This window comes from Antarctobacter jejuensis (assembly GCF_052266595.1).
Classification (GTDB): Bacteria; Pseudomonadota; Alphaproteobacteria; order Rhodobacterales; family Rhodobacteraceae; genus Antarctobacter; species Antarctobacter jejuensis.
In genome coordinates this window covers 114,049-171,719 of the sequence record NZ_JBQQXJ010000004.1, presented here as the reverse complement: position 1 = coordinate 171,719, position 57,671 = coordinate 114,049, and the positions used below count along the sequence as shown (strand labels likewise).

The following is a 57,671-nucleotide window of genomic DNA, read 5'->3' as shown; positions in this document are numbered from 1 at the left end:
CTGGAAGGCAAAGAGACCGGCGACTGGGTGCTGATCGATGCGGGCGACATTGTCGTTCACGTCTTCCGCCCCGAAGTGCGCGAATTCTACCAGCTTGAAAAGATGTGGGCTCCGGTCGCGGCCGCACAGGCCTGATCCGTGCGCGTACATCTCTGCGTTGTTGGCCGGCTCCGCAAGGGGCCGGAAAAGACGCTGATTGACGATTATCTCACACGTTTCGACCGGACGGGCCGGGCGCACGGCCTTGGCCCGGCGCAGGTGATCGAGGTCGAAGACCGCAAGGGCGGCGGCATGCCCGCCGAGGCCGCTCTGCTGCGGCGCGCCCTGCCCTCTGGCGCGCGGCTGTGCACGCTGGATGAACGCGGCCAGATGTGGAGCTCACCCGAATTCGCCGACAAGCTGGCGAACTGGCGTGATACTGGTACGCAGGATCTGGCCTTTGTGATCGGCGGGGCGGACGGCATCAACCCCACGTTGCGCGCCGAAGCGCAGGCCAGCCTGTCCTTCGGGCCAATGGTCTGGCCGCATATGATGGTCCGGGTGATGCTGTCCGAACAACTGTACCGCGCCGCCTCTATCCTTGCGGGCGCGCCCTACCACAGGGTGTAAGCGCACCGCGCAAAGGTCAGCTATAGGCGATCCAGAGCAGGACAACGCCAAGGACGACGCGGTAGATCACATAAGGCGTAAAGCTGACAGAGCGCAGCAGCCGCATCATCAACCACAGCGCCCCCAAGGCCGAGATAAAGGCAAAACCGGCAGCGATGGCCCCGTCACGGGCGGCAGCGGCATCGGCGGTGGTGGCAACCTCCAACCCCAACAGCGTCCCCGAGGCAAGGATCGTCGGGATCGACATCAGCATCGCCAGCTTGGCCCCGTCGTGCCGGTTGTACCCCAGATGCCGCGCCGCCGTGATGGTGATGCCTGACCGCGAGGTGCCGGGAATCAGCGCAATCGCCTGCCACAGCCCCATGATCATCGCGTCCTGCAGGGACCAGTCGCCTTCATCCTTGGTCTGCGCGCCCTTCATGTCCGCCCAGTACAGGACAAGACCGAAGATCAGCATGGTCCAGCCGATCACCGCAATCGACCGCATGGCATCGTCCAGACCGGTGACTTTCAGCAGCAGCCCGAAGACAATCACCGGGATCGTGGCCATCAGCAGCAGAAAGGCAAGCTTGGCGCCCGGGGTGTCCATGCGCCCGGTGGCAAGCCGCATGGTGCCGATGGCAGCCCCCCGCACGTCCGACCAGAAGTAGAGCACGACGGCCAAGAGCGTGCCCACATGCACGGCCACGTCGATCACCTGTCCCTGGTCTTCCATCCCGGTCAGATTCGGCAGGAGAATCAGGTGCCCCGAGGAGGAAATCGGAAGAAACTCGGTAACGCCTTGGATTAAGGCCAGAATCAGAAGCTGGGTCAGGGGCATGTCGTGGCACCGTTTGGGAACTCGTCCCCCGGTATAACCCCTTGTTTCTCCGACGAAAGCGGCAATTTAGGCCCATATCGGACCTTGTTTTCAGATTTTTGTGCTCAATCAGCAGCTTTCGCAGCGGAAAATCGAAAAGTAGGTCAGTGTTTCTGACTTTTAATCCCCCCAGCACTTCTGTAATGAAGCGTCGAGCTGAGATTTACCCGCGAAAGGTTGTGGAATGGCCAAACAGCCGATGCTGAAGTTTGTCACCGTGGAACGCGAAATGCCACAGAAACGTGGTGCGGAGCAGCGTAAGACGGACTTCGACGAAATTTATGCTGAATATGCAGACGCGAAGGCCAAGGAGCAGTCAGCGCGCTGCAGCCAATGTGGCGTTCCCTACTGCCAATCGCATTGCCCGCTGCACAACAATATCCCCGACTGGCTGCGCCTGACGGCGACGGGCCGGCTGCAGGAGGCCTATGAGATCAGCCAGGCCACCAATACCTTCCCCGAGATCTGCGGCCGCATCTGCCCGCAGGACCGGCTGTGCGAAGGCAACTGCGTAATCGAACAGTCGGGCCACGGCACCGTGACCATCGGATCGGTGGAGAAATACATCACCGATACCGCGTGGGAAAAGGGCTGGGTGCAGCCGATCAAACCGGTGCAAGAGCGCAAGGAAAGCGTCGGCATCATCGGTGCGGGCCCCGGCGGACTGGCGGCGGCAGACATGCTGCGCCGCGCCGGTGTGCAGGTCACGGTCTATGACCGCCATGACCGCTCCGGCGGGCTGCTGACCTACGGCATCCCCGGCTTCAAGCTGGAAAAAGACATCGTCATGCGGCGCAACGAGCAGCTTGAACAGGGCGGCGTGCGCTTTGTCATGAATTGCAACGTGGGCGGCGACATTTCTTTCGAAGAGATCCGCGCCCAGCATGACGCGGTGATCATCGCAACCGGCGTCTACAAGTCGCGTGATCTGGGCGGCGCCGGGTCGGGCGCCACGGGCATCGTCAAGGCCATCGACTATCTGACCGCCTCCAACCGCGTGTCCAACTTTGGCGACACCGTCGCCGAGTTTGAAAGCGGCGAGTTGAATGCCAAGGACAAGAAGGTTGTCGTGATCGGCGGTGGCGATACCGCAATGGACTGCGTGCGCACCGCCGTTCGGCAGGGGGCCACCAGCGTCAAATGCCTCTATCGCCGCGACCGCGCCAACATGCCGGGATCCCAGCGGGAAACCCAGAACGCCGAGGAAGAAGGCGTGATCTTCGAATGGCTGACCGCGCCCAAAGGCTTCAAGGGCGAACCGGTCAACGCAGTGATCGTCGAAAAGATGCGTCTTGGCGCACCGGACGCATCCGGCCGCCAGAGCCCCGAAGTCATCGAAGGGTCGGACTACGACGAACCCGCCGATCTTGTGATCAAGGCGCTGGGATTCGAGCCCGAAGCCCTGCCGACGCTCTGGGGCTGCCCGGAACTGGAAGTCACCCGCTGGGGCACCATCAAGGCGGAATTCACCTCCGGCCGCACCAACCTGCCGGGCGTCTATGCCATCGGCGACATCGTGCGCGGCGCAAGCCTTGTGGTCTGGGCGATCCGCGACGGGCGCGATTGCGTCGAGGCGCTGATGGCGGACCTTAATGGCAAGGCGGCCGTCGCAGCAGAGTAATGCGGTCTTGTTCAAATCGTGCGCCTGCCGGCCCAAATCCGGCCAGTCGCACAAGGTGACACCCTCTTGTTGACCATTCGCGGCGCGCAGCGTGGCAAGGTTGGCATGGGGGACTCAGGGGAATGAAGGGTTGATGGAAGGAAAAGCTGTCATGCCGATGCGCGCCGGGCTGTTTGCCCTGACGTCGCTGATCTGTGCCGCGCCCGTCGCGGCGCAGTCCCCCGGCCTGTTCACCCCGCCCGAGGGATGCCAGATCTATCTGACGGTGCAGTCGCAGGCCTGCTCTGTGACCAACCATTTCGTCTGCCCGCAGATCGACCCGGATCACAAGTTCCGCACCGATTTCGGTGAGGCAGGCCCCTATTTCACCAGCCACATCGACGCCGACGCGCAATGGGTGACAAGCGGTCCGCCCGAAGACCCGCAGGAAACCCGCACCGTGGACCCGATCCCGGACCCCGGCAGCGTGGACGAGTTGATCGCCAACGGCGTCGACACCTTCGATTTCTACCAGTTCTCGGAATCCGAGGGACGCACCCGCGTCACCGGCTTTGACAAGATCCTGGGCGAAGTGGTCATCGACGGCGAACCGCTCTACCGGACGGAGTTCGAAATGACCCGCCGGGATGCAAACGGGCGCGTGTTCGAACATGTGACCGGGCAGGAATATGTCTCGGGCGTGCACAAACGCTTTTTCGCCGGATACGCGGCGGATGTGGTGGACGGCAAAGAGGTCAACGGCCGCGACCGCAGCCCGGTGGACTTCATCTACCCCGGTGAGCCGGGTTTTGGCGCGACCTATCCGCGCTATGGCTGCGAGCTGATAAGCGCCCTGCCCCATGCGGAGGACAAGGCATGAGCGTGACACCGCCCGAAGGCGCATAAGCGCCGCAACGAACACCGAGAGGGAGGGGCCAGCCCCTCGCGCTCCCCGAGGTATTTTCGGCCCAAAGAAACCAAGGCGTTTCGCGGGCCATGACGGAACAAGCCGGACCGCGACAGGCGGTCCATGACACGGAGGGCAAATGCCATGACCAAATTTGACGCAGACTGGGTCACCCGCGAGGAAGCCAAGCGTAAGTGGATGTCCGAAAACGGCATGTACCACGAAAGCGAAGAGCACGCGTCTTGCGGCGTCGGCCTCGTGGTCAACCTCGACGGCAAGCCCACGCGCAAGGTGGTCGAGGCGGGCATCACCGCGCTGAAGGCGGTCTGGCACCGAGGCGCCGTGGATGCGGACGGCAAGACCGGCGATGGCGCGGGCATCCATGTGCAGATCCCTGCCCCCTTCTTCTACGATCAGGTCGAACGCACCGGCCACACGCCGCGCCGTGACGAATTGATGGCCGTCGGTCAGGTCTTCCTGCCGCGCACAAATTTTGGCGCACAAGAGGCCTGCCGGACCATCGTCGAAACCGAAGTGCTGCGCATGGGCCATTACATTTACGGCTGGCGCCACGTCCCGGTGAAGGTCGAATGCCTCGGCGAAAAGGCCAACGCAACCCGCCCGGAGATCGAACAGATCCTGATTTCCAACGCCAAGGGTGTGGATGAGGAAACCTTTGAGCGTGAGCTTTACGTGATCCGCCGCCGTATCGAAAAGGCCGCCGCCGCAGCGGGCATCACGCAGCTGTACCTGGCCTCGCTGTCCTGCCGGTCGATCATCTACAAGGGCATGATGCTGGCCGAACAGGTCGCAGAGTTCTACCCCGACCTGCAGGATGAGCGGTTCGAAAGCGCATTCGCGATCTACCACCAGCGCTATTCGACCAACACTTTTCCGCAGTGGTGGCTGGCGCAGCCCTTCCGCATGTTGGCCCACAACGGTGAGATCAACACCCTCAAGGGCAACGTCAACTGGATGAAAAGCCATGAAATCCGGATGGCGCACGGTGCCTTCGGCGACATGGCCGATGACATCAAGCCGATCGTGCCCAACGGGTCGTCGGATTCGGCGGCGCTCGATTCCGTGTTCGAGGTGCTGGTCCGCGCCGGGCGCAACGCGCCGATGGCCAAGACGATGCTGGTGCCGGAATCCTGGTCCAAGCAGGCGGTGGAACTGCCGCAGTCTTGGCGCGACATGTATTCCTACTGCAACTCCGTGATGGAACCCTGGGACGGCCCCGCAGCGCTGGCCATGACCGATGGCCGCTGGGTTTGTGGCGGGCTGGACCGCAACGGCCTGCGCCCGATGCGCTATGTGGTGACCGGCGACGGCCTGCTGATCGCGGGCTCGGAAATCGGCATGGTGCCGACCGATGAGGCGACGGCACGCGAAAAGGGCGCGCTGGGCCCGGGCCAGATGATCGCCGTCGATATGAAAGAGGGCAAACTCTACAACGACACCCAGATCAAGAACCGTCTGGCGGCGGCGCAGCCCTTTGGCGACTGGGTCGGCAAGATCACAGAACTGGACGAACCGCTGGCCTCCGTGACAGAAAAGGCCCTGTTCGAAGGCGCGGAACTGCGCCAGCGCCAGATCGCGGCCGGGTTCACCATCGAGGAACTGGAACAGGTGCTGGCCCCGATGGCGGAGGACGGCAAGGAAATGATCGCCTCCATGGGCGACGATACGCCCTCTGCCGTTCTGTCCAAGAAGTACCGGCCGCTGAGCCACTACTTCCGCCAGAACTTCAGCCAGGTGACCAACCCGCCGATCGACAGCCTGCGTGAATTCCGGGTGATGAGCCTGAAGACGCGCTTCGGAAACCTTAAGAACGTGCTGGACGAGGACAGCAGCCAGACAGAGATCCTTGTTCTGGACACGCCCTTTGTCGGCAACGCACAGTTCGAAGAGCTGAAAACTCACTTCAACGCCCCCTGCACAGAGATCGACTGTACCTTTGCCAGCGGTCCAAACGCGCTGCGCGAGGGTCTCGCCCGTATCCGGGCCGAGGCTGAGGATGCCGTGCGCTCGGGCGCCGGGCACCTGATCCTGACCGATGAAAACTGCGGTCCGGACCGGGTGGCGATGCCGATGATCCTTGCCACCAGCGCGGTGCACAGCCACCTGACGCGGCAGGGTCTGCGGACCTTCTGCTCGCTCAGCGTGCGGTCGGCGGAATGCATCGACCCGCATTACTTTGCGGTTCTGATCAGCGCGGGCGCAACCGTGGTGAACGCCTATCTGGCAGAGGACAGCCTTGCCGACCGTATCAAGCGCGGCCTGCTGGACATGACCCTGACAGAGGCCACCGCGAAATACCGCGAAGCCATCGATCAGGGCCTGCTCAAGATCATGTCCAAGATGGGCATCTCGGTCATCTCCTCCTATCGCGGCGGTCTCAACTTCGAGGCCGTGGGCCTGAGCCGTGCGATGTGCGCCGAATACTTCCCCGGCATGATTTCCCGGATCTCGGGCATCGGGGTCAGCGGCATCCAGAAAAAGGCCGAAGAGGTCCATGCGCTGGGCTTCAAGTCGGGCCGCGACGTGCTGCCCATCGGCGGTTTCTACAAGGCGCGCAAATCCGGTGAGACGCACGCATGGGGCGCACAGAACATGCACCTCTTGCAGGCCGCCTGTGACCGCGCCTCTTACGAGATGTGGAAGCAGTATTCCAAGGCGATGCAGTCCAACCCGCCGATCCACCTGCGCGACCTGCTGGCGATCAAGCCGCTGGGCGGACCGATTGCGATCGAAGAGGTGGAAAGCATCACCTCGATCCGCAAGCGCTTCGTGACCCCGGGCATGTCGTTGGGCGCGCTCAGCCCTGAGGCGCACAAGACGCTGAACGTCGCCATGAACCGCATCGGTGCGAAATCCGACAGCGGTGAGGGCGGTGAGGATCCGGCGCATTTCGTGCCCGAACCCAATGGCGACAACCCCTCGGCCAAGATCAAGCAGGTGGCCTCAGGCCGTTTCGGCGTCACCGCCGAATACCTGAACCATTGCGAAGAGCTTGAGATCAAGGTCGCGCAGGGCGCCAAGCCCGGCGAAGGTGGTCAGTTGCCCGGCATGAAGGTCACCGACCTGATTGCCCGCCTGCGGCACTCGACCAAGGGCGTGACGCTGATCTCTCCCCCGCCGCACCACGACATCTACTCGATCGAGGACCTGGCGCAGCTGATCTACGACCTCAAGCAGATCAACCCGCGCTGCAAGGTGACGGTCAAGCTGGTGGCCTCCTCCGGCGTCGGCACTATCGCGGCCGGTGTGGCCAAGGCCGAGGCCGACGTGATCCTGATCTCGGGCCACAACGGCGGCACCGGCGCCTCTCCCGCGACCTCGATCAAATACGCGGGTCTGCCGTGGGAAATGGGCCTGACCGAGGCGCATCAGGTGCTGGCGATGAACAACCTGCGCGACCGGATCACGCTGCGCACGGACGGCGGTCTGCGCACCGGACGCGATATCGTCATGGCCGCGATGCTGGGGGCCGAGGAATACGGCATCGGCACCGCAGCACTGATCGCCATGGGCTGCATCATGGTCCGCCAGTGCCAGTCGAACACCTGCCCGGTGGGCGTCTGCACGCAGGACGAATCCCTGCGCGCCAAGTTCACGGGCAATGCCGACAAGGTGGTGAACCTGATCACCTTCTACGCACAGGAAGTGCGCGAGATCCTCGCATCCATCGGGGCGCGCAGCCTTGACGATGTGATCGGTCGCGCGGACCTCTTGCATCAGGTCAGCCGCGGGGCAGAGCATCTGGACGATCTGGACCTCAACCCGCTGCTGATCCGCGTCGATGGCTCTGACGATATCGTCTATAACCGCGACAAGCCGCGGAACCCGGTGCGCGACACGCTGGATGCAGAAATCGTCCGCGATGCGGCGCGCTTCCTGCAGGATGGCGAAAAGATGCAGCTGTCCTATGCCGTGATGAACACGCACCGCACCGTGGGCACTCGCGTCAGCAGCCATATCGTCAGCAAGTTCGGCATGCGCAACGCGCTGCAGCACAACCACCTCCACGTCAAGCTGACCGGCTCTGCCGGGCAGTCGCTGGGGGCCTTCGCGGCGCCGGGGCTGAAACTGGAGGTGTCCGGCGATGCCAACGACTATGTCGGCAAGGGCCTGTCGGGCGGGCTGATCGTCGTGCGTCCGCCGCTGGTCTCGCCGCTGATCGCGGCCGAGAACACCATCATCGGCAACACGGTGCTGTACGGGGCCACGGACGGCTACCTGTTCGCCGCCGGCCGCGCCGGTGAACGGTTCGCGGTGCGCAACTCCGGCGCATCCGTGGTGGTCGAGGGCTGCGGCTCCAACGGGTGTGAATACATGACCGGCGGCATCGCGGTGATCCTTGGCAGCATCGGCGCGAACTTTGGTGCCGGGATGACCGGCGGCATGGCCTACATCTATGATCCCGAAGGCGCCGCCCCGGACATGATGAACATGGAAAGCCTCGTGATCTGCCCGGTGACGGTGACTGCCTGGGAAGACCAACTGAAAGGCCTGATCGAACGCCACGCCGAGGAAACCGGCAGCCGCAAGGCACTGGATATCCTGCAGAACTGGGATCTGGAGAGGGGCAACTTCCTGCAGGTCTGCCCGATCGAGATGCTGGACAAGATCCCGCATCCGCTGGGCATCGAGGGCGATCTGGCCGTTCCGGCAGAGTAGACCTCGCGCGACAGACCAAGGAAAGGCCCGGTTTCACGACCGGGCCTTTTGCGTTATTGCGGGCCGCCCCGCGCGTCAGGTCATCTCGGCGACGCCAACGACGTAGTTCTTACCGTAGGCTTTCGCGCATTTCGGACAGGTCGTGTAAAAGAACCAGATCTCGCCCGGCTCCCGTCCCTTCTCGCGCACCAGTTCCTGCATCCGGCTGTACCAGTTGCGCGCCTTCCGGTAGGGGCCTTCGAACACCTTGGTGATGAAATCGCCGGACAGCGTGGTCATCGCCTCGTTTTCGACGGGTTTGCTGGCCGAGAACAGGTGCTGGCCGTGCCATGGAGAGGTATCGCGGCTCAGCACGATGAGGTCATCAGGGTCTTGCGCGCCCGCCTCTTCCATGTGGGTCTGAACGCGGGTGAATACCCGGCCCATATTTAGCGGAACATGCATGACCGACATGGTATCGGCCCGCAGGAACAGCTTGTCGCGAAAGTGCAATTCCTGCGCGTCCCATCCTTCGGGGTTGAACTTTGGGCAGCATCCGGTGGTATTCACGCTCATGTCATAGTGCGGAACGGTATTGGTCTCCATCGTCGCCCTCCTTCCCATGATACGGGGCAACTGTGGCATCGACGTCTGCGCGGTGACATGATTTGGGTCAATGCCGGTCCGGACCGCCCGTTTTCGCGTGGGTTTCCGGTCAGAGGCGGTGTAGAAAAACGGCCATGGCGAAACAGGCAAAACCCCGAAAGAAGAAGACCCGGCAAAAGCGGCAGTTCCGCCCGCTGGCCTTTCTGCGCCGGTGGGTGCTGCGATTTGCATTGGGGGCGGTCATGCTGGTTCTCTTCGCGGTGGTGCTGTTCCGGGTGGTGGACCCGCCCACGACCCACACCATCTGGACCGAGGCGCGGCGGCTGGGACAGGTCGAACGCCAATGGGTGGATGCCGATCGCATCGCGCCGGTGATGCTGCGCTCCGTCGTTGCGGCGGAGGATGCCAATTTCTGCACCCACTGGGGCTTTGACATGGACGCGATCCGCGCCGCCATCGAACAAGGCGCCCGGCGCGGCGGCAGCACCATCAGCCAGCAGGTGGTCAAGAACGTCTACCTCTGGCAGGCGCGCAGCTATACCCGCAAGGCGCTGGAGGCACTGATGACGCCGCTGGTCGAGGCGATCTGGCCCAAGCGGCGCATCCTTGAGGTCTACCTTAACGTCGCCGAATTCGACGAGGGCGTCTTTGGCGTCCATGCCGCCGCCCGCCACTATTTCGGCGTGGCCCCGGACCGGTTGAGCGCGCGGCAGGCGGCGCTGCTGGCCTCTGTCCTGCCCAACCCGAAGGTCCGCGAGGCGAACAAGCCCAGCGCCACCCTGAACCGTCGGGCGGCCTCGATCATGGACGGGGCGGCGCTGATCGACACCGACGGGCGCGCAGCCTGTTTCCAGTAGGACTTTCGGATCAGGAAAAAGCCGGGGAGGTGGCCCCGGCTTTTCCGTGTTGCGCGGATCGCGGGATCACCAGTCGATCTTGATCCCGTGCTCCAGCTTGACCTCCTGCATGACGGGCATCGACAGGCGGCTGACCACCGAACCCATCCCGTTCAGGATCATCTGTTCCCGCGACAGGTTGAAGGTCAGGCTCTGCGTGTCGTCCGTCGCCTCGACGTCCACCTCGAAGCCAAAGGTCAGCCCGCTGGCGGCATTGGTCCGCTCCCAGGCAAAGCCAAGGCCCACGCCGCATTCCGCATCGCTGTCATACGACGAAAACTCGCAGAGGAAGCGGGGCGTAACAGAGGTGCGCATCATCGCGGCCAGTGCCTCGGACCCGCCCGGTGCGGCAAGGCTTTCAAAGGTGACCTCCGCCGTGACCCGCGCCCCGCTGAAATCATCAAGGTCGATCACGCCGGTATGGGTCAGGCCCAACTGCCGGGCGGTCACATCCGCATCCCCGGCCTTGGCATAGGCCAGATCAACGGCAACGCGCGGTTTCATCACGAAATTCTCGTAGGCGCGTTGGCCAGAGATCCCCAGCCCGCCGAAGCCCGCCAGATAGGTGTAATCGCCGCGCGCGTTGATCGGCGCGCGGGCCGCGTCAAAGTCGATGTCAAAGGCATGACGCCCCGCCGCCGCCGCAAGATAGTAGTCGAGGAACAGCCCGCCGCTGAAGGCGCGCGCGCCATAAAGACCGCCGTTCATACCAAAGCCGTCGATGGTGCCATCACCCAGCCCGCTGACATCCGTGCGGCTGAAATAGGCGCCAAGGAAATAACCAGCCAGTGCGTCGTCCGACAGGAATTTCTCCCGTTGAAAGGCCATCTGGATCAGCGCCTGCAGGCCCGTGTCCTCGGTCTTGTTGAGGGTAAAGCTGCCGTCGATGATCTCACGCGTGTCTGTGGCGCAGTTGTAGACATCGCGACCAAAGGTGCCGTTGGCCGCTCCGGTGGCGTCCTGAATTTCAACGCTGCCGTCGACGTCAAACCCCTGCAGCACGCCGCAGGGCAGATCCCGACCGGCCTGCAGACGCTGCAAGGCGCCCTTGGCCATGCGGTTGAAGTTCTTCTGCTGGGTCTCGATGGTCTTTTCCAGATCCTCTTCGAGGATGGTGGTCAGCGGTTCGCGGATCTGGTCGACAAGGTCGTCCGTCACCGTCACCGTGGCCAGCGCCAGCGGCGCACCGTTGAACCCGGGATCGGCAGAGGCCACCGTTGCCGTCGGCTGACAGCTGTGGGTGCCTTCGACCTTGTCATCGTCGATGGCCCGGATCGTCAGCGCCTGCGGGACGGTGTAATCCGCCCCGGTAAAGGTCATCGTCGCCGGTGAGACGGTACATTGGCTGTCCCCGGCAAAGCTGAGCGTGACCGGCGCAGACGGCACCCCAAGCAGGGCAAAGGTCATCGTCGCGTCGTCATTGCCGCCTTCGCTGGTGACAAGGTCCACATTGGTCACCGCGATGCCCGCGAAATCGTCATCGGCGATGGTGGCCGTGCCGGTCAGCGTGCCGCCCAGAACGGTGGTCAGGTCGCCCGTCACCCCGGTCAGGGTGATCTCGACCGTTTCCGGCCCTTCGATGTCGCCATCCTCCAGCACCGGCACCGTGATCGTTACAGAGGTGCTGCCCGCCGGGATCGTCGCCGTGCCGGAAAGCGCGGTGAAATCGGTGCCCGCAGTGGCGCTGCCGCCGACGCTGTAGGTGATCACCGTATCCACCGTGGACACCCGCGCCTGGCTGATGGTCAGGGTGGCATCGGTGGGGGCGCCGCCATTTGCCTCTGCTCCCCCGGTGCTTGCCGACACGGTCACCGCGTTCTCGGCGCATTGCTCCATGGGAAAGTTGTTGGCCATGACAAAGGGATCACCCGGCTCGATGGCAAAGCTGGTATGGAACACCGGGTTCGCCGCCAGAGAGGGATCGGCCAAAAAGCCGGTCGCCCCCACCTCGGACGAGCCGAGGAAGGCCGGGTTCGCGGGCAAGAGCGACGTCATGTCCAGCGTGCCTGCGGGCAGGCGCGTCGTGCTGGGGATACCCACGGCGGTCGGATAGGTGACCGACATGGTAAAGGTGCCGGGCACCAGCGCGAACCACTGCATTTCCCCGGTCGATCCGTCACGCGTGATATTGATCCCGTTCGAGATGCCCAATGCCGCATTGCTGCCCAAGGGGCCGGAGACGCTGAACGATCCGCCGGGAATGATGCGGCCGTCGGCCTCGCAGTAGAAATAGCCCTGCGGGTCGAAATCTTCATCGTCGGGGATGCCGTCGCCGTCCCGGTCGCCGCTGCCTTCCAGCAGGTCGGCAATCCCGTCGCCATCCGCATCGGGCAGCGGGCTTGGGTTCGGAACGCCGGTCAGGTCGGCGGTGACCTCGATCGGCCCCTCGCCCGCTGCCGGGTTGCCCGAGGCATCGACGGCAGAGGCGGCCAGCAGCTCGATGCTCACCGGACCGTCATGATCCGGCGTCACGGTAAAGCTGTAGGTCGTGCCGCTGCCCGTCAGCGCAGAGGCGGTGCCGTTGTCGATATCCAGCGCGGTCAGCGCAAGGCCGGTGACGGCTTCGGAATAGACCAGATCGACGGTAAAAGCGCCGGATTGCGCGGCGCTTGGGCCGGTCAGCGTGGCCGTGGGCGCATCCGCGTCCTTGGTCGCCGTATCCGTCGCATCCACACCGGTGTTGCCCGCCGCATCCGTCAGCGCCACGGTCAGTGTCAGCGTGCCATCGGTCAGGCCGGACAGGTCCAGACCGGTGATCGTGTCGGTCGCCGTGGCGATGGTGCCCGTGCCGGTGACAGGCGTACCGCCCCCGTCCGAGGTGATGGTGAAGGCATAGCCCGCCCCCACCTCGGCCCCGGCAAAGGTAAAGCTTACCGCCGTCTCGTTGCCCATATTGACCGGGTCCTGATCGAAACCGGCGCTGTAGCCCGCCGGCGCCGTGGTATCCAGCGCAGCACCTGCGGTGGCCTGCGGGGCCGCGTTGCCCGCTGCGTCCGAGGCATCGGCGGTGATCGACAGCGCGCCATCGGTAAGGCCCGACAGGTCCAGCGTAATGGACCAGATGCCGCCGGTCACAGCCGTGGTATCGGTGACGCTGCCCGCCGCACCGTCAGAGACAGTGATCGTCACCACCGCCCCGTCTGAAAGGTCGGTGGAGGTGCCGGAAATCACTGTTGCCGGGGCCTCCGCCGCATTGACCACATCGTCGCCCTCTATGGGCGCATCGATGGCCAGCGTCGGCGCTGTGGCGTCCTTGGTCGCCGTATCTGTCGCATCCGCCCCGGTGTTGCCCGCCACATCCGTCAGCGCAACGGTCAGCGTCAGTGTGCCATCCAACAGGCCCGACAGGTCCAGACCGGTGATCGCATCCGCAGCCGTCGCAATGGTCCCCGTGCCGGTCACCGGCGTGCCGCCCCCGTCCGAGGTGATGGTATAGGCATAGCCCGCCCCAACCTCGGCCCCGGCAAAGGTAAAGCCCGCCGCCGTCTCATTGCCGATATTGACCGGATCCTGGTCAAAACTCACGCTGTAGCCTGCGGGCGCGGCTGTATCCAGCACAGCACTCGCCGTGGCTTGTGGCGCGGGGTTGCCCGCCGCGTCCGCCGCATCTGCGGTGACGCTCAACGCACCGTCCGTCAGTGCCGAAAGGTCCAGCGTGACGGTCCATAGGCCGCCGCTGATCGTGGTGGTGTCCGCCACGCTGCCCGCCGCTCCATCGGCGACAGCCACGCTCACGACGGTGCCGTCGGCCAGATCGCCCGAGGTGCCGGAAATCACCGTTGCCGGGGCCTCCGCCGCATTGACCACATCGTCGTCCTCGATGGGCGCATCGATGGCCAGCGTCGGCGCTGTGGCGTCCTTGACTGCAGTATCTGTCGCATCCGCCCCGGTGTTGCCCGCCACATCCGTCAGCGCAACGGTCAGCGTCAGCGTGCCATCCGACAGGCCCGACAGGTCCAGACCAGTGATCGCATCCGCAGCCGTTGCAATGGTCCCCGTGCCGGTCACGGGCGTGCCGCCCCCATCCGAGGTGATGGTATAGGCATAGCCCGTCCCCACCTCGGCCCCGGCAAAGGTAAAGCCCGCCGCCGTCTCATTGCCCAGGTTCACCGGGTCCTGATCGAAGGCCACGGTATAGCCTGCGGGCGCGGTGGCGTCCTTGGTCGTGGTGTCGGTGGCATCCGGCCCGGTGTTCAGCGCGGCATCCGTCAGCGTAGCGGTCAGCGTCAGCGTACCATCGCCAAGACCCGATACATCGATCCCCGCAATTGTGTCCGTCGCCGTTGCGATGGTCCCGGTGCCGGTGACTGGCGTGCCGCCGCCGTCCGAACTGATCGAGAAATCATAGGTGCTGCCCACTTCGGCCCCGGCAAAGGTAAAGCTGACCGCGCCCTGATTGCCCCCGTTCACCGGGTCCTGATCAAAGCTGGCCAGATAACTCGACGGCGCGGTCACATCCAGACCGGTGCCGCTGACCGTAAAGGAATAGGGGTTTTCGTCGACGTCGTTGTTGCGCAGCGAGACGTCAAAGCTGAAGGCCCCCGCCGCATCCGGCGTATAGGGCACCGTGAAGGTGGTGCTGGCCCCGGGCGCCACCGTGGTCACAACAGGGCCGATCACGGTCCCGATGGTCACGTTGCTCTGCCCGGTGATCACCGGCACGGGGTCCACCGACAGCGCCGAGGTGCCCGTATTGGTGACGGTCACGACAAGCGCGATGGCCGTGGTCGCGGCCGGCTGATCGCCCTGCGGCAGGGTGCCGCCATTCGCCACCGCGCCGCCGATTGATCCGCTCAGGCCGATTTCGGGGGTCAGGACCGTCAGGTCATCCGCCGCCGTCCCGCTGGAGCCCAGCGAACTGGTCAGCGCGCCGCTGGTGTTGCTGAAGGTCCCCGCCGCCGAGGGCGTGACATCGACAGAGACGGTACAGGTGGCCGAGGCCGCAACATCGCCGCCCGTGTAGGCGATGCTGCCGCTGCCCGCGGCGGCGGTCAGCGTGCCACCGGTACAGGTGGTGCTGGCATTGGGCGTCGCGGCAACCACCATCCCCGCAGGCAGCGGATCGGTGAAATCAAGTGCGGTCGCGGCCAAAATCGAACCGCTGTTGTCGACCGTGAAGGTCAGCACCGAGGACTGGCCCAGCAATATGCTGTCCGGGGCAAAGACCTTGGCAAAGCCGGGCTGCGGCACAACCGTGATGCTGTCGGTCGCGGTGCCCGAATTGCCCAGCGATGAGGTCAGATCACCGCTCAGGTTGGTGTGGCTGCCCGTGGCCGCGCCGATCACATCGGCCTGCACGGTACAGGTCGCCCCGGCGGCGACGCTGCCGCCGCTGTAGCTGATGCTGCCGGACCCGGCGGTGGCGGTCAGCGTGCCGCCGGTACAGGTGCTGCTGGCGGCAGGGGTCGCCGCCACTTGCAGACCTGCGGGCAGGCTGTCGGTGAAATTCAGCGCCGTTGCGGCGGTGACAGAACCGCTGTTGTTTACGGTAAAGGTCAGCGTGGTCGCAAAGCCCTGCGCGATGGCTGCATCGGCAAAGGATTTGGCAAAGCCGGGCTGCGGCACGACGGTCATCGTCGCGCTGGCCGTGCCGGAGTTGCCAAGGGAGGAGGTCAGATCGCCGCTGGTATTGGCCAGTGCGCCGGTCGCGGTCGAGGTCACATCCACGGTCAGTTGACAGGTCCCGCCCGCAGCGATACCGCCGCCGCTCAGGCTGACCGCGCCGCCGCCTGCCGTGGCGGTCAGGGTGCCGCCGCAGGTGTTGGAGGTGCTGGCAGGGGTCGCGACCTGCATGCCTGCAGGCAGGCTGTCGGTAAAGGCCAGCGCGGAAACCGCGATGGACGAACCGGAATTGTCGATGTCAAAGGTCAGCGTCGACACCTGCCCCAGCCCCAGCGGATTGGGCGCAAAGGACTTGGCAAAGCCCGGCTGCGGCACCACGCTCAACGAAGCGGTGGCGGTGCCGGAATTGCCCAGCGAAGAGGTCAGATCGCCGGAGAGGTTGGTAAAGCCGCCGGTTGCCGTGGTGGTCACATCCACCTGCACCGTACAACTGGAAGAGGCCGCCAGCGATCCGCCGGTGTAGGAAATCACGCCCGCGCCCGCCGTGGCGGTCAGCGTCCCGCCGCTACAGGTGGTCGAGGCATTGGGGGTCGCCGCCACCACCATGTTGGTCGGCAGGGTATCGGTGAACCCCAGCGCCGTGGCCGCAAGAACGGAACCGCTGTTGTTGACGGTAAAGGTCAGCGTTGTGACCTGGTTCACCCCGATCGTCGCGGCCCCGAAGGCCTTGGCAAAGCCGGGCTGCGGCACGACGGTGATGCTGTCCGACGCGGTGCCCGAATTGCCCAGCGAGGAGGTCAGGTTCCCCGTCGTGTTGGTATGGCTGCCGGTGGCCGCGCCGACCACATCGGCCTGCACGGTACAGGCTCTCCCGGCGGCGACGCTGCCGCCGATGTAGCTGATGCTGCCGGACCCGGCGGTGGCGGTCAGCGTGCCGCCGGTACAGGTGGTGCTGACGGCAGGAATCGCCGCCACTTGCAGACCGGCGGGCAGCGTGTCGGTAAAGGACAGCGCCGACGCCGCAGCGACGGAACCGCTGTTGTCCACGGTAAAGGTCAGCGTGGTGGTAAAGCCCTGCGCGATGGTGGCATCTGTAAAGGCCTTGGCAAAGCCCGGCTGCGGCACGGCGGTGACCGTATCCGTGGCCGTCCCGGAACTGCCCAGCGAAGAGGTCAGAGCGCCGGTGGTGTTCACGAAGGTGCCCGCCGTGGTGGCAACCACGGTCACGGACACATCACAGCTTGCCCCGGCGGGGATCGTCGCCCCCGCGTAGGAAAAGCTGTTGCTGCCCACGGTGACCGTGGGCGCGGGGATCGGCGCAGAACAGCTGGTCGAAACGCCCGCCGCCAGTTCCAGACCCACAGGCAGGGTGTCCGTGAAGGCGACCGAAGCGGCCGGCAGGATCGACCCGGTGTTGTCGATGGTGAACACAAGGGTCTGGTTCTGGCCGACCGGCACGATGCTGCTGGCAAAGGCCTTGGAGAATGTCGGCGCGGGCTGGATCGCGATGGTATCGCTCACCGCCGCCTTGGTGGCGATGCCGCCGACGAACAGCTGGCTGGTGGTGTTGGTATAGGTGCCCACGGCCGCAGCAGCGGGCACAAGCACCGTCGCCGTCAGCGTACAGGTGTCCCCCGCCGCGATATTGCCCCCCGAGAAAGTCAGGAAAGAGCTCCCGGCAAAGCTGCCGCCGCCACAACCGGCGCTGGCCGTATGGCCGCCCGCAACGGTGCCCGCCAGCATCGCGCCCAGATTGTCGGTAAATCCGACGTCCGAAGCCGTGGCCGTGGGACTGCTGTTGGCGATCGTGATCGTCAGCGTCGTCGCCGCGCCCGCGGGCAGGGCGTTGTCGGCAAAGGACTTGCTGAACGCCAGATCGATATTCGGGGTGACCGTGATCGTGTCCGAGGCCGCCCCACTGGACACCGAAACGCCGCCCACATCGCCGCTCACGTCGCTGGTGGTGTTGGTCACATCGCCCGCCGGGGCAGAGCCCGGGATCAGCAGGGTTGCAGTGACCGTACAGGTGGCTCCGGGGGTCAGCGTCCCGCTGGTCAACCGCAGAACCGTCGTCGAACTGGTCGCCGTGCTGCCGCAGGTGGCAGAGGCCGCACTCAGCGTCGCGCCGCTCAGCATCGCGCCGATGTCGTCGGTAAATGCCACGTCCGTCACCGTTTCGGTGGCCGAGGTGTTGGTGACATCGATGCTGATGCCAACGGTATCGCCCGCGGTGACGCTCGCCGCCGCAAAGGACTTGGTCATCGACAGCAGGTCACTGTCCACGGTCAGGATCGCCGTGGCGCCGACCGACACGGAGGCCGGACCAACGGTGCCGGTGGTCGAGGCCGTGACCCCATAGGTTCCGTCCGCCGCCCCGCCGGGCACGCGCACCGGCACCGTAAAGGAACAGGACGCCCCCCCGGCCACAGTGCCGCCGGCCATGATCAGAAAGTTCGGCCCGGACAGCGAACTGCCCGCGCCACAGGGGTTGGTGGGCAGCGGTGCCTCGGCGGCAAGCCCCGCCAAGGCCGCGTTCAGAGAGCTTGTCAGAAGGATCCCGGTCGCGTCGCCGGTGCCCGGCGCGTTGGGGTTCGTGATGGTGACGTCCAGCCCGATCAGGTCCCCGGGCAGCGCCGCTGCCGTATCGAAATCGAACGACAGGTCATAAGGCTCGACCGAACCGATAAAGATCGAATCCGACGCGGCGGGCGCGCTGGTCGCTTTGCCGCCTGCGGTGGCGCTGAGGGCAGAGGTGGTGTTTGTCACCTCTGCCGAAGGATCGCCCACACCCAATGTAACATCGATGACGATGGTACAGTCGTCGTCTTTGGCGACACTGCCTCCGGAATAGCCGAATGTGCCGGACGACAGACCGGACACGGTCCCACCGCAGCTGTCGCTGGTCAGCGCGGCAAATGTCGATCCGGTATGAAACGCGTTCAAATCATCGGTAAAGGCGACGTCGACCGCGTCGTTGACCGACTCCGACGCGCTGCTGATGGCGAAGGTCAGCGAAACCGTATCGCCGGGCGCCGCCGTGTCCTGACCAAAGACCTTGGTCAGGGTCAGGTCCGCACCGCCTTCGAACACCAGCGTATCGCTCGCCGTCGGGCCGCTGACCACGGAGACACCGTTGTTGTAGTCAAGGGCTTCGGTCGTGGTCGGTCGCGCGCCGACCGGTTCCAAAGCATCGGTCTGAAAAGTCACGTCAAAGGTACAATCCCCCCCCGCCGGAAGGGTCACATCGATGACATTGAGGAATGTCGTCCCGGAAATCTCCCGCGTGAATACAAACGATCCGCCGCCGCAGAATCCACTGCCGGGAAGGGCTGCAACCGTAGCCGAGCTGAACGACAGATCATGCAGAAATGCGACATCCGGAACAGCCACCGTCGCAGAGGCATTGGTGATGGTGTAGCGCGCGGTAAAGGTATCGCCCGGCTGGATCGGATCATCGGTAAATTCCAGCGTGAAGGCCGGTTCATCCACGGTCGAGGCAGAGATCACCAAGGTATCGCTTGCAGCGGCAGAGCTGAACGGCGTCGCCCCCATCGACCCGGTAAAGGCCGAGGTCGTGTTGGTATAGGTGCCACCGGCGGTGCCGCCGGGCACATTCACCTCAACGGAAAACGAACAATTCGTCCCCGGTGCAAGCGTGCCGCCGGAAAAGGTCAGGACAGAAGAGCCGCTCAGGCTGGACCCCGCGCCGCAGGGATCGCTGGGCAAAGAGGCCGCCACAACCGTCGCACCCGGGATCATCGTATCCAGATCGTCGGTAAAGGTCAGACCGGTGGCCGTGGTGCTGCGATCGCCGTTGGAGATGTAGAAATCCAGCGTCACGGTGCCGCCCGCATTGGCCGGATCCCCGGCAAAGAATTTTTGCAATTGAGGCGTGGCGGTCGACAGGCCGGTCACGGTCAGCGCGGCGATGCTCTTGCCCGCATTCGTCGCCACAGGGAAACTTCCGGTCAGGTTACCGGACAGCAGGACATAGTCTCCTGCTACGGTTCCCTTCAGATCCAGTGAGATATCGCAGGTCGTGTTCGCCGACGTGTTGATCTGAAAGACGGAAATCGACCCGCCGCTTGCGGTCACGATGGGCGCAGTGTCGCAGGTCGAAGTATCGATAGTCGTCGCCGGCGCCACCTCTATGCCTGCGGGCAGGCTTTCGTTGAAAGACATGAAGAAGAGAGAGCCGGGGTTTGCGCTGTTGTCGATCGTGTAGGTGACGCGCGTGGTGCCATTGATCGCGATGGAGGACGCCGACAACGACTTCGTAAAGGTCGGCGCGCTTGTCGGCGCGTTGACCGTCAGTGTCGAACTTGCGGTGCCGGAATTTCCCTGCGACGACGTCAGATCCCCGCTGGTGATGACATGGCTCCCGGCCGTGGCAGAGGTAATCTCGACCGACAGGGTACATCTGCCGAACGCGCCGACGGACAGGTCCGTCAGGCTGATCGCCGTGCCGCCGTCTGGGGCTGTCAGGGTGGCCCCCACGCAGGTCGTATCCAGCGCCGGAGAGGCGGGCGTGGCCAGCGTCACACCCGCAGGCAGGGTCGTCGTGAATGCGCCGGTTACAAAGGGTGTGGCCGCTCCGTTTTGGATATCATAGGTCAGGGTCGCAACGCCGCCCTCGGTGACGGTGCTAGGCGACAGGCTGGAACTGAAGGCCGGTTGCGCCTGCGCAGCCCCCGGGGCCAGTGCCGCGATCAACCCAAGCAGACAAAAACCAAGCACCCGCTGAATAGCCGACATGTCGAAATCCCCTCACCCCTCGTCTCCCTCGGAGGGCGCCACTCAAGATGGGCGCCTGCGCAATTCCGGAGAAACGGATATTTTCAGCTACTTGCGTAGCGAAGAGGTTTACGTGGCGAAAGCCTGCAGGGCCGAGGCCGGTCGTATTTGACCAGAAGACCTGCCCAGTGCGGCATTCCGGCGACACCCGTTTCGTGACGCGCGCAAACATTCTGATCACACGATGCAAAAGCGGTGCTTTCGCATAGGCTTACAGGGAACAGCACACGTTTTTCGATAGTTGCCCGGTTCACACAGGCGGCAGGTCACCCGTTGCCTCAGGGGCTCACCAGGGTCTGAAGGTCGAAGATCGGCAGCAGAACCGACAGGACGATCACCAGAACCATTCCCCCCACCAGCATCATTAGCGCCGGCTCCATCAGCGATGCCAGCCGCTTTCGCTGGGTCGACAGGCCGTTTTCCACCAACGCCGCCGCCCGCCCCGTCATCCGCGCCAGCCGGGCGGATACCTCGCCCGCGCCGATCAACTGCCGTGCCACCGGCGGCACGATGCTCAGCGCCGCCAGCGCGTTCGACAGGGTCTCTCCCTCGCGGATCGCCACCGCCACCTCCTCGGCCTCGGCGCGATACCGGCTGATGGTCAGCACAGAGGCGGCGCTGTCCACCGCGATCGGCACCGTGTGCCGCGCATCCAGCACCAGCGCCAGTGTGCGCAGATATTGCACCGCCGCCCCGGTGCGGATCAGGTGGCCCACGACCGGTAACCGCAACAGCATCCCGTCGCGCCGCTCCCGCAGCGCCGGGATCCGCGCGCTGAGGCCCCCCAGCACCAGCAGCGCCAGCACCCCCGCCCCGATCAGCCACAGGTGCGCCTCGATCCAGCGCGCCGAGGCCATCATCGCCCGCGTCAGATCCGGCAGCGGACGCCCCGAGGTTTCGAACAGCGCCACGATCTCCGGCGCCACGGTCACGAACAGCACCCCCGCCACCAGCACCGACACCACCGCCACGAAGGCCGGATACACCAGCGCCGAGCCCAGCTGCGCCCGGTCGCTGCGCGCGGTTTCCAGATGGTCGGCAAGGCTTTCGAACACCGCTGACAATTCGCCCGCCGTCTCGCCCGCCTGCACGGCGGCCAGGTAATAGCGCGGGAACCCCGCCCCGCTGGCCTCCAGCGCGGTGGCAAGGCTGTCGCCCTCCAACAGCGCCGCCTGCGCGCGCGCCACCACCAGATCCAGCGCCGGGGTGCTGCCCGCCGTGCGCAGGGTGCCCAGCGCCGCATCCACCGCCATTTCGGCCCCCAGCAGCACCGCCATCTGCCGGGTGAACACCGCCTGCAGATCCCGCGTCAGCCGCGCCCGGCCCAGCCCCGGCAAGCGCCGCCCCCGCCCCCGCGCCCGCATCGTCAGTTCCGAAACATACAGCCCCTGCGACTTCAGCTGCTCAGAGGCATGCGCCTCTGTCTCGGCCACCACGGTGCCGGACTTGCGCCGCCCCTCGGCGGTATAGGCGACATAGGCATAGGGTTTCACGCGCCGTCCCCGACCACGCGCAGCGCCTCGACAAGGCTGGTTTGCCCGGTGGCCACCGCCTGCAGCGCCTGCCCGATCAGCCGTTCCTTGGGCTCCAGAGAGCTTTGCCACAGCGCGCCCTCTCCCGCGCCATAGGTGATCGCCTCGCGCAGATCCTCATCCACTTCGAGGATCTCGAAAATCCCGACCCGGCCCGCGTATCCGCTCTGATTGCAGGCGGCACAGCCCTTGGGATCATGCAGCGCCGTCGGCATCGGCAACTGCGCCCGTTCGAAATGCAGCACCTCGGCCTCATACGGCGCACGCGCCACCCGGCAGTCCGGGCACAAACGCCGCAACAGACGCTGCGCAATAACCCCGCGCAGCGTGGCGGAAATCAGAAAGTTCTCCAGCCCCAGATCGCGCAGCCGCACCACGGCGGATACCGATGAATTGGCATGCAGGGACGAAAACACCAGATGCCCGGTCAGCGCCGCCTGCGCCGCCACGCTGGCGGTCTCGCCGTCGCGGATTTCCCCCACAAGGATCACATCCGGGTCCTGCCGCAGCGTCGCCCGCAGCCCGGCGGCAAAGGTCATACCGATATCGGCGTTGATCTGGGTCTGCGAAATCCCGGTCAGGTCATATTCGATCGGATCCTCGACCGTGACGATGTTCCGCTCCTCGCGATCCGCCAGCTTCAGCAACGAATACAGCGTCGTCGTCTTGCCCGCCCCGGTCGGCCCGGTGGCAAGGATGATCCCGTTCGGCGTGGCGGCCAGCCGCTCCAGCCGCGCGATCTGCCGGCTGTCCAGACCCAGCGCCTCCAGCGGCATCAGCCCCGCCGCCCGGTCAAGGATCCGCAGCACGATCCGCTCGCCATAATTGCCGGGCAGCGAACTCACCCGCGTGTCGATCATCCGCCCGCCCAGCCGCAGCGGAATCCGCCCGTCCTGCGGCAGCCGCGTTTCCGCGATGTCCAACCCCGCCATGACCTTCAGCCGTGACACCACCCGTTTTACCGGCACATCGGGCCGGTCCATCACCGTCTGCAGGAAACCGTCAATCCGCATCCGCGCGCGCAATCCACCCTCATGCGGTTCGATATGCAGGTCCGACGCCCCGTCCAGCACCGCCTGTCGCAGCAACTGGTTCACCAGCTGGATCACCGGCGCCTCCGTGGCCTCCTCCAACAGGTCACGCCCGCGCCGTGCGCCCGCGTCCTCCTGCAGTTCAAAGGTCAGCCCCTCCCCCTCGGCCTTGTCGCCCTTGTGATAGAGCCGCGCCAGCACCGCCTCGAACCCGGCGGCATCGGTGGCGTGCAGGGGCGCCGACAGGCCCACCCGCCGCTGCGCCTCGCGCAGGCCGGTCACCGTCGCCCCGGGCCCGGCCACCACCGTGCCGCCATCCAGCGCAACGCCGTGATCGCGGGCAAAGGCATAGGGCAGCGTCAGCTGCGGGTCCGGCGTTGTCAGCAACAGGGGCTCCTCTGGCGTCTTTGGCATCCGGCACTCCGGCCTGCACGGGCTGTGCCCGCCCTTTGTGCCCCCAAGACCACGCGCGCTGCAACGCTCTTTCCCAACCTGCCACAATACTTGACAAATTCGGGACACACCGCACCAATGCCCACGGGGAATGGGGCACTACAAGAGCATGACAGACGGAACCGGACAGGACGGGCCGAAACCGGAATACCCGGATCGGGACCAGATTGCCGCCTATGGCGCGCTGTCCTTTCTCTACATGCGCGCGCCCAAATATGACCGGCTCGCCTTCTCCGACATGCGCCTGCTGATCCAGCCGCCCATCGACCTGCGCTTCCATTTCATCCGCCATATCGACGGCGTGCCGCGCGCCGCCATCACATGGGCCTTCCTCTCGGCAGAGGCAGAGGCAAAACTGCTGTCCGGGCAGATGATTGCCCCGCGCGACTGGGCCTCTGGCAACCGCGCATGGATCATGGAGGTGATTGCTCCCTACCCCGGATCGAACCTTGGCGCGGGGCTGACGCGGACCTTCCTCAAGGCGCTTGGCCCGGACCATGGGACCGCCCGCTTTCCCCGGTTCGGCGCGCCCGGCGTGCTGAAACACGTCACCGAATTCCGCCGCGACGGCCCGGACAGGTGGAACAGCCACCGCATCCCGGCCCGCGACCTTACCCCGATTTCATAAGGAGCAGAAAACATGGGCATTTCCGGTGTCATGCAACTCACCAACCCGTCGACCGCGCCCACCAGCACGACGCAGGAAAACGTCGGCAGCGGCGTCGAAACCAGCGACACCTACACCTTCGCTGTGGATTTCAACGCGGTTGGAGAGACCTTTGTCCTGACCGGAGATTTCGAATTCGTGGATGGCAGTGCCGACCAGGGTTACGGCTTTTTCCCGGCGGCCAGCTTTCCGGGCACCTTTGCCCTGAACACCTCTGACGGCACTTTCACTTATACCGTCACCGCGGCACAGGTCTCGGCCAGCGGTGGCACCAGCCACTCCGGAAATGTTCAGGGCAACAGCACCTTCGGCAGCAACGATCTCGATACGCTGAACTTCAACTTCACCCTCTGTTTCGCCGCAGGCACCGGCATCGCCACGCCCGATGGCGAACGCCCGGTAGAGGATCTGGCGATCGGCGACCTCGTGACCACCTCCGACGGGGCCAGCGTACCGGTGAAATGGATCGGCCGCACCTCGATCAGCCCGATGTTCAAACCGGCGGACCGGCTGGAACCCGTGCGCATCCGCGCCGGGGCCTTTGGCGCGGGTGTGCCGCACCGCGATCTGATCGTGACCGCCGATCACGGCATGGTGCTGGACGGCACGGTCATTACCGCAGGCGCGCTGGTGAACGGCACCACCATCACCTGGGTCGACTGGCGCCGCTTTGGCCAGACCATCGCCTATTACCACGTCGAGACAGAGGCCCACGACGTGATCCTCGCCAATGGCGCCCCGGCAGAGACCTATATCGATTACGTGGCGCGCAGCAGCTTTGACAATCACGCCGAGTATCTCGCGCTCTACGGCGCGGAAACCACGATTGCCGAAATGCCCCTGCCCCGGATCAGCGCGGCCCGGCTGGTGCCTTCCTCTGTCCGGGAACGCCTAGCGGGGCGCGCGGCCAGCGCCGCCTGAGGGGGGCATTTCCGCGCCGGACACCCGGCGCGGAAACCCTGTGAATCCTAACAATCCGTAAATTCGTCCCTGTAACCCATTGATCCTGCATTCCCCCTAAGCTGTCCACGCGTGGACAGCCCCCGGCGGCTCACTCGGAAAACTTCAACCGGCTGGGCAGCGGCGGGTACATTTTCGTCTCCGCCGCGCGATCGATGAAGGTCGCGTCAAACGGCTGGTTCAGATCCGCCCCGTCAAAGGGCAGCGCCCCCAGCGGGGTCTGCGGAAACCTCGTGCTGTTCTCGGGCTGGATCGCCAGCGAGGCCTGCTTCGCCTCCCGCGCCAGCTCCCGCGTCAGCTTGGTCGCCTCCTTGTCCGAATTGACAATCCGCGGCCGCAAAAGCACCAGCAGAACGCGCTGGTTCTTGCTGCCCGACTTGCCCCGGAACAGCCCGCCCACAAGGGGCAGCTTGGACATGCCCGGCACCGCCTGAGAATCCGATCCAAAGCCGTTTTCCAACAGGCCGCCCAGCATGATCACGTTGCCGTCGCGGACCAGGACCGTGGTCGACAGCGCCCGCCGCGCGGTGATCTCTCCCCCCGCAGAGGAGGTCGCATTGGTCAGGTTCGACACTTCCTGCTTGATCACCATCCGGACGGTGCCATCGGCATTGATCTGCGGCATCACGTTCAGGGTCAGACCCACATCCTGCCGCTCGATCGTCTGGAACGGCTCTGACACCGCGCTGTCACCCACCTGGCTGAACTGCCCGGTGACAAAGGGCACGTTCTGCGCCACCACGATCTCCGCCTCCTGCCCGTTCAGGGTCAGGATCGACGGCGTCGACAACAGCCGCGTGCTGCGGGTCCGCGCGATGGCGGCCAAAAGGCCGGCGATCCCGGTGCCATTCTGATTGTACCGCCCGCCGATCACCCCGCCGGACCCGGCATCGGGCACGTCACTGTTCAGCACCGTGGAGACAAGGCTGGTCAGGCTGGGCCGCCCTTCCAGCGCAAATTGCACGCCGCCCACGATGGCATCGTTCAGGATCGTTCCGAACTGCACCGACAGATCGGAAAACCCATCCACCGACATCTCGAAGATCACCGCCTCGACCAACACCTGCGTCGGGCGGCGATCCAGATGGTGCACCATGGCCACGATCTCTTGCACCTTGTCCGAAGGGGCCGAGATCAACAGCGAATTGGTCCCCGGCTCGGGCACGATGCGGATATCGGACGCGCCATCGCCGCTCTGAAAGCTGCGCAGGACCACGTCAGACAGCTGCGCCGCATCGGCATAGTTGATCTGCACCACGTGGCTTTGTTGCTGCGTCTGCTGCGCATCCAGACGGCCGGACAGGATGCGCACCTGCTCTCGCAGGCTCTGCGGACCCAGCACCAAGAGGGCGTTGGACCGGGCATCGACGCTGACAGAGGCACCCTCTGGCACGATGCCCATGGACTGGACGATCTGCAGCACCTCGCGCGCGTCGGCATTGCGCAGGCGGATCATCTCGATCGGCTCGGCGCGCGGCTGGTCCAGCTCGTTGATCAGGTTCTGAATGCGTCGCAGGTTCCCTGCCCTGTCCGACAGGATCAGCATGCGCGCCTCGGGCACGGTAGAGACCACCGCCTCGGAGGGCAGCAGGGGGCGGATGACTTCGAGGATCTCGTTCACCGGCACGTGGCGGACCTGAATGACGCGGGTCACATAAAGTCCGGACCCCGCGCCGCCCGGCGAAAGCTCTCGCGCCGTATTCATCGGCACGATCCGGTCGGCGTCGGTGCCCTCGACGATGGTCAGGCGGTTGACCTCGAGCACGTTGAGAAAGATTTCGTAGAGCGCGCCCGGGTTCACATTTCCCGGGGCCAGAACGGTCACCGTCCCACGCACACCGGGGTCGATGACGTAATTGCGGCCCGTCGCCTCGGACACGATTTCGACAAAGCTGCGCAGATCCGCGTCGCGCAGATCAAGTTGCCCCTGCGCCTGACCGACCGTCGGCCATGCCGTGCCAACCAGAAACAACAGCGCCACGCACCACGCGCGGGCCAAGGCGAGCCCGCCCCAGACTTCGGATTTTCCTGCCCGCACTTGCGTGCCCTCTCGATTATTGTCCGCTTTTGGCGCGAACTTTTCCCGGCAATCTAACGGGAGCCAAGGGTTTTGTCTCCCCCCGGGTTTGTGCCGAGCAGGTCAGCGCGTGCAGGCGTTGCGCGGAAGACTCGCCTCAGGTCACTCGACAAACGCCATAAAGGCGTCGTGGCCACGATTGTCGATGCGCAGGCCGTCGGCCTCGATGGCGGTGACGACGACCCCATCGGCCAGCGTATCGCCCACCCGCAGCAGGCGGTCGCCAGTGGGATGACCGACGATGGCCCAGCGGTTGTCGCCGTCGTTGACCACGCCTTTCAGCGCGTAGCCAAGGCTGTCGACCGGGGGCGCGGGCGGCATTGGCAGGGCCTCCAGCACCGGGGCGGGCGGTTGCGGCGGCTGCGGCTCTGGCGGGGTGAAGCTGCCGAAAAGCGCGGGCCAGCGCATTGGCGGCTGCGGCTCTGGCAGCTCCAATGCAAGGGCATCCAGAGGCGCGGAGGCAGCGGCGGGCGCGGGCGGCAACGGATCCTGCCACACGCGGTAGAAACGCTCTCCCGACCAGACGGCAGCGGCAAGGGTCAGCGGTGTGAGCAGCCAGGCCAGCCAGCGCATGTTATGGGCCTCCGATTGGGGTGGCTGTGGTTTTCGTGGACGCCGCCCCCTGCAAGGTGGTAGCATGCCACTCGATCAAGGCAAACCTTGGCGATGATGAGGACAGAGCAGATGGCACCGAAACGGGTGATCGCGGCGCTTGTGGCGCTGACATTGGTATTGCCGCTGGCTGCCTGCAGCACGGCGTCTGGCAACGCAACGGGATTTCGCAAGAACTATGCCGTGGCGCGGACGGCGCTGGAGGGCGGCGAGTACGCCAAGGCGACCCGTGAGTACAAGGGATTGATGGAAAGCGCGGGGCCGTTCCTGCCGCGCATCCAGCTGGAATATGCCCACAGCCTACTGCGGGCCGGGGATTATGCCGGGGCGGCGCGCATTGCCGAGGGCATGGCCCCGTCCGAGCCGGGCGCGGGTGGTGCGGCGGCGCTGGCGGTGGCGGCTACGGCGCGGCATGAGCTGGGCAAGGCGGCGCTGGCGCAGGGGGACAAGGCGGGCGGCAAGGCCCATCTGACCCGCGCGGCGGCGGCGATGGGGGAGGTTCTGGAAGGTCACCCCGATCTTGATCCGCTGGGCGCTCTGGCGGGCCGAAAGGCCAGCATCGAGGCGCGGCTGAAGGCCCTGTGATCTGATCCTCCCGAAGAGGTGTCCACGCGTGGACAGCTTAGGGGGAATGCAGAATCAAGAGGTTACAGCGTCGAATTTACGCTTTGTTCAGGAACGCGGTCTTTTTGGCTGCGACCCAAGCCCCAGAAATCCGGCACAGTCAGGCGATGTCAGCGGCCGTGATCAGGCCTGCCGCGACCGCGCCGTCCAGCAGGCTGGGCGCGATCAGGTGGCCCAGCGCGCACAGCGCCTCGCTGGGTTCGATCAGGTCGGGCACCTGCACCGTGACCGCACCGGAGGCGATGGCCGCGCGGGTGCCGGTCTCACTGTCCTCGAAGGCGATACAGGCGGAGGCCGTGGCGCCAAGGAGCGCGGCCAGCCGGTGATAGGGCTGCGGATCGGGCTTGGGCAGGTCGACGCGATCCCCGCCCACCACATGGCGCAGGAACGGCAGCAGCCCGGCACGGTCCAGATGATGGCGGGCGCGGTCTGTCCGGGTAGAAGTGGCGACGCCGACGGGCAGCCCCCGCGCGTGCAGCAGGCGCAAAAGGTCGGCGGCCCCGGGCCGGAGGGGGATGCCTGTGTTCAGGCGGGCCGTCATGCGGCGGTCCCATTCGGCGGCAAAGGCATCGTAATCCGCCTGCCCCTGCAGGCTGTCGAGGATGATCGGACGTGTCATTTCCTGACGCAGGCCCACGCATTTCATGAAGAATTCCACCCCGTCCGGCAGGCCAAAGGTGCGGCGCGCGTCTAGGAAGGCGTCGAGACAGACCTGTTCCGTGTCCAGAAGCAGCCCGTCCATGTCGAACATCACCGCTGCGAATTCTGCCATCTTGCCTGCCCCTTGGTCCCCGCTGGTCGCGCGACCTATCGCAGCTCCGGCGCGGCGGTGCTAGCCCTCTGGCATCAGTTCGAAACGGGCGTTCACAAGGCCCGGTTCCGGCCCCTTTTCGATGCGAAACCCGGCGAACCCGTAGCCCCAGACCGGCTGCACCTGTGTCAGCCATGCGATCAGGCGATCAAAGCTGACCGCCTCCAGCCGCATCTCTATCCCGTCGCCGCGAAAGGCAGAGAGGGTTTCGACGCTGTCGCTGAGCCCGGCCTGTGCCAGACTGCGCTGCACCGCCGCCAAACCGATGGGTGCTGCGGGACCGGGGCCGGAGGCGGCGCGCAAAAGCGCGGCCTCTTCGGAGCGGGCGGCGACCCATGTTTCCAGCGCCCGCGCCTCTGCCAGTGCGGCCTCTGCCGCCGCGCGGCGGTCGGCGAGCGGCCAGAGAAGACCCGCCGCCAGACCGGCGAGCAGCACAAGCGCCATGAGCAGCAGCAGCGCCCGTTCGCGCCCCGTGAGGCGCAGCAGCTGTTCCACCATGAAGCCGGTCATCCGCCCTGCTCCGGCAATGTCACCGACAGTTCGGCGCGCACGCCGTCCCCGGCGGTTTCGGAGAGGCGGGCCTCATTCACGGTGACGCGCAGCGCCTCTGCCCCCAGCGCATCGACCAGTGCATCGACGGCGGCGAAGTCCGGCAGGATCAGCACCAGACGCAGGCCGGTTGCGGGCTCCCATGTCACATTTTGCGGGGCGGCCCCGGCGGCGGCGATAACCGGCGCGGCGCTGGCAAAGAGATCCAGCGGAGAGAGGGTATCAGAGGCGGCGCGCAGGTTGGCGCGGCTGTCGGCAAGGGCGCGGGCGACCTGCACCCGCGTGTCGAGGATCGGGCCGGAGGGCACGAAGTTGTCGCGCACCTGTTCCAGCGTGCGGGCGGTGATGGCGGCGGTTTCCTGTTCGGCGGCGCGGATCACGGTCAGTTGCGCGGCGGCCCAAAGCCCGGCGGCCACGGCACCGATCAGAACCGGCCAGCGCCATGCGCCAACCTGTCGGCGCAACCGGCTGCGCGCGGCCTGCGGATCGGCGCGCAGGTCCAACGCCAGTTCCCCGTGGCCAAAGGCGGTCAGCCCCTTGGCAGCCTTGGCGTCGACGGTGACGGGGATGCCGGCCTCTGCCATCTGCGCCTCGAACGCGGGCAGCGGCGGGCCGAAACGCAGGATAGTATCGGGGCGCTGATCCGTCTCCAGCAGGCGGGCGGCCTGCAGACAAAGCGCGGGTTCCGTGGTCGAGGCGCCATCGGAGCGGCCAAAGCGGACCCGCACGCGCCCGTCCTCATGCGCGATGGTCCAGCCCCTGTCCGAAACGGGCAGCGCAAGGTAATCGGGCAGCACCGCCTGACAGCGCCGCGCGGCCTGTCCGCGCCATGTGGCCAGTTGCCCGGCCTCTGTCACCATGACCCGGTCCCAGCGGTCCTCCTGCCCCTTCAGGGCGACGGGGCGCATTTGCAGGGTGTCGGCCTGCGCGCCCATCAGATCGGTCAGTTGGCGTTGCGCGACCCGTTCGCGGGCGACGCCCCGGACACCGGGCGGCAGGTCCAGCGGCAGGATCGGCACGGTTTCCCCCGGCACCAGCGCCACGTGACGGCGGCGCAGCCGTTTGCCGCCCGTCAGGGGCGTGGTCGGCAGTTCCGGCGCGGGGGGCGGCGGTGCCTCTGGCAAGGGGCTTTGGTCAGTCATCGGGCAGACGATAGTCGACCAGCACCCCGACGGGAAGCGGGTGCCGCGCCAGAACCGTGCGGCGCGACAGCACCCGCCCGTCCAGTTCCGCCGTGCCGCGGGCAAGGAACCAGCCGCTGCCGATCGACAGGCGCACATCGTCGACCTCTGCCGCGGCGGCGGGCGGCAGATCCAGCAGGAAGGCGTCTATGGATGGATAGGGTCTGGATTTGCGGCGTCCGGTCAGGGTCCGGGCCTGCGACAGGCTGAGGTTCGGGATCCACGCCGACAGCAGGTTCGCGGGCGCGGTGTTGATGTTCAGCGTGGTGTCGCTGGGCAGGGCGGCGATCAGCGGCGCAAGGCGGGCAAACTGATCCGCCGTCAGGCCGGGAATGGCGCGCAATTGCCGGGGGTCCAGCACCGGCCCGCCCCTTGGGCGGATGGTGGTATAGCCGTCGGCATCGGCGGGGCCGCCGGGGGACAGGAACCCGCTGATGGCGGGGCCAAGGCTGACCGGCAGGCCATTGGCGCGCAAGAGAGTCTGGAACGCCTGTTGCGCGTGCAGGTCGTCCGGCACCGCCAGCCAGTTGACGTTGAAGCGGCCCTGCAGGTCCGCGATGGTGCCGCTGACCTCTCCCCGGTCGAGGCTGGCGGCGCGCAGGGGCTGCGCCCAGCGTTCGCCCCGATGGTCGGCCCCGCCCACCGGATCGGCCTGCAGCACGGTGACGGCAAGGGCGTCGAAGGCGTCCAGGTAGGCCTCTGCCTGCGCGGCGGATTGCCAGGCCGCCTGGCGCGCGGTGCTCATCTCTGCCCGCGCCAGCAGCAGGGCGGCGGCGGCGGCCAGCGCGCCCACCAGCACCAGCGCGTTGACAAGGACAAAGCCGCGCTCAGCGCTCATTGCATGGCCTCCATGATGCGGATGTCGCCAAGGTCTTCGACGGTGAGGGTGATTTCGATGGCAAGGGGCAGGAGGTCCGAATACTGGTTGGCCAGCAGGGCAAAGGCGGTGTCGCCGTCCGTGGCCCCGGGGGCAGAGCCGGGCGGGCGCAGGTCGATGCCGGTGCCCTCGACCCAGCCGAAACCGGGCCAGAAGCTGCGCAGGCGCAGGGCCTCGACGCCGGTCATCAGGCGGCGTTCGGCGCTGCGCTGATCGGCACGGGCGGGCGAGGTGGCGGGCCATGAGCGGCGCATCAGCCGGCCAGTGGCGCGGTCCAGCCGCCATTCGGCGCGCTGGAACGGCTCTGCCGAGGGATCGCCGGGAAGGGCCGTGACCGACAGGTGCACGCGCCCCTGTGTCGGGTCGTGGTGGAGGGCGGATTGCGGCGGGCCGCCGGGGGCGTGGAACAGCATCGGCGCAAGCCGGTCGAGATCGGAGCGCAGCAGCGCCAGCGTCAGTGCAAGGTCGCGGTCGCGGCTGTCACGCTCTGTCAGGGCGTCGCGGGTGCGGATGGTGCCGGTCAGGGTCTGGGTGCCCATGACGGCGACCAGCGCAAAAAGCGCCATGGCGACCACCAGTTCGATCAGCGACAGGCCGCGCGTGGTCATCGCGGCACCTGTGGCGGCAGGATCACCACCAGCGAGGCGCCCGGACCATCGGTGCTGCGCACGGTGATATCGGCGCGGGTCAGCCCGGCGGCGGTGGTGCGGCGGCGGGTGTCGATCCGGAACCGGTAGGGGCCAAGGGTGACGGCGCCGGGAGGCGGGCCCGCGTCGGGCAGGCGCAGCGCCTCGGCGTGGTTTTCGGCGGCCAGTTGCGCCAGCAGGCGCGGCGTGGCCCCGCCAAGGCTGTGACGAGCCTGTCCCGTGGCGTTCAGCGTGGCCAGCGTGCCCAGCGCAAGGATCGCCACCGCGACGACCAGTTCCAGCAGGGTCAGGCCCCGTGTGGCGCGCTTTAGTCTGCGTCGCATGTCAGTTCCGCATAGCCATCGGTCGCGCAGCGCCGGATGGTGTCGCCCTTGCTGAAGACCACGGAAAACCCGCTGCTGCGGGCGTCGGGATAGAGGATGATGTCCGGGCTGCCGGGCGGCCTGGCGCCGATGAGGGCCACGGAGGCGCGGCTGCGCCAGTCATAAAGCCGGGCCGGATCGCCCCAGCCCGACGGCCCACGGCGGGACAGCGACAGGACCGTGGCGGTGACGGTCAAGCCGCGCTGTTCGCGGCCCATGACGGCAAGGGCGAGGTTCTGGTCATAGGCGCGGCGAAAGCGGTCCATGTCCCGGTCCGGGGCGGAGAGGCCGCCGCCGGTCGAGAGGCCGACCCCCACGGCCAGCACCGCAAGGACGGCAACGGACACCATGACCTCGAGCAGGGAAAACCCCGCGTCGGATGGGGGTGTCAGTTCTGTGTCCACGAACCGATGTCCGCATCGGCCCCGGAGCCGCCCGGCACGCCGTCCGCCCCATAGCTGAAGACGTCGAAATCGCCGTGCACGCCCGGTTGCAGGTATTGATAGGGACGGCCCCACGGATCCTGCGGCACCCGGTCCATGTAGCCGCCCGAGGCCCAGTTTTCCGGCACCGGATCGGTCGCGGGCCTGCTCACCAGTGCCTGCAGACCCTGATCGGTGGTGGGATAGCGGAAATTGTCCAGCCGGTAGAGGCTGACCGCCGCCTGAATCGCCGCGATGTCCGATTGCGCGCGGGCGGCGCGGGCCTGATCGGGGCGGTCGATGACACGCGGCACGATGACCAGCGCGAGGATCGACAGAATGACCACCACAACCATGAGTTCGAGCAGGGAAAACCCGGCGTCGGCGGGGCGGCGCGGCGTGGCCATCTGATCCTGTGTCATTTCTATCCTGCATGGCCTCTTGACGTTCGCGGGCGACCTTAGCCAAGAAGCCCGGGGCAGACAATCGCCGCCCGACTGCGCGCGCCGCAAACGGAGGACAGGCTATCCCACTGATATACGGACCTTTTCTCCTGCTGATTGCACCGGCCATGGGATCATTTCTAGGTGTGCTTGTGGATCGGCTGCCGCGTGGTGAGGACGTTGTGAGCGCCCCGTCCCGCTGCCGAAGCTGCGGCACCCGCCTTGGCCCGAGAGACTTGCTGCCGCTGATTTCCTACCCTTTGCAGCGCGGACGGTGCCGCCATTGCGGCGCGGCGCTGCCCGGTTGGCTATGGCTGATGGAGATCGCGGCGACGGGGCTGGCGGGGCTGGCCCTGCTGCAGGGCGGAGAGGTCTGGCAGGTCTACAGTTCGGCGGCGGTGCTGTGGCTGTTGCTGGCGCTGGGGGTCTCTGACCGCTTGTGGTTCCGGCTGCCCGATGCGCTGACCGCCGCGCTGGCGGCGCTGTGTCTGGGCGCGGCACTGGCCAATGGCGTCTTTCTTTATGCGCTGGGGGGCGCCTTGATCGGCGCGGGTGTCTTTCTGGTGCTGCGGATCGGCTATCGCGCGCTGCGCGGACGTGAGGGGCTGGGCCTTGGCGACGTCAAGCTGATGGCGGGCCTGGGCGCGCTGACCGGGCCGCATGACCTGCCCCTGCTGGTGCTGATCGCCGCCGTGGGCGCGTTGGGCGTGACGCTGATCACCGGGCGCGGACTGCGCCGCGACCTTGCCCTGCCTTTTGGCACCGCGCTGGCGGCGGCGGGGGGCGTGATGTGGCTGTTTGGGAAAACCTTACTGTAGGGCAGTTCCCGCTCGCACATTGCGGCAGGATCGTTAGGATCGCCCCGCGCCGCCCCGGCCCCCTGAACGCAAACCGGATCCGATATGACCAAGCTGAGCCTGACGCTGACCCTTTGCTGCCTTGCCCTGCCCCCGATGGTGGTGGCGCAGGATGCGCCTGCGCCCACGGCAGAGGCCCCTGCCCTGCCGGACATGGCCGAGATCGAACAGGCCTGGGCGCGCAATGATTTCGTCACCGTGCGCAACGGGCTGAAGGCGCTGGCCGAGGAAACCGGCGATGCGCTGGCGCAGTACCGCTATGGCCGCGTGCTGATCGAGGGGCGCGGCGGGCCGGTGGACCCGGCGGGCGCGGTGGATTGGCTGGACAAGGCGGTGGCGCAAAACCATGCCGAGGCGGCGACATTGCTGGCGCGCATCTACCTGAGCGACGTGCCGAACGGCCCGGCGCGGGATGCGGCCAAGGCGGCGGAACTGCTGACCAAGGCGGCGACGCGGGGCGACGCCGCTGCCCAGTATCTGCTGGGGCTGCTCTACCGCGCGGGCGAAGGCGTGGAACAGGACGGACAGGCGGCGTTCAACTGGCTGCTGGCCGCCGCCGAACAGAGACACACGGAGGCGCAGAAGGCGCTGGCGCAGGGGTTCCTGTCCGGTCCGCAGGAGGTCCGCAACGTGGCCGAGGGCGAACGCTGGATGCGGGCGGCGGCGTCGGAGGGCGATCCGGAGGCGCAGTTGCGACTGGCCATGCTGCTGGACGATCCGGAGAGCGGCGTGACCAACCGGGTCGAGGCGCTGGACTGGTTCCGGCGGGCGGCGGAACTGGGTCATCCGCTGGCGCAGCGGATGCTGGGCACGCGCTATTTGCAGGGCGACGGCGTGGCCGCCGACCCGCAGGAGGCGTTTCGCTGGCTGACCAGCGCCGCCGAGGCCGGGGATGCGGGCGCGATGACGAACCTTGGGTTCGCCTTTGCCTCTGGCACCGGGACGGCACAGGATTATGCGCAGGCCGCGCGCTGGTACAACAGGGCGTCCGAGCTGGGGCTGGGCCGTGCGATGGTGGCGCTGGGACAGCTGGTCGAGAACGGTGCGGGCGTCGAGGCGGATTTCGAGGCGGCGCTGGCGCTGTACCTGCGCGCGCTGGACACCGATGACGCGCGGCTGGCGCGGCTGGAAATGGCGCGGCTGGCCATCGCGGACAAGCTGGACGGGCATATCGCGCCGCAGAGGGCCGTGCCCTGGGTTCTGGCGGCGGCAAAGGCCGGGCGTGAGGGGGCCGAGGACTGGCTGCAGGCGCGGGCCGATGGTGGCGATGGGCGCGCGCAGTCGGCGCTGGGGCGCTTCCTGCTGGATGCCGCGCCCGACCGCGCGGAAGAGGGGCTGACGCTGATCCGGGCGGCGGCGGAGGGCGGTGACGGGCTGGCGCAATTCGCGCTGGCAGAGGTGCTGACGCGGGGCGATCACGGCGACGGGCCGGCGTATGTCGAGGCGCACAAGTGGTACAACGTGGCGGCAACGCTGGGCCATCCCGAGGCGGCGGAGCGGCGCGAGGTATTGGGCAACCTGATGACGCCCGAGCAACTGGCGGCCGCACAGGAGGCGGCGCGCGACTGGTTCGAGGCCGATGCCCTGCGCACGCCGGTGCTGGGGGGCAACTGAGGATGCGGCTGCCGGGTCTTGCGCTGATCCTGATGCTGGCCGCGGCGCCGCTGGCGGCGCAGGTGGGGCCCTTGGCGCAGCTGACGGCGGCCGCAGAACAGGGCGATCTGGCGGCGCAGATGGATCTGGCGCGCCGCTATGCCGAGGGCGACGGCGTGGTGCAGAACTTTGCCCGCGCGGCGGCGTGGTACGGCCGGGCGGCAGAGGCAGGCAACCGGGATGCGGCGAACCGGCTGGGCCGTTTTCATCACGCAGGGCTGGGGGTTGCGCGGGACATTCCGCGCGCCATTGCCCTGCTGGAGCGCGCGGCGGAGGACGGCCAGCCCGAATATCTCTACGATCTGGCGCTAGTTCTGGAAAGCGAGGCCACGGGTGACGCCGATCTGACCCGCGCGGCAGAGCTGTATCGGCAGGCGGCGGGCGCCGGCCATCTGGACGCGGCGGTCAGCCTTGGCGTTTTGTTGCAGGACGGCCGCGGCGTGGCGCAGGATTTCAAGGCGGCAGAGGAGTTGTATCGCGCCGCAGCGGAAAAGGGCCATGCCCGGGCGCAGAACAACCTTGGACTGCTTTACGTGCGCGGGGACGGTCTGGCACAGGATTACGAACAGGCGGCGCAATTGTTCAAGGCGGCCGCGGCGCAGGGTCTGAAAGAGGCCTTGGGCAATCTGGGCGTCTTGTATGAGAACGGGTTCGGCGTGCCGCAGAATGACGAACTGGCGTCCTTCTACTACCGCGAGGCCGGTCAGGGCGCATCGGCGGATGCCGACGACGGTCAGCCGATATATGACCCCCGCCTTGCCCCGCCCGCCAGTGACCCGGAGGCGCTGAAGCTGCTGACGCGGGCGGCGCAGGCCGGCGATCCGGTGGCGGAGTTCCAACTGGCTTGGCTGATGCTGTCGGCCCCGGACGCGGATCCGCGTGGCAGGGTGACGGCGGCGGTCCTGCTTGGACGCGCGGCAGAGGCCGGGCACGGGCCGGCGATGGCGAACCTCGGCGTGCTGTATTTCCGGGGTCAGGGTGTCCCGCAGGACTATGTGCTGGGACAGATGTGGCTGGCGCTGGCTGGGTCGAGCGGTTTTGACGCCGCAACCGGGCTGAGCGCGCGGTGGACCAACCGAATGACCGCCGATCAGGTGAACGAGGCGCAGCGGCGGGCCGAATTGAAATGGGCGGACTGGCACGGGAAAGACACAACGGACTGATCGATATCCGACCGATTAGCTTGACGCATCGGAAACTAGGGGCGAATGTTTGCCCAATCCTGCTACACAACGTACTGTCGCCAAAAGGTAGAATGAGAACACCCATGCTTTCGTCCGTCAAAAGCACTTTTCTCGGCGCGGTCTGCGCCACGTTGGTCGGCAGCGGCGCGGCCTTTGCCGCCGACCCTGTCGAACAGTACAACTCGTCCGCCTTCTGGTTCATCAACTGGATCGGGTTGAGCAACGCGACACTGGATGTCGTGGCCCCCAGCGGCGAAATGCAGACGATCTTTGCCGCCTCCGGCACCCCGGTCTACGAATTGGACCGGGCAACGGCCACGGACGGCGTCTATCGCTATGAACTGTCGGCAGCGACGGACAAGCAGGTGAAGATCATCAATCCGCAGAACAATGGCCGGGGCGACAACGCGTCGGACATGGCGGCGGAATCCTTTTACATGACTGGTCAGTTTGTCGTGTCCCGTGGCGTGATCACGGTGCCGGATGAGATGATCGAAGAAGAAAACTGATACGAAGCATTCTCAGGAAGGCGCGCGAGGGACCAAAATGAAGAAACACCTTAAAATGAGCCGCGGACTGGCGGTGGCAGGCTTTGGCGCCTGCATGGCCTTTGCGTCGGCCCCCGCGACAGCGGATGTTCAGCACCTCGATGACGTCATCATCACCTTCAGCCTTTGCGTCGGCAACGACTGCGTCAACGGCGAAAGCTTTGGCTTTGACACCCTGCGCCTGAAGGAAAACAACCTGCGCATCCACTTTCAGGATACGTCAAACAGCGGCAGCTTTCCGACAAATGACTGGCGCATCGTCGCCAACGACACCTCGAACGGCGGTGCCAGCTATCTTGCGTTCGAGGATTCGACCGCGGGACGCATCCCCTTTCGGGTCGAAGCAGGCGCGCCGGTCAATGCGCTCTATGTCGAGGCAGACGGTGACGTGGGCATCAAGACTGCCAATCCGGTGGTCGACCTGCACGTGGTCGAGGGCAACACGCCCACCCTGCGTCTGGAACAGGACGGCAGCGACGGCTTTGCGCCGCAAACCTGGGATCTGGCCGGGAACGAGACGAACTTCTTTGTTCGCGACGTGACCAACGGCAGCAAACTGATGTTCCGGATCGAGCCGAACACGCCCGAGAACACCCTGTATCTGGACAGCACAGGCAATGTCGGTCTGGGAACGAATGCACCCACGGAACCGCTGCATATCCGCCGGTCCGACGCCTCGGCTGCGCTCCTGATCCAGGAGGTCAACGGTACGGCCGCCCTGCGCGCGCTGATGTCCATGGAAAACAACGGCGACGTCCTTTTCCGCATGAACAACACCGATTCCACGGATATCTGGGATTTCGCGACGGCCAAGGGCCTGAGCGCACTGGCCATCAATGCCAATGGCGGGGCATCCGAGTTCCTGCTCAGAAGCAATGGCAACCTGACCCTGCTTGGCACGATCACGACGTCGGGCAGTTGTGCGACCCCCTGCGACGCCGTTTTCGAGCCGGATTATCATATCCCGGCGATCGCCGACCGGGCCGCGATGATGTACGATCTTGGCTATCTGCCCAACGTCGGTCCGACCGCCGAAAGCGGCCAGTACGACCTGACGCAAAAGGTGCTGGGCATGTTGAACGAGCTTGAGCACGCCCATATCTACATCTCGCAGCTGAACGATCGTATCGCTGTACTGGAAGAGCGTCTCCAGACCCAGGACTAAGGCTCTTCCCTCGGTGCCGCGCCTGATGTGCGGCGCCGGCACAGGGCCCCCAGTTTCGTGACTACCAAAGCCACGCGCCACCCGACGGGGTGGCGCGTTTTTCGATTGGCGATGCGGTCCGATCCGGGGTTTACCGCCTCGCTTGTGTTCGCCAACCGGGCTTGGGCATACTGACACCGCGCGCATGATTTGAAGGACCTTCCCCTTGGACAGCAGCCTCAGAACCGACTGGCTTCGCTTCGCACTTGCCGCGGGTATCGTTGTCATTCTGGCCTATCTTTTCTGGACGGGATCGCGCTATCCGGCGCTGGATGAAAAGGCGATGATGTCCGGCGCGATCCAGCTGGAAGATCCGCTGGGGTTCGAGGCCAAGTTCCCGCTGACCGAGGACATGACCATCTGGCAGCGGATGTTCTGGACCACGCTGAATTGGATCAGCACCAACAAGAAGGGCATGACCTTTGGCGTGCTATTTGCCGCCGCCTTTCTGACCGCCGCGCCCTATATGCGGCGCAAGAGTTTCCGGGGCGGGTTTGCCAATTCGGTGCTGGGGCTGGCCATCGGCACGCCGCTGGGCGTCTGCGTGAACTGCGCCGCGCCGATTGCACGGGGCATGTATTCCGGCGGCTTGCGGGCGGAGACAACGCTGTCTGCAATGATCGCCTCTCCGACGCTGAACGTGGTGGTGCTGACCATGCTTTTCAGCCTGCTGCCGTTCTACATGGCGGTGACGAAGATCGCGCTCAGCCTGCTGATCATCCTAGTGATCGTGCCGCTGATCTGCCGCACCCTGCCCGAGGTCGAAGCGCCAGAGGCGGTCTGCCCCCTGCCCCCTGCCCCGCGTCCGGGGGTGCATCTGGCGCTCCGCGACGTGGCGGTGAGCTATGCGCAGAACCTGTGGTTCATCCTGAAGATGACCGTGCCGCTGATGCTGCTGGCGGGGGCCTTGGGGGCGGTGGTGGCGACGCTGTTGCCGCAGGATCTGATCACCGGCCTGTCCTTCAGCCTGATCGCGCTGGTGTTGATCGGACTGGTCGGGGTGTTCCTGCCGGTGCCGATTGCCTTTGACGTGGTGGTGACGGGGGCGCTGCTGTCGCTGGGGTTGAGCCATGGCTACGTCATGGTCCTGTTGTTCACGCTGGGCAGTTTTTCGGTCTACTCGTTCTTTATCGTGGTGCAATCCGTGGGGATGCGGGCCGGGCTGTTGTTGGCAGCCAGCGTGACCGGGCTGGGGATCCTCGCCGGGGCGGGCGCGCAGTATTACCACGATTGGCAAACCGACCGCGCCCTGCGGATGCTGACCGGAGAGGCCGCAACACCGCGCCTGATGTGGGCCGCAGAGGCGGCAGAGGCCGACCCCTGGACCGTGACCAGCCCCGATGCCGCCCGCATCATCGTCGAGCCGCGCGCCTTTGCGCCGCGCTCTCCCGCCGGAGAGGCGCCGTTCACCCGGCTGGAGGGCTGGGAAATCGGGCTGGACCAGCCGGTGGAATTCGGCATGGCGGACATGTGGCCGCCGTTCTGGGAGGGGCGCAGCCTGTCGTCGGGCGATATCGACGGGGATGGCGACATGGATCTTGTCGTCGCCTCAACAGAGGTGGGGCTGCGGCTGTTCCTGAACGACGGGACAGGACGGTTCACGTTGCAGGAGGTCGATCTGGGCGAGTTGGCCGGTGCGCCGGTCTTCAACGCGGTGATCGTGGATCTGGACAATGACGGCGCGCGCGATCTCTTCGTCGCCACCTACCAGCGCGGAAATTTTGTGTTGAAGGGCGGGGCACAGGGCTTTGCCCCGCCGCAACGCCTGGCCAATGTCGATGGCGCGATGCTGAGTATGGCGCTGACCTTCGGCGACCCGGACCGGGACGGCGATCTGGACGTGGCGCTGGGGAACTGGGCGTCGGGCTGGTACCGGCGCATCCCGGGCGAGGAATCGCGCAACCGTATCCTGTGGAACGACGGCGGGCTGACCGGTGAAACCTACACCGACCTGCCCGGTATTCCCGGTGAAACCCTGTCGATCCTGTTCTCCGACCTCGACCGCGACGGCAAGGCGGACCTGCTGGTGGGCAATGATTTCGAGGTGCCGGATTTCTACTACATGGGCGACGGCGCGGGCGGCTTTCGCGCGATCACCCATCAGGACGGGCTGATCCCGCATACGACCACCACCACCATGGCTGTCAAGACCGCCGACCTCAGGAACGACGGCACCACCCAGCTATACCTTGCGCAGATCGCGGGCCGGTCGTCGGGGGTGTCGGATATCCTCAAGATGCAGCCCTTGGACCGCTACTGCGACGCGATCACGCGCGACGACCTGCGCCGCACCTGCGCGGACAACATGGCGATCAAACGCTGGTACAAATCCGGCAACAGCTTTGATCCGACCTATGCGGGCCGCTGTCAGGACCTGTCGGGCCGCGCTCAGGCCGAATGCAAGGCGATGCTGATCAAGGACCTTGCCATTCAGCGCAAGGACCCCGGCATCTGTGACCTGATCCCGCAGGCGCAAAACAAGGCGCGCGCCTATTGCCAGGTGCATTTCCGCCCCTCGCGCCCGATCACCACCAAAGAGGCCGACGCCGCCTTGCCCCAGATCAAACGGTCGAACGTCCTTCTGGCCCCCGCGACGGGCGGTTACACGGACGTGGCCGAGGATTGGGGCCTGGCCGTGGGCGGCTGGAGCTGGGACACCAAGATCGCCGACTTCGATCAGGACGGCTGGAAAGACGTCTACATCGTCAACGGCACCTGGGTCCCGAACGAAGTCAGCCCCTCCAACCTCTACTTCCGCAATACAGGAACCGGGTTCGTCGAGGCATCGGGAGAATTCGGTCTCGAGGACTATCTGATGACCGCCGCCGCCACGCAGTTCGACATGGATGGCGATGGTGATCTGGATCTCGTGACCTACCCGGTGAACGGGCCGCTGGCCGTCTTCCGCAACAACGCACAAAAAGGCCATGCGCTGACGGTCACCTTCAAGGACCTCGCCGGGAACCGCGACGGGATCGGCGCTCTGGTCTCGGTGACCGATACGCAGGGTGTGACCCGGTCCACGGAACTTCAGTTGGGCGGCGGTTTCATGTCTTTCGACGCCCCTGCGGCCCATTTCGGGCTCGGCGGGGCCGAAATGGCAGAACGCCTCATGATCCGCTGGGCCGATGGCAGCGAGACCGTGATCGAAGGCCAGTTCGCCACCGATACCCACTACCGCATCCGCCGCGCGCCGGACTGAGCGCCGCAAAGGGTCTGTTCGCCGGAGCCGCCTCTCGCTGATGCCGGAAAGAGGTGCGGCCGGGGAGGATGCAAGGGGGCGCAGCCCCGCGCGAAAGCGCGGCTTGCCCTTGCATCCTCCCGGGCTGTGCCTCAGGCATCAATCGGCGAGAGGCGGGTTCGGAGAACAGGCCCGTGTCTGTTCACTGGTGAGCCTTGAAGCCTGCAACGCCGCAGGCGCCTGCGGGACGGTGGGCGGGGCGCCTTTCCGGCCAGAGGCCGGGAACAGCGCCGTCCCCGGCCCGCCGCCGGAACACGCAAACACCTGCCGTGTTTGTCCCGGCACGCGTCAAGCCCGTTGAACCCGGCCTGCTTTCGCGGCAAGTAGAGGGACAGTCCCGCAGCATCGGTCAGATCATGGCAAAACTCTACCACGTCCCTCTCTCCCCCTTTTGCCGCAAGGTCCGCCTCAGCCTCGCTGAGAAAAAGATCGAATGCGAGTTGATCGAGGAGCGCTATTGGGAAAAGGATCCGGATTTCATCCGCCGCAACCCCGCCGCCAAGGTTCCCGTGCTGCGCATCGACGGCAAGACCATGGCCGAAAGCGCCGCCATCTGCGAATGGATCGAGGACAAGTACCCCGAACCCTCGCTGATGCCGCGCGGCGCGGATGCCCGCTATGAGGTCCGTCGCCTTGTGGGCTGGTTCGATGACAAGTTCCACAACGAGGTGACCTCGAAACTGCTGTACGAGCGGGTCAACAAGAAGGTCATGAAGGCGGGCTTTCCCGACAGCGGCAACGTCAAGGCCGGGGCGCGGGCGGTCAAGTATCATCTCGACTACATGGCCTGGCTGCTGGACCACCGTCGCTGGCTGGCCGGGGACAACATGACGCTGGCCGATTTCGCCGCCGCCGCGCATCTGTCCTCGCTCGACTATATCTCGGACGTGGACTGGAACCGGTCGAGCGTGGTCAAGGACTGGTACGCCAAGATCAAGTCGCGGCCGGCCTTCCGGTCGATCCTCGCCGATCAGGTACCGGGATTCCCGCCGCCGGCGCATTACGCGGACCTGGATTTCTGAGCGGTGCCGGTCTTGCGGCGCAAGACCATGGGGGACGCTGCCCCCCGTCCGCCCTTGGCGGACTCCCCCTGAGGTATTTCGAACCCAAAGAAGCAGGGGCCATGCCGTGCAAAAACTGACGGAGCGCTTGAAACGGGAGGCGGCGGAGGTCGGCTTTGCCGCGGCGCGGATCTGTCGTCCCGGCGACGTGCCCGAGGTCATGGAGCGTCTGAAGATGTTTCTGGCGCGCGGCCATCACGGGCAGATGGGCTGGCTGGCGGATCGGGTGCACTGGCGCGGCGCGCCGGATGTGCTCTGGCCCGAGGCGCGCTCTGTCATCATGCTGGCCGAGAATTACGGGCCTGCGCATGATCCGCTGGAGGTGCTGTCCCGGCGCGACCGGGCCGCGATCAGCGTCTATGCGCAGAACCGGGACTATCACGACGTGGTCAAGAAGCGCCTGAAGCGGCTGGCGCGCTGGCTGATCGCTGAGGCCGGGTCCGAGCCACCTGCCGAGGTGAAGGTCTTTGTGGATACTGCCCCGGTGCCGGAAAAAGCGCTGGCGCAGGCGGCGGGACTGGGATGGCAGGGCAAGCACACCAATCTTGTCAGCCGCGATCTTGGGTCCTGGCTGTTTCTTGGCTGCATCTTTACCACGCTGGATTTGCCGGTGGACGGCGCGGAGCGGGACCATTGCGGATCCTGCCGGGCCTGTCTGGGCATCTGCCCGACGGATGCCTTTCCGGCCCCCTACCAGCTGGATGCGCGGCGCTGCATTTCCTACCTGACCATCGAGCACAAGGGCCCGGTGGACGCGGCGCTGCGACCGGCGCTGGGCAACCGGATCTATGGCTGTGACGACTGTCTGGCTGTCTGCCCGTGGAACAAATTTGCACGGCGGGCCGAAGAGGTTAAATACCACGCGCGGCCCGACCTGATCGCGCCGCCGCTGGCGGAACTGGCGGCGCTGGACTATGCCGCGTTCCGGGCGCGGTTTTCCGGTTCTCCGATCAAGCGGATCGGGCGGGACCGTTTCGTGCGCAACACCTGTTATGCCATCGGAAACTCCGGCGATGCCGCACTGCTTCCTGCGGTTCAGGCGCTGGTCGAGGATGCGGATGACGCGGTGCGCGATGCGGCGCGCTGGGCCGTGGATCGCCTGTTGTCGATCTGATCCGGAGGGGGAGCAAGACGGACGCTGAGCTGCCATCTCAGCGCCCGGAGCAACAGGTGTTTTCTTGGGAGAAAATCGTTGTCACTCGGTATTTACATGGCAGCACGCCCGGGATGGCGCAAGAGGTGCGCAAGTCAACGTGAGTTTGGTGACATTTCGCTTTGATCTTGGCCCCGCAGCCCCATCTATTGTGGCGAGCGGACCGCACAGCAGCCCCAGGAGGACAAATTGGCAAAATATGAGCGAAGACCGGAGGTTATCCACAGCCTGACGCCCGAGCAGTTCCACGTCACCCAGGAGAGCGGCACAGAGCGTCCGGGGACCGGCGAATATCTGCACAACAAGGCGCCGGGCATCTATGTCGATGTGGTTTCGGGCGAACCGCTGTTCGCCAGCGCCGCGAAATACGAATCGGGCTGCGGCTGGCCCAGTTTCGTGAAGCCCATCGAGCCGGACAATATCGTCGAGTTGCGCGACGCCACGCTTGGCATGATCCGGACAGAGGTGCGATCGCGCCACGGGGACAGCCATCTGGGCCATGTTTTCCCGGACGGGCCGCCGGATCAGGGCGGGCTGCGCTACTGTATCAACTCCGCCTCGTTGCGGTTCATCCACCGTGACGACATGGCCGCTGAAGGCTATGCTGACTACATCGATCAGGTGGAGGACGTGGAATGACCGAGAGAGCCGTACTCGCCGGCGGGTGCTTCTGGGGCATGGAAGAGCTGATCCGCAAGCTGCCCGGGGTGGAAAAGACCCGCGTCGGTTACACCGGAGGCGACGTGAAGAACGCCACCTATCGCAACCACGGCACCCATGCGGAGGGGATCGAAATCCTGTTCGACCCGGACAGGATCTCTTACCGGCGCTTGCTGGAGTTCTTTTTCCAGATCCATGATCCGACCACGCTGAACCGGCAGGGCAACGATCTGGGCATGAGCTATCGCTCGGCCATCTACTACGTGACCGAAGACCAGCGGCAATGCGCGTTGGACACCATCGCTGACGTGGAGGCCTCGGGCCTCTGGCCCGGCAAGGTGGTGACGGAGGTCGAGCCGGTTGGGGATTTCTGGGAAGCCGAGCCCGAGCATCAGGATTACCTGCAGCGCTATCCCGGCGGCTATACTTGCCACTTCCCGCGCGCCGACTGGGTGTTGCCCAAGCGGGACGCGGCCGAATAGGCGTTCTGTCCAACCAAGGAGCGATCCATGCGGATGCGTATGGGTCGCTTGTCTAATTGGGCAATCCTCAGAAGGATCGCCGGCCGCTATATCCAGCTTAACAATTTGGTGGAGAACGGATCATGACGGCAGCGGCATTCTGGGACAACATTGCAGAGAAATATTCCAAGCAGCCCATCGGCAACATGGACGCCTACGAGGCGACGCTTGAACGGGTCCGCCACTGGCTGCGGCCAGAAATGGAGGTGTTGGAGATCGGCTGCGGCACCGGGACAACGGCGCTGAAGCTGTCAGGGTCGGCACGGGCGATCCTTGGCACGGACCTGTCCGGGGAAATGGTGCGCATCGCCAATGAAAAGGCGGCAGAGGTTCCGCACGTCCGGTTCGAAACCGCAAGCGCCGAGCAGGCGGGCGCAGGCCAGCGGTTCGATGTGGTCATGGCGTTCAACCTGCTGCATCTGGTCGAGGATCCGGCGGCGGTCTCTGCGCATGTGCGCGGGCTATTGGCGCCGGGCGGGCTGTTCATTTCCAAGACGCCCTGCCTTGGCGGCAAACCGTGGTTCCGCCCATTGATCTGGGCGTTGCAACTGGTGGGCAAGGCGCCGAAGCCGGTGCAGTATCTGCGCCCCGCGCAGGTTGAGGCCACGCTCCGCGCGGCTGGATTCGAGATCGTGGAAACCGGCGGCTACCCCAAGAAACTGCCCAGTCATTTCGTTGTCGCGCGCGCGGTCTGACTATCCGGTCAGGATTTCGAGGGGAGTACGACGCTGTCGGACATCTCCTTGAGGAGGGTGGCGGAGCGGCGCAGCGCGTCGGTTTCGCCCGTGTCCAGATCGGGCCAGAGCGTGGCCGAGACGCCCTGCCCGCCTACAAGCCGGGGCAAGGACAGCGCAACCTTGGGTACACCCAGCACCTCCTCCTCGACCACCGAGACGGAGAGCACCGCCTGTTCGTCGCGGACGATGGCGCGGGTGATGCGGGCCAGACCGGCGCCGATGCCGTACCATGTGGCGCCCTTGCCTTCGAAGATGGTGTAGGCGGCGCGGCGCACGCCTTCGTCGATGCGGGCGCGGACGTTCTGGGTGAGCGGCGCGCCGACCTGCGCGGCAAAGGCGGTCAGCTCCACCGATCCGGCGCGGGCGCTGGACCAGGCCAGCACCTCTGAATCGCCGTGTTCGCCCAGAACATAGCTGTGGACGGAGCCGGGCGAGATGCCGAGGTGCCGCCCGATCAGCCAGCGGAACCGGGCGGTGTCGAGGATGGTGCCCGATCCGATCACGCGGGTGGGTGGCAGGCCGGACAGGCGGGTGGAGATTTCGGTGATGACATCGACCGGGTTGCTGGCGATCAGGAGGATGGCCCCCGGGGCGACGGTCATGACCTCGCCGATGACGGCGCGAAAGACCTCGGCGTTGCGGGACAGAAGCTGGGGGCGGGTCTCGCCCGGCTTTTGCGAGACTCCGCAGGCGAGGATGACCACGGCGGCGTCCTTGATGTCGGCATAGGTGCCCGCGCGGACATTGGTGGTCCCGGCGAAGGGGACGGCGTGGGCGATGTCCTCGGCCTCGGCCCGGGCGCGGGCGGCGTTGAGGTCGATCAGGACGAGATCCGAGACGATGTTCTGCAGGACAAGGGCAAAGCCCGCGGATGAGCCGACCATCCCTGCCCCGACGATACCGACTTTCATGCGACTCTCCCCTTTGGGTCTGGTGCCTTGGGGGAGTGTGCCCGCTGGGGGTTGGGATGCCAATGGCGGAGGGGGTTTGGAGGGGGTGTCCACGCGTGGACAGCTTAGGGGGAATGCAGAATCAAGGGGTTACAGGGACGAATTTACGGTTTGTTTAGATTTGGTGGGTTGGTTACCGGAGGCGGACAGCGGTTTCGGGATTTGGAGCGGGCGCAATCGGTACTCGATGTATTGTGGGCTGGTTGAAGGGGATTACAGGGGAACGCCGGTTTCTTTCCATGCAATCGCGCAAGCATGCGGCGCAATCAATCGGGAGGACGCCAATGTTTCCGACTGTAATCTCAACGTTCAAAATTTGATTGATTTGCTGCGTGCCGTCGATTGGTTTCCCCCTGGTTTGTAAAGCAAGATTAAGGAATGAGCGGCTACAGAGATCCAATGTCCAAGGCCGTTTTCATAGGTTTGCTCGCGTCCTCACTGTGCGCCCCCCCAGTGCTGGCGGTTCTTTCCACGCCGCTTCCCCAAGACGGACCACGGCTGGTGCTGCATCCGCCCTGGGTGGACGGTGTGAGGCTGGTGCAATTGGCTGGCGGTCGCCCGATTGGACCCAATCGCGCGCCGATAGGCGTGCTGGCCTTCGCATCGGACAATGTGGATTTCGATCATCGCCTTCACGCGGCAGGTGCGTGGACGGTTCTTGGCGGCAAATCCGTTGCAGCGCTTTGCGGCCTTGATGCTGAAGATTCCGGGAGAGGAACGGGCTTATGACGACTGACGCGTTGTGCAAGGCTCGGGTGACCGGGCAGAAAATCGTTTTTGGCGCCATAATCGGCGTAGCGGCGCTGCCCCCCTTGATCGCGCTCCTGCGCGACGCGCCGATTTGGGCCTACCTGGGAGCAAGCGCCACATTGATCGTGCTGTCACTGATCGTTTTTCGCCACCAAGGGGCCGTTGCAAGGTACAGCCTTGCGACCGCTCTCTTGGGAGCTGTCATGCTGACCACTGCATCACTCAGTGGGCATCCCTGGCAGCTCGACAGTCACATGCTCTATTTCGCCGCGATGGCCGGGCTTGTCGTTATGGTCGACATACGCGCACTGGTTCTGGGCGTTGTACTGGTCGCGGTACAACACCTCTCGCTCAGCATCGTGTTGCCGAGCCTGATCTACCCGGCCGCCGATCTGGTGACAAACATCGAACGCGCCGCTGTTCACGGCGCGGTTTTGATCTTCGAGGCTGCCTCGCTGATCTACGCAGTTTGGGTGCGTCAGAAGCAGACCCTGCAGGCAGAGAAAGACCAGGCGAACGTGGAATCCATGCTGGAACAGGCCCGCAATGTTCAGATCGAAAACGAAAAAGCGCAAGCTGATCAACAGATCGTCGTCAGCGCCCTGCGAAAAAATCTGACCCGCTTGGCCGATCGGGACCTTTCGACGCTTATTCTGGACCCTTTCCCCGGTGAGTATGAGCAACTGCGCACGGACTACAACGCCGCCGTGGCAGAGCTTTCGCGCACCATTGCATCGGTGGCGACGCATGCAAACGATCTGGCTGAAGGTTCCCGGGACATCACAGAGGCAACCAATGATCTCTCCGGTCGGACAGAGAGTCAGGCTGCGACGCTGGAACAGACTGCGGCTGCACTCGAAGAGATCACCTCTTCAGTCAAGTCCGCTGCAGACAGCGCAAACAAAGTGGAGCAGTTCGTTTCTGAAACCAGGGAGAAGGCACTGGCGTCGGGCGAACAGGTCACGTCTGCCGTCTCTGCCATGTCGGGCATAGAGAAAAGCTCTGAACAGATCGCACAAATCATTACCGTGATCGATGACATTGCTTTCCAGACCAACCTGCTGTCGCTCAACGCCGGGGTTGAAGCGGCGCGGGCGGGAGAGGCGGGCAAGGGCTTTGCGGTTGTCGCGACCGAGGTGCGCGCGCTGGCCCAGCGATCTTCGACGGCAGCAGCCGACATCAGGGACCTGATCACCGGCTCTACATCGCAAATCACTGGCGGTGTGAGCATGGTGAAAGACGTGGGCGACTCTCTGATGGAGATCATCGACCGCGTGGATCGGATTTCGGGTTTTGTCAGCGAGATTGCGCAAGGCACCGCGGAGCAGGCGCAGGGTCTGGACGACATAAATGTCGGCGTCAGCAACCTGGATCAGGTCACGCAGAAAAATGCCGCCATGGTTGCAGAAAGCACGGCGGCCGCGCGGTCCTGTGGCGCTTTCGCGGCGCAGCTAAAATCGTCGATGCAGCACTTTACTCTGGCACATGACATCGGCGAGCGGCGCGCCACCGAATACCTGGAGCCGCAAATCGCCGAGGTCAGTACGACACAGGGGATGGCCGGTTTATTGCCGCAAGTCACTTCTCATCAGGAGTGGTTTGGTGCGGGTGACAATGAGCAGGTTGAGAAGAAGGTTTCAGGTGGTGAGACTGGACTTTGGCAGAACTTCTAAGTCACATCTGGCAGCGGCGAAATCAGCGTTGCCGTGATCAATATCCGCCTCCTCGATAGCGCGCGTTTCAGATCGCTATTTCGACGAAGCTGGACACCCCGCCCTTTGCGTCGATCAAAAATGGCAACAGCGGCCTCCAATCGAACGAAACGAAAGGAGCCTCTATCGACGAGCCCCTCCCCTCACCCCCGTTCCAGCGGGCTGGGCAGGTCGCGTGGGTGTCTTGGCCTGTTGCGGGTGAGGTCGTCGCGCAGGTTGGCGGCGGTGGGGGGCCGCTCGGCCACCTTGGGCGCTCCCATCTCTGGTGTCAGGATGTGGCGCAGCAGGGCGACGGGGTGGGCGCGCAGGGACAGGCGCATGGCGACGTAATCCTCGACCACTTCTTCGCCCAGTGTCATGTCGGGCAGCGCGGCGGCGGCCTCGGAGATCGCCTCGCCGTCCATGTCGCGGGAAAACAGCGGCAGTTCGCCGCCCTTCATCAGCGCCTTGGCCTGCCACAGCGCCTCGCGCCGGGTCAGGCCGAGGTCGGCAAAGACATCCGCCTCTGACAGCCGCGCCAGCACCGAGGGTTGCAGCCCGGCCCGCCGCCAGACGTCGCGCACCGCCGCGTAGCCGTTGCCGCGCGCCGCCGTCAGCCATGCGGCGTCATCCTCTGACAGCCCCTTGATCTGGCGAAAGCCCAGCCGCAGGGCCATGCCGCCGCGCCCGTCCGGTTCCATCACGTTGTCCCAATAGCTGTGGTTGACGCAGACCGGGCGCACGGGAACCCCGTGTTCGCGCGCATCGCGGACGATCTGGGCGGGCGCGTAGAAGCCCATCGGCTGGGAATTCAGCAGGGCGCAGGCGAAGATGCCCGGATAATGGCATTTCAGCCAGGCCGAGGCATAGACCAGCAGGGCAAAGCTGGCGGCGTGGCTTTCGGGGAAGCCATAGGAGCCGAAGCCCTCGATCTGGCTGAAACAGCGTTCGGCAAAGTCGCGGTCATAGCCCTTTTGCGCCATGCCGCGCAGGAAGAGGCTGCGGAATTCGCTGACATTGCCGTGTTTCTTGAAGGTGGCGAGGGAGCGGCGCAGGCGGTCGGCCTGTTCGGGGGTAAAGCCCGCGCCGACGATGGCGATCTGCATGGCCTGTTCTTGGAAGAGGGGGACGCCGAGGGTCTTGCCCAGCACCTCTCCCAGCTCATCCGAGGGGAATTCGACACGCTCCTCACCGTTGCGACGGCGGATGTAGGGGTGGACCATGTCGCCCTGGATCGGCCCGGGGCGGATGATGGCGACCTCGATCACCAGATCGTAGAAGTTGCGCGGGCGCATGCGGGGCAGAAAGTTCATCTGCGCGCGGGATTCGACCTGAAAGACGCCGACGCTGTCGGCGCGGCAGAGCATGTCGTAGACCAGCGGATCCTCCGGCGGGAGGGTGGCGAGCGTGTGGCGGTCCCCGTGGTGCATGGCGATCAGGTCAAAGGCCTTGCGGATGCAGGTGAGCATGCCGAGGCTGAGCACGTCGACCTTGAGGATGCCAAGGCTGTCGATGTCGTCCTTGTCCCAGCAGATGACGGTGCGCCCCTCCATCGCGGCGTTTTCGATCGGGACAAGTTCGTCCAGCCGCCCTTCGGTGATGATGAAGCCGCCGACGTGTTGGCTGAGGTGGCGGGGAAAGCCGATGATCTCATAGATCAACTCCATCGTCAGTTGCAGGCGGCGGTCGGTGGGGTCGAGGCCGATCTCGCGCATGCGTTCGTGTTCCAGCCCCTTGGTCGAGAAGAAGCCCCAAAGTTGGCTGGAAAGCGCGCCGAGGGTGTCCTGTGACAGGCCCATCGCCGCGCCGACCTCACGGATGGCGCGTTTGCCGCGGTAGTGGATGACGGTGGCGCAGAGGCCCGCGCGGTGGCGGCCATAGGTTTCGTAGATGTGCTGGATGACCTCCTCACGGCGTTCGTGTTCGAAATCGACGTCGATGTCGGGCGGTTCATCGCGCGCCTCGGAAACGAAGCGTTCGAACACCATGGTGCCGATTTCCGGGCTGACGGAGGTGACGCCGAGCGCGTAGCAGGTGATGGAATTGGCCGCCGATCCGCGCCCCTGACAGAGGATGCCGCGCGACCGGGCAAAGGCGACGATGTCGCGGACGGTGAGGAAATAGGGCTCATATTTCAGCTTGGCGATGAGGGTCAGCTCATGCTGCAGCATCTTTTGCACGCGGTCGGGTGCGCCGGCGGGGTAGCGCCATTTCAGCCCCTCCTGGGCAAGGCGCGCAAGGCGGTCGGAGGCGGTTTCGCCCCCGGCGATCTCTGACGGGTATTCGTAGCGCAGGCTGGCGATGTCGAAGGTGCATCTGTCGGCCAGCGCGGCGGCGCGGGGGATGGCATCGGCATGGGGGCCGAGGATGCGGCGCATCTCTGGCTCTGCCCGCAGGCGCTGTTCGGCATTGGCCAGCGCCGCCCGGCCAAGGCGGTCCACCCGGGTGCCGGTGCGGATGGCGGTCAGCACGTCGGCCATCTTGCGGCGGCGTCCGTGGTGCATCAGCGGCGCGGCACTGGCGAGCGTGGGGATCTGCAAGCGCTCGGCAAGGCGGGCGTGGGCATCCAGACGCTCCCTGTCCTGCCCGTCGTAGCGGGGCGACAAGGCGAGGTGCATCTGCGCGCCGTGGCTGTCGGCCAGCGCCTCGGCCCTGTCGATCCAGTCGCGGCCGGGTTTGCGCGGGACATGCAGGATCAGTTCCAGCCCCTCGGCTTTTTCGGTCAGGTCGGACAGGGTCAGGATGCAGTCACCCTTTTCGGCGCGCAGCCGCCCGGTGGACAGCAGGCGGCAGAGCGTGGCCCAGCCCGTGCGGCTGGCCGCAAGGGCGGTGAGTTCCACGCCTTCGGCAAAGACCAGACGCGCGGCGGGGATCAGGCGGGGAACATGGCGCACGGAAGCGCGCGGGGGATCGGGGACATGCGGCGGTTTTGGCGGGCCGATAAAACCGCCTTCGGCCTCCAGCCGGTCCAGTTCCGCCACCTGCCGGGCGATTTCCTTGGCCGCGGTAAAAGCGCGGACGATTCCGGCGACGGAATTGACGTCCGCCACGGCGATGGCCGACAGCCCCATGAGCGCGGCACGCTGCATGTATTCCTCGGGGTGGGACGCCCCGGTGAGGAAGGTGAAGTTGGAGGTGATGCATAGCTCGGCGAACATGCGGGACAGTATATTCCCGTTTTGTTCTCACGGCGAGTCCCCAGAGCGGGGGATGCGCGGCTTCTCCGGCGAACCGGTGCGTAAAGAACGGTGCCCGAGCTGACTGCAATCAACCAGATTGGCGATCATAGGCGCCAATGCCGCCAGTCGAACACCTTGTCGCTAATCGCGACTACTGCTGGATCGACTCCAGATAATAGACGAGGGACAGGATACGCCCCTTCGCCACCATATCCGCAGACTCGCCGCGCTCGCTGGTTGCCGAAGTGAGGTAACGCTCTCCCCAGATCGGCATTGCGCTGCCGTGCGCGCGGATGATCTTGCGTCCGTCTACCATCCAGACGACGTATTCGAAGGGAAAGGTCCCATCGCCCTTTTCCGCAGCCAAGGTCGTAAGATTGGGCGTTTCGATGTTCAGCAGGCCGGCAAGCGGCCCGTCCCCAAGTCCGGATTCACCATGACAACCCGCACAGGCGACCATGTACTCGTACCGGCCCGCGTCATCCTCCGAAAAGGCTGCAGTGGCCATACCTGCCAGCGATGCAGCCAGCGCCATTAAATTCATCTTCATAGCTTGTCTCCCATCTACAATCATCTGCTGGTTGATGGGTCATCAGTCTGATCGAAAAACCCCGTGTGCCAATGATCTGCATCAAGGCACTCTGGGGCGGGAGGCGCGCCTGCCGGTCAGCCAAACGGGATGTTTGGACGGTGATACCCGCCGGGGTGGGCGCGGTCAGGGGGGTCAGGGCAGCTGCTGCCGGGCCGGAACCGCGCCGCGTTCCGACAGGGGCAAACCGACCGTGCCGGGCGCCTCAGCGCCGTTTCAGCGTGTCGCCGTAGGAAATCCGCGGGGTGAGTTCGATGATTTTCTCGACCTCGACATCCGGGTTGTCGACCCGGGCGGCGATGATCTCGGCCGCCTTGACGCCGACCTCTGCCCGGCAGGCGTCCATCGTCGCCAGCTGACGCGGCAGACCGTCCAGCAGTTCGACCCCGTTGAAGCCGGCAAGCCCGATCTGTCCGGGAATGTCGATGCCCGCGTCCAGCAGGTGCATCAACCCGCCGGCGGCAATCATGTCATTGGAGTAATAGAGGAAATCGATCTCTGGATCGCGTTCCAGCATGGCCTTGGTCATCTCGCGCCCCTTGGCCAGGGCCGAACCGCCGGAATAGAATTCCTGATCCACGACCTCGACGCCCTCTTTGGCCAGCGCCTCCGTGAACCCCTCGAACCGCTTTCGCGCGCGGTGATCCAGCGGCATCTTGGTGCCCATGAAACCGATGCGCTGATAGCCCTGTTTCAGGATCGCACGGGCCATTTCACGCCCCGCCCGGCGGTGCGAGATGCCGACGGCGCAATCGATCGGGGTGCCGTCGGTATCCATGATCTCGACCACCGGGATGCCGCTGGCCTTGAGCATGGCGCGCGCGGCGTCGGTGTGTTCCAAACCGGCGATGATCACGCCCGAGGGACGCCACGACAGCATCTCGTAGAGCACGCGTTCTTCTTTTTCCGGCATGTAGTCGGAAACGCCGACAACCGGCTGCAGATCGGTCTGTTCCAAGACGCCGGATATGCCCGACAGCACCTCGGGGAAGACCATGTTGCGCAGGGAGGGGATGATGACGGCGACAAGGTTGACCCGCTGGCTGGCCAGCGCGCCTGCGATCTTGTTGGGCACGTAGCCCAGCGTCTTGGCCGCCTCCAGCACCTTTTCGCGGGTCGCCTGACTGACGTCACCGCGGTTGCGCAGCACGCGACTGACCGTCATTTCGGACACCCCCGAAGCCTCGGAAACATCGCGAAGGGTGAGCGGGCGGGGATCGTCAGCGGCCAATGTCGTTTCCTTTTCGGAGAGTTGAGCGCAGGTTACCGCAATCCCGGCCATGTTCAAGGGACTGCATGCGTCGGCGCGCATACGGGATGACAACGGTTTTGAGGCAGGGTATCAGACAGGCACGGCTCCGTGGCTCAACTGGATAGAGCAGCCCCCTCCTAAGGGGCAGGTTGCAGGTTCGAATCCTGCCGGGGTCGCCATAAATTTCAAAGACTTTCATCCTTCCTAAGGACACTGAACCTTTCGGCCGGAACGACACCCGGAACGAAACATTTAGGTGTTCGTCGTTTGGGAGGCGCCCCATCATCACTCTGCACAACGCAAAGCGGATTGCTCGCCACAGTTCACTGACCTGCGACCCCGTGCTCCACCCTATGCGCTTCGCTGAATGCAATCATCGTTTCAGTGGACGGTCGAGCTCCGCTTGGGCGAAATACGCCGATGCTTTCTTCAGTATCTCGTTTGCCTGCCGAAGTTCGCGGACTTCACGCTCCAAATCCCTGATCCGGATCCGGATCCGAACACAGCTGTTCGCCTCGGCTTGGGCAACAGCCGGAAAATTTCAGCTTTCGGCGCTCCAACCTTGGTGAGCAGGGCATGATCGCCCCCACGCTGGCCCGATACGGCTGCGCTGTATGGAGGCTACACCGCAACGGGCCAGCCACCCGTGCGCTCCAAGGGGGTCATTTTTGGAAGCCGATAGGGGGTCAAAGTTGCGTGCCGATTGACATGCATGTCCGCTTAAAAGAACTCGTTGTTGATCTGGTTAAGTGTTTTGGGAAATCATCTGAGCTTGTTCCCGTATCCATTCACAAAAGACCTGCGCGTCCTTTCGGTTGTCCGTGGCGTCGATCAGGAAAAAGAAATCCCTCTCGATTTCCGGAAACTCCTCCAGTTTTTTCAAAGACCCATCACTCAAATAGGGATCGACCAATGGATTTCCTGCCAGGGCAATGCCTTGCCCTGCGATCGCCGCTTGAAGCATGTTGATGTAAGTGTTCAGCACAACACCGCTGGATTCGGGGGGCGGATTGATGTCGCAATTGCGAAACCAGTTGGGCCAACGGGCACCCGGGCGATAGATTCCCGAGAGGTGAAGCAGGTTTTCCTTCAGCAGATCTTTCGGAGAAGCGAGATCAGTGCGTGCTTTGTAGAGCGGGCTATACACCGGAAAAACCCGCTCGCGCATCAATGGGATTACCTTGCCCCATGGAGGAGGCGTCTTTGCATACCGGATTGCTATGTCGATCCCCTCGGCCTCCAGGTCCAACTTGCGGTCGGATACCACGAGGTTGAGTTCGATTTTCGGGTGCTGGTTGCTGAAGTCCACAAGCCGCGGCATCAGCCAATACGTGGCGAAAGCCGACGTCGTGGTGACAGTCAGCCGCTTGTCGCCGGCGCGGGCAGCAACGGATTTCAGCGCAGAGGCGATCTGATGCAAGGCGGGTGACACCTCGGATTCGAGGGCACGCCCGGATTGCGTCAGCGTGACCTTGCGGTGATCGCGGTAGAACAGCTTGGCTCCAAGTGCCTCTTCCAACTCGGCAATCTGGCGACTGACCGAGACCCGCGTCACGCCCAGATCCTCGGCCGCTCTTGTAAAATTGGAATGTCGGCACGCCGCTTCGAAAGTAATGAGATGCGGTAATTTCGTAAGGGTCTTGCGCAGGTTTGCCATAACGCTCTGGTTAACAAATTGCGCCGGATTTTGGAACTTCACAAACCGGCGCCCCTGAAAAATCATCAAAGGCAGGTTTAGCCGCGGCTTGGAACAGGTCGCATTCCACGCGAGGACAACATGAAACAGTTTACCAAACTTGCGCTGGCAACGGCGTTGTCAGCAACACTCGCACTGCCTGCATCGGCCGAGGATCTGCCCGGATCGGGCGTGACGGTCTCCCCGATCAAGGGCTCTCCCGCAAACGCCTGGTTTCAGCACATGATCCTGCAACTGGGTCTGGAAGCACTTGGCTACGAGGTCGAGGAAACGCTGGAGGCGGATTTCCCGGCGCTGCATCTTGCCGTTGCCTCCGGCGATGCGGATTACACCTTCAACCACTGGAAACCGCTGCATAACGATTTTTTCGACAAATCCGGCGGCGAGAGCGTGATGACGCGGGTCAACGCCGCGATCAAGGGCGCCGGCCAGGGCTATTACATCGACAAGAAAACGGCCGAGGCCCACGGGATCACCCACATCGGGCAACTCACCGATCCGGCCTTGGCGGCAATCTTTGACAGCGACGGTGACGGGCGCGCCAACCTGTCGGGATGCAACCCCGGTTGGGGCTGTGAACTGGTCATCGAGGATCACCTTGATGCCTACAGCTTGCGCGACACGATCCAGCACGATCAGGGCAGCTATTTTGCCATCATGGCCGACACCATCACCCGTTATAACGAGGGCGGCGCAATCCTCTACTACACCTGGACGCCGAATTGGATCAGCGATGTGCTGGTGCCGGGAACGGACGTGGTGCAGGTCGGTGTCCCCAGTGAGGGAGACTTCGACGCGGGTTTTGCGGTGAACGATGTCTACATCGTCGCAAATAATGACTTTCTCGACGACAACCCGGCAGCGGCAAAGCTGTTCGAACTGGTCGACATCCCGATCGGCGCGGTGAACGCAGCACAGGTCAAGCTGCGCGATGGAGAGAACACGCAGGACGATTTCCGCCGCCATGCGTCCGACTGGGTGGCCGCCAACCAAGAGGTTTTCGAC

Annotated in this window: 43 protein-coding genes, 1 tRNA gene, 1 pseudogene and 1 other annotated feature (2 of these 46 only partly in view); of the genes and pseudogenes, 24 read left to right on the top strand and 21 right to left on the bottom strand. The window is 65.2% G+C overall.

Annotated elements, in window-relative coordinates; translation table 11 throughout:
- Both rsfS and rlmH read left to right on the top strand, forming a co-directional pair.
- On the top strand, positions 1 to 135 hold the 3' end of the coding sequence (gene rsfS, locus ACTXGA_RS07675; protein ID WP_443392560.1) for a ribosome silencing factor. Its footprint begins 219 nt before the window's first position; only the last 135 of its 354 coding nucleotides appear in the window; the start codon falls outside the window, past its left edge; the stop codon is at positions 133 to 135.
- 3 nt (positions 136 to 138) lie between these two features.
- A complete protein-coding gene (gene rlmH, locus ACTXGA_RS07670) occupies positions 139 to 609 on the top strand; it encodes a 23S rRNA (pseudouridine(1915)-N(3))-methyltransferase RlmH (RefSeq protein WP_443392559.1) in 471 nt (156 codons plus the stop codon).
- A gap of 16 nt (positions 610 to 625) precedes the next feature.
- Here rlmH and ACTXGA_RS07665 read toward each other — a convergent pair whose 3' ends face one another.
- Entirely contained in the window at positions 626 to 1,429 is an 804-nt protein-coding gene (locus ACTXGA_RS07665) for an undecaprenyl-diphosphate phosphatase (RefSeq protein WP_443392558.1), read from the bottom strand.
- A 223-nt stretch (positions 1,430 to 1,652) separates the two neighbouring features.
- On the opposite strand from ACTXGA_RS07665, the gene ACTXGA_RS07660 reads away from it, so the two are divergent.
- The 3 genes from ACTXGA_RS07660 to gltB all read left to right on the top strand — a co-directional run bounded on the left by ACTXGA_RS07660 (position 1,653) and on the right by gltB (position 8,655).
- Positions 1,653 to 3,089: an NAD(P)-dependent oxidoreductase gene (locus ACTXGA_RS07660; RefSeq protein WP_443392557.1), complete on the top strand. Its 1,437-nt coding sequence runs from the start codon at positions 1,653 to 1,655 to the stop codon at positions 3,087 to 3,089.
- 151 nt (positions 3,090 to 3,240) lie between these two features.
- Complete coding sequence (locus tag ACTXGA_RS07655; protein WP_443392556.1) at positions 3,241 to 3,948, top strand: hypothetical protein; 708 nt, start codon at positions 3,241 to 3,243, stop codon at positions 3,946 to 3,948.
- Positions 3,949 to 4,119: 171 nt separating this feature from the next.
- Positions 4,120 to 8,655, top strand: a complete 4,536-nt coding sequence (gene gltB, locus ACTXGA_RS07650; RefSeq protein ID WP_443392555.1) for a glutamate synthase large subunit — start codon at positions 4,120 to 4,122, stop codon at positions 8,653 to 8,655.
- A gap of 75 nt (positions 8,656 to 8,730) precedes the next feature.
- On the opposite strand, the gene ACTXGA_RS07645 is transcribed toward gltB, so the two are convergent.
- Positions 8,731 to 9,240 (bottom strand): hydrolase, encoded by a 510-nt coding sequence (locus ACTXGA_RS07645; RefSeq protein ID WP_443392554.1) that lies wholly within the window; start codon positions 9,238 to 9,240, stop codon positions 8,731 to 8,733.
- Positions 9,241 to 9,374: 134 nt separating this feature from the next.
- On the opposite strand from ACTXGA_RS07645, the gene mtgA reads away from it, so the two are divergent.
- Positions 9,375 to 10,097, top strand: coding sequence for a monofunctional biosynthetic peptidoglycan transglycosylase (mtgA, locus tag ACTXGA_RS07640; protein ID WP_443392553.1), 723 nt, complete (start codon positions 9,375 to 9,377; stop codon positions 10,095 to 10,097).
- 66 nt (positions 10,098 to 10,163) lie between these two features.
- On the opposite strand, the gene ACTXGA_RS07635 is transcribed toward mtgA, so the two are convergent.
- The 3 genes from ACTXGA_RS07635 to ACTXGA_RS07625 form a co-directional block, all read right to left on the bottom strand.
- Positions 10,164 to 20,453 (bottom strand): DUF7933 domain-containing protein, encoded by a 10,290-nt coding sequence (locus ACTXGA_RS07635; protein ID WP_443392552.1) that lies wholly within the window; start codon positions 20,451 to 20,453, stop codon positions 10,164 to 10,166.
- Positions 20,454 to 20,770: 317 nt separating this feature from the next.
- Entirely contained in the window at positions 20,771 to 21,985 is a 1,215-nt protein-coding gene (locus ACTXGA_RS07630) for a type II secretion system F family protein (RefSeq protein ID WP_443392551.1), read from the bottom strand.
- A complete protein-coding gene (locus ACTXGA_RS07625) occupies positions 21,982 to 23,469 on the bottom strand; it encodes a GspE/PulE family protein (RefSeq protein WP_443392550.1) in 1,488 nt (495 codons plus the stop codon). The genes ACTXGA_RS07630 and ACTXGA_RS07625 overlap by 4 nt, the downstream gene beginning before the upstream one ends.
- Before the next feature lie 148 nt (positions 23,470 to 23,617).
- Between ACTXGA_RS07625 and ACTXGA_RS07620 the strand changes: the two genes are divergently transcribed.
- Both ACTXGA_RS07620 and ACTXGA_RS07615 read left to right on the top strand, forming a co-directional pair.
- Entirely contained in the window at positions 23,618 to 24,136 is a 519-nt protein-coding gene (locus ACTXGA_RS07620; RefSeq protein WP_443392549.1) for a toxin-activating lysine-acyltransferase, read from the top strand.
- 12 nt (positions 24,137 to 24,148) lie between these two features.
- Positions 24,149 to 25,096, top strand: a complete 948-nt coding sequence (locus tag ACTXGA_RS07615) for a Hint domain-containing protein (RefSeq protein WP_443392548.1) — start codon at positions 24,149 to 24,151, stop codon at positions 25,094 to 25,096.
- 130 nt (positions 25,097 to 25,226) lie between these two features.
- On the opposite strand, the gene ACTXGA_RS07610 is transcribed toward ACTXGA_RS07615, so the two are convergent.
- Both ACTXGA_RS07610 and ACTXGA_RS07605 read right to left on the bottom strand, forming a co-directional pair.
- Entirely contained in the window at positions 25,227 to 27,173 is a 1,947-nt protein-coding gene (locus ACTXGA_RS07610) for a secretin GspD/PilQ domain-containing protein (RefSeq protein WP_443392547.1), read from the bottom strand.
- A 141-nt stretch (positions 27,174 to 27,314) separates the two neighbouring features.
- Positions 27,315 to 27,785 carry a type II secretion system protein N gene (locus ACTXGA_RS07605; protein WP_443392546.1) on the bottom strand — a complete coding sequence of 157 codons (471 nt, stop codon included), beginning with the start codon at positions 27,783 to 27,785 and terminating at the stop codon, positions 27,315 to 27,317.
- A gap of 111 nt (positions 27,786 to 27,896) precedes the next feature.
- On the opposite strand from ACTXGA_RS07605, the gene ACTXGA_RS07600 reads away from it, so the two are divergent.
- The gene (locus ACTXGA_RS07600; protein WP_443392545.1) at positions 27,897 to 28,409 is read left to right on the top strand and encodes an outer membrane protein assembly factor BamD; all 513 of its coding nucleotides are present in this window, start codon (positions 27,897 to 27,899) and stop codon (positions 28,407 to 28,409) included.
- A gap of 139 nt (positions 28,410 to 28,548) precedes the next feature.
- Here ACTXGA_RS07600 and ACTXGA_RS07595 read toward each other — a convergent pair whose 3' ends face one another.
- The 8 genes from ACTXGA_RS07595 to gspG are packed head-to-tail and all read right to left on the bottom strand — an operon-like array spanning position 28,549 to position 33,719.
- Positions 28,549 to 29,220: an HAD family hydrolase gene (locus ACTXGA_RS07595; protein ID WP_443392544.1), complete on the bottom strand. Its 672-nt coding sequence runs from the start codon at positions 29,218 to 29,220 to the stop codon at positions 28,549 to 28,551.
- Positions 29,221 to 29,280: 60 nt separating this feature from the next.
- Positions 29,281 to 29,769 (bottom strand): type II secretion system protein M, encoded by a 489-nt coding sequence (locus tag ACTXGA_RS07590; protein ID WP_443392543.1) that lies wholly within the window; start codon positions 29,767 to 29,769, stop codon positions 29,281 to 29,283.
- A complete protein-coding gene (locus tag ACTXGA_RS07585) occupies positions 29,766 to 30,950 on the bottom strand; it encodes a type II secretion system protein L (RefSeq protein ID WP_443392542.1) in 1,185 nt (394 codons plus the stop codon). Before ACTXGA_RS07585 ends, ACTXGA_RS07590 begins: the two co-directional genes overlap by 4 nt.
- The gene (gene gspK / locus ACTXGA_RS07580) at positions 30,943 to 31,827 is read right to left on the bottom strand and encodes a type II secretion system minor pseudopilin GspK (RefSeq protein WP_443392541.1); all 885 of its coding nucleotides are present in this window, start codon (positions 31,825 to 31,827) and stop codon (positions 30,943 to 30,945) included. The genes ACTXGA_RS07585 and gspK overlap by 8 nt, the downstream gene beginning before the upstream one ends.
- Entirely contained in the window at positions 31,824 to 32,474 is a 651-nt protein-coding gene (locus ACTXGA_RS07575) for a type II secretion system protein GspJ (RefSeq protein WP_443392540.1), read from the bottom strand. Before ACTXGA_RS07575 ends, gspK begins: the two co-directional genes overlap by 4 nt.
- On the bottom strand, positions 32,471 to 32,836 hold the full coding sequence (locus ACTXGA_RS07570; RefSeq protein ID WP_443392539.1) for a type IV pilus modification PilV family protein: 366 nt from the start codon (positions 32,834 to 32,836) through the stop codon (positions 32,471 to 32,473). The genes ACTXGA_RS07575 and ACTXGA_RS07570 overlap by 4 nt, the downstream gene beginning before the upstream one ends.
- Complete coding sequence (locus ACTXGA_RS07565; protein WP_443392538.1) at positions 32,821 to 33,279, bottom strand: prepilin-type N-terminal cleavage/methylation domain-containing protein; 459 nt, start codon at positions 33,277 to 33,279, stop codon at positions 32,821 to 32,823. Before ACTXGA_RS07565 ends, ACTXGA_RS07570 begins: the two co-directional genes overlap by 16 nt.
- Positions 33,264 to 33,719, bottom strand: a complete 456-nt coding sequence (gene gspG, locus ACTXGA_RS07560) for a type II secretion system major pseudopilin GspG (RefSeq protein ID WP_443392537.1) — start codon at positions 33,717 to 33,719, stop codon at positions 33,264 to 33,266. Before gspG ends, ACTXGA_RS07565 begins: the two co-directional genes overlap by 16 nt.
- A gap of 149 nt (positions 33,720 to 33,868) precedes the next feature.
- Here gspG and ACTXGA_RS07555 point away from each other — a divergent pair, with 149 nt between their 5' ends.
- The 11 genes from ACTXGA_RS07555 to ACTXGA_RS07505 all read left to right on the top strand — a co-directional run bounded on the left by ACTXGA_RS07555 (position 33,869) and on the right by ACTXGA_RS07505 (position 46,517).
- Entirely contained in the window at positions 33,869 to 34,558 is a 690-nt protein-coding gene (locus ACTXGA_RS07555; protein ID WP_443392536.1) for a prepilin peptidase, read from the top strand.
- 84 nt (positions 34,559 to 34,642) lie between these two features.
- Positions 34,643 to 36,211, top strand: coding sequence for an SEL1-like repeat protein (locus ACTXGA_RS07550; protein ID WP_443392535.1), 1,569 nt, complete (start codon positions 34,643 to 34,645; stop codon positions 36,209 to 36,211).
- A gap of 2 nt (positions 36,212 to 36,213) precedes the next feature.
- Positions 36,214 to 37,413, top strand: coding sequence for an SEL1-like repeat protein (locus tag ACTXGA_RS07545; protein WP_443392534.1), 1,200 nt, complete (start codon positions 36,214 to 36,216; stop codon positions 37,411 to 37,413).
- Positions 37,414 to 37,517: 104 nt separating this feature from the next.
- Positions 37,518 to 37,943 carry a hypothetical protein gene (locus ACTXGA_RS07540; RefSeq protein ID WP_443392533.1) on the top strand — a complete coding sequence of 142 codons (426 nt, stop codon included), beginning with the start codon at positions 37,518 to 37,520 and terminating at the stop codon, positions 37,941 to 37,943.
- A 55-nt stretch (positions 37,944 to 37,998) separates the two neighbouring features.
- Positions 37,999 to 39,147: a hypothetical protein gene (locus ACTXGA_RS07535; protein ID WP_443392532.1), complete on the top strand. Its 1,149-nt coding sequence runs from the start codon at positions 37,999 to 38,001 to the stop codon at positions 39,145 to 39,147.
- A gap of 205 nt (positions 39,148 to 39,352) precedes the next feature.
- Entirely contained in the window at positions 39,353 to 42,388 is a 3,036-nt protein-coding gene (locus ACTXGA_RS07530; protein WP_443392531.1) for an FG-GAP-like repeat-containing protein, read from the top strand.
- A 395-nt stretch (positions 42,389 to 42,783) separates the two neighbouring features.
- Positions 42,784 to 43,449 (top strand): FtsZ-binding protein FzlA, encoded by a 666-nt coding sequence (gene fzlA / locus ACTXGA_RS07525; protein ID WP_443392530.1) that lies wholly within the window; start codon positions 42,784 to 42,786, stop codon positions 43,447 to 43,449.
- 106 nt (positions 43,450 to 43,555) lie between these two features.
- A complete protein-coding gene (gene queG, locus ACTXGA_RS07520) occupies positions 43,556 to 44,602 on the top strand; it encodes a tRNA epoxyqueuosine(34) reductase QueG (RefSeq protein ID WP_443392529.1) in 1,047 nt (348 codons plus the stop codon).
- Between the two features lie 228 nt (positions 44,603 to 44,830).
- The gene (gene msrB / locus ACTXGA_RS07515) at positions 44,831 to 45,280 is read left to right on the top strand and encodes a peptide-methionine (R)-S-oxide reductase MsrB (RefSeq protein WP_443392528.1); all 450 of its coding nucleotides are present in this window, start codon (positions 44,831 to 44,833) and stop codon (positions 45,278 to 45,280) included.
- A complete protein-coding gene (gene msrA, locus ACTXGA_RS07510) occupies positions 45,277 to 45,783 on the top strand; it encodes a peptide-methionine (S)-S-oxide reductase MsrA (RefSeq protein WP_443392527.1) in 507 nt (168 codons plus the stop codon). Before msrB ends, msrA begins: the two co-directional genes overlap by 4 nt.
- Before the next feature lie 122 nt (positions 45,784 to 45,905).
- A complete protein-coding gene (locus ACTXGA_RS07505) occupies positions 45,906 to 46,517 on the top strand; it encodes a class I SAM-dependent methyltransferase (RefSeq protein ID WP_443392526.1) in 612 nt (203 codons plus the stop codon).
- Positions 46,518 to 46,525: 8 nt separating this feature from the next.
- Here ACTXGA_RS07505 and ACTXGA_RS07500 read toward each other — a convergent pair whose 3' ends face one another.
- The gene (locus ACTXGA_RS07500) at positions 46,526 to 47,470 is read right to left on the bottom strand and encodes an L-lactate dehydrogenase (protein WP_443392525.1); all 945 of its coding nucleotides are present in this window, start codon (positions 47,468 to 47,470) and stop codon (positions 46,526 to 46,528) included.
- A 438-nt stretch (positions 47,471 to 47,908) separates the two neighbouring features.
- On the opposite strand from ACTXGA_RS07500, the gene ACTXGA_RS07495 reads away from it, so the two are divergent.
- A complete protein-coding gene (locus ACTXGA_RS07495; protein WP_443392524.1) occupies positions 47,909 to 48,238 on the top strand; it encodes a hypothetical protein in 330 nt (109 codons plus the stop codon).
- Complete coding sequence (locus ACTXGA_RS07490) at positions 48,235 to 49,932, top strand: methyl-accepting chemotaxis protein (RefSeq protein ID WP_443392523.1); 1,698 nt, start codon at positions 48,235 to 48,237, stop codon at positions 49,930 to 49,932. The genes ACTXGA_RS07495 and ACTXGA_RS07490 overlap by 4 nt, the downstream gene beginning before the upstream one ends.
- Positions 49,933 to 50,114: 182 nt before the next feature.
- On the opposite strand, the gene ACTXGA_RS07485 is transcribed toward ACTXGA_RS07490, so the two are convergent.
- The 3 genes from ACTXGA_RS07485 to ACTXGA_RS07475 all read right to left on the bottom strand — a co-directional run bounded on the left by ACTXGA_RS07485 (position 50,115) and on the right by ACTXGA_RS07475 (position 55,000).
- Entirely contained in the window at positions 50,115 to 53,108 is a 2,994-nt protein-coding gene (locus tag ACTXGA_RS07485) for an error-prone DNA polymerase (protein ID WP_443392522.1), read from the bottom strand.
- A 172-nt stretch (positions 53,109 to 53,280) separates the two neighbouring features.
- Complete coding sequence (locus ACTXGA_RS07480; protein ID WP_443392521.1) at positions 53,281 to 53,679, bottom strand: c-type cytochrome; 399 nt, start codon at positions 53,677 to 53,679, stop codon at positions 53,281 to 53,283.
- A 244-nt stretch (positions 53,680 to 53,923) separates the two neighbouring features.
- Positions 53,924 to 55,000 carry a LacI family DNA-binding transcriptional regulator gene (locus tag ACTXGA_RS07475; protein ID WP_443392520.1) on the bottom strand — a complete coding sequence of 359 codons (1,077 nt, stop codon included), beginning with the start codon at positions 54,998 to 55,000 and terminating at the stop codon, positions 53,924 to 53,926.
- 72 nt (positions 55,001 to 55,072) lie between these two features.
- On the opposite strand from ACTXGA_RS07475, the gene ACTXGA_RS07470 reads away from it, so the two are divergent.
- A tRNA-Arg gene (locus ACTXGA_RS07470) sits at positions 55,073 to 55,149 on the top strand.
- 126 nt (positions 55,150 to 55,275) lie between these two features.
- Positions 55,276 to 55,389: a sequence feature (AL1L pseudoknot), on the bottom strand.
- Here the strand turns inward: ACTXGA_RS07470 and ACTXGA_RS07465 are convergent.
- Positions 55,306 to 55,463: pseudogene (locus tag ACTXGA_RS07465) on the bottom strand (IS3 family transposase); the annotation flags it as partial. (Overlaps the previous feature by 84 nt.)
- 252 nt (positions 55,464 to 55,715) lie before the next feature.
- Positions 55,716 to 56,669, bottom strand: a complete 954-nt coding sequence (locus tag ACTXGA_RS07460) for a LysR substrate-binding domain-containing protein (protein ID WP_443392519.1) — start codon at positions 56,667 to 56,669, stop codon at positions 55,716 to 55,718.
- Between the two features lie 78 nt (positions 56,670 to 56,747).
- Between ACTXGA_RS07460 and proX the strand changes: the two genes are divergently transcribed.
- Positions 56,748 to 57,671 carry the 5' portion of a glycine betaine/L-proline ABC transporter substrate-binding protein ProX gene (gene proX, locus ACTXGA_RS07455; protein ID WP_443392518.1) on the top strand. 33 nt of this gene lie beyond the right edge of the window, so 924 of the gene's 957 nt are visible here — the first part of the coding sequence; its start codon is at positions 56,748 to 56,750; its stop codon lies beyond the right edge, outside the window.

Bases quoted from the DNA above. Each gene is read 5' to 3' on its own strand.
- gspG (WP_443392537.1), bottom strand. From the start codon at position 33,719: ATGACACAGGATCAGATGGCCACGCCGCGCCGCCCCGCCGACGCCGGG.
- ACTXGA_RS07575 (WP_443392540.1), bottom strand. From the start codon at position 32,474: ATGACCACGCGCGGCCTGTCGCTGATCGAACTGGTGGTCGCCATGGCG.
- ACTXGA_RS07500 (WP_443392525.1), bottom strand. From the start codon at position 47,470: ATGAAAGTCGGTATCGTCGGGGCAGGGATGGTCGGCTCATCCGCGGGC.
- gspK (WP_443392541.1), bottom strand. From the start codon at position 31,827: ATGAGCGCTGAGCGCGGCTTTGTCCTTGTCAACGCGCTGGTGCTGGTG.
- ACTXGA_RS07605 (WP_443392546.1), bottom strand. From the start codon at position 27,785: ATGCGCTGGCTGGCCTGGCTGCTCACACCGCTGACCCTTGCCGCTGCC.
- msrA (WP_443392527.1), top strand. From the start codon at position 45,277: ATGACCGAGAGAGCCGTACTCGCCGGCGGGTGCTTCTGGGGCATGGAA.
- ACTXGA_RS07490 (WP_443392523.1), top strand. From the start codon at position 48,235: ATGACGACTGACGCGTTGTGCAAGGCTCGGGTGACCGGGCAGAAAATC.
- ACTXGA_RS07570 (WP_443392539.1), bottom strand. From the start codon at position 32,836: ATGCGACGCAGACTAAAGCGCGCCACACGGGGCCTGACCCTGCTGGAA.
- ACTXGA_RS07595 (WP_443392544.1), bottom strand. From the start codon at position 29,220: ATGGCAGAATTCGCAGCGGTGATGTTCGACATGGACGGGCTGCTTCTG.
- ACTXGA_RS07555 (WP_443392536.1), top strand. From the start codon at position 33,869: ATGGGATCATTTCTAGGTGTGCTTGTGGATCGGCTGCCGCGTGGTGAG.
- ACTXGA_RS07600 (WP_443392545.1), top strand. From the start codon at position 27,897: ATGGCACCGAAACGGGTGATCGCGGCGCTTGTGGCGCTGACATTGGTA.
- mtgA (WP_443392553.1), top strand. From the start codon at position 9,375: ATGGCGAAACAGGCAAAACCCCGAAAGAAGAAGACCCGGCAAAAGCGG.
- ACTXGA_RS07620 (WP_443392549.1), top strand. From the start codon at position 23,618: ATGACAGACGGAACCGGACAGGACGGGCCGAAACCGGAATACCCGGAT.
- ACTXGA_RS07660 (WP_443392557.1), top strand. From the start codon at position 1,653: ATGGCCAAACAGCCGATGCTGAAGTTTGTCACCGTGGAACGCGAAATG.
- ACTXGA_RS07505 (WP_443392526.1), top strand. From the start codon at position 45,906: ATGACGGCAGCGGCATTCTGGGACAACATTGCAGAGAAATATTCCAAG.
- ACTXGA_RS07480 (WP_443392521.1), bottom strand. From the start codon at position 53,679: ATGAAGATGAATTTAATGGCGCTGGCTGCATCGCTGGCAGGTATGGCC.
- ACTXGA_RS07550 (WP_443392535.1), top strand. From the start codon at position 34,643: ATGACCAAGCTGAGCCTGACGCTGACCCTTTGCTGCCTTGCCCTGCCC.
- fzlA (WP_443392530.1), top strand. From the start codon at position 42,784: ATGGCAAAACTCTACCACGTCCCTCTCTCCCCCTTTTGCCGCAAGGTC.
- ACTXGA_RS07665 (WP_443392558.1), bottom strand. From the start codon at position 1,429: ATGCCCCTGACCCAGCTTCTGATTCTGGCCTTAATCCAAGGCGTTACC.
- ACTXGA_RS07475 (WP_443392520.1), bottom strand. From the start codon at position 55,000: ATGGCCGGGATTGCGGTAACCTGCGCTCAACTCTCCGAAAAGGAAACG.
- ACTXGA_RS07635 (WP_443392552.1), bottom strand. From the start codon at position 20,453: ATGTCGGCTATTCAGCGGGTGCTTGGTTTTTGTCTGCTTGGGTTGATC.
- gltB (WP_443392555.1), top strand. From the start codon at position 4,120: ATGACCAAATTTGACGCAGACTGGGTCACCCGCGAGGAAGCCAAGCGT.
- ACTXGA_RS07485 (WP_443392522.1), bottom strand. From the start codon at position 53,108: ATGTTCGCCGAGCTATGCATCACCTCCAACTTCACCTTCCTCACCGGG.
- ACTXGA_RS07590 (WP_443392543.1), bottom strand. From the start codon at position 29,769: ATGACCGGCTTCATGGTGGAACAGCTGCTGCGCCTCACGGGGCGCGAA.
- ACTXGA_RS07545 (WP_443392534.1), top strand. From the start codon at position 36,214: ATGCGGCTGCCGGGTCTTGCGCTGATCCTGATGCTGGCCGCGGCGCCG.
- ACTXGA_RS07615 (WP_443392548.1), top strand. From the start codon at position 24,149: ATGGGCATTTCCGGTGTCATGCAACTCACCAACCCGTCGACCGCGCCC.
- ACTXGA_RS07655 (WP_443392556.1), top strand. From the start codon at position 3,241: ATGCCGATGCGCGCCGGGCTGTTTGCCCTGACGTCGCTGATCTGTGCC.
- ACTXGA_RS07540 (WP_443392533.1), top strand. From the start codon at position 37,518: ATGCTTTCGTCCGTCAAAAGCACTTTTCTCGGCGCGGTCTGCGCCACG.
- ACTXGA_RS07585 (WP_443392542.1), bottom strand. From the start codon at position 30,950: ATGACTGACCAAAGCCCCTTGCCAGAGGCACCGCCGCCCCCCGCGCCG.
- ACTXGA_RS07495 (WP_443392524.1), top strand. From the start codon at position 47,909: ATGTCCAAGGCCGTTTTCATAGGTTTGCTCGCGTCCTCACTGTGCGCC.
- ACTXGA_RS07535 (WP_443392532.1), top strand. From the start codon at position 37,999: ATGAGCCGCGGACTGGCGGTGGCAGGCTTTGGCGCCTGCATGGCCTTT.
- ACTXGA_RS07645 (WP_443392554.1), bottom strand. From the start codon at position 9,240: ATGGAGACCAATACCGTTCCGCACTATGACATGAGCGTGAATACCACC.
- ACTXGA_RS07625 (WP_443392550.1), bottom strand. From the start codon at position 23,469: ATGCCAAAGACGCCAGAGGAGCCCCTGTTGCTGACAACGCCGGACCCG.